Origin of the sequence: Prevotella sp. TF12-30 (assembly GCF_003436715.1) — a bacterium.
Lineage (GTDB): Bacteria > Bacteroidota > Bacteroidia > Bacteroidales > Bacteroidaceae > Prevotella > Prevotella copri_A.
This window is the reverse complement of the sequence record NZ_QSQJ01000027.1, coordinates 1-50188: the sequence shown is the minus strand read 5'-3', so window position 1 is coordinate 50188 and position 50188 is coordinate 1. Positions and strand designations below refer to the sequence as shown.

Annotated in this window: 33 protein-coding genes and 1 tRNA gene; 21 read left to right on the top strand and 13 right to left on the bottom strand. The window is 48.9% G+C overall.

What is annotated here, in order from left to right:
• Nucleotides 1–384: 384 nt before the first annotated feature.
• From DXD25_RS10800 to glmM, 11 genes are all read left to right on the top strand, one after another.
• A complete protein-coding gene (locus DXD25_RS10800) occupies nucleotides 385–780 on the top strand; it encodes a lytic transglycosylase domain-containing protein (protein ID WP_370453417.1) in 396 nt (131 codons plus the stop codon).
• Nucleotides 781–1041: 261 nt separating this feature from the next.
• A tRNA-Met gene (locus DXD25_RS10795) sits at nucleotides 1042–1117 on the top strand.
• A 280-nt stretch (nucleotides 1118–1397) separates the two neighbouring features.
• Nucleotides 1398–1994, top strand: a complete 597-nt coding sequence (locus tag DXD25_RS10790; RefSeq protein WP_117663502.1) for a TetR/AcrR family transcriptional regulator — start codon at nucleotides 1398–1400, stop codon at nucleotides 1992–1994.
• Nucleotides 1995–2039: 45 nt separating this feature from the next.
• Nucleotides 2040–2798 (top strand): 3-oxoacyl-[acyl-carrier-protein] reductase, encoded by a 759-nt coding sequence (gene fabG, locus DXD25_RS10785; protein ID WP_089544922.1) that lies wholly within the window; start codon nucleotides 2040–2042, stop codon nucleotides 2796–2798.
• A gap of 27 nt (nucleotides 2799–2825) precedes the next feature.
• A complete protein-coding gene (locus DXD25_RS10780) occupies nucleotides 2826–3494 on the top strand; it encodes an RluA family pseudouridine synthase (RefSeq protein WP_117663501.1) in 669 nt (222 codons plus the stop codon).
• 19 nt (nucleotides 3495–3513) lie between these two features.
• Entirely contained in the window at nucleotides 3514–8247 is a 4734-nt protein-coding gene (locus tag DXD25_RS10775; RefSeq protein WP_117663507.1) for a translocation/assembly module TamB domain-containing protein, read from the top strand.
• A gap of 10 nt (nucleotides 8248–8257) precedes the next feature.
• Nucleotides 8258–10657: a BamA/TamA family outer membrane protein gene (locus DXD25_RS10770; RefSeq protein WP_117663500.1), complete on the top strand. Its 2400-nt coding sequence runs from the start codon at nucleotides 8258–8260 to the stop codon at nucleotides 10655–10657.
• A gap of 150 nt (nucleotides 10658–10807) precedes the next feature.
• Entirely contained in the window at nucleotides 10808–11719 is a 912-nt protein-coding gene (locus DXD25_RS10765) for a nucleotidyltransferase (RefSeq protein WP_117663499.1), read from the top strand.
• A gap of 15 nt (nucleotides 11720–11734) precedes the next feature.
• Nucleotides 11735–12769 carry a bifunctional oligoribonuclease/PAP phosphatase NrnA gene (locus tag DXD25_RS10760; protein WP_117663506.1) on the top strand — a complete coding sequence of 345 codons (1035 nt, stop codon included), beginning with the start codon at nucleotides 11735–11737 and terminating at the stop codon, nucleotides 12767–12769.
• A 165-nt stretch (nucleotides 12770–12934) separates the two neighbouring features.
• Nucleotides 12935–13645: a DUF4827 domain-containing protein gene (locus DXD25_RS10755; protein ID WP_117663498.1), complete on the top strand. Its 711-nt coding sequence runs from the start codon at nucleotides 12935–12937 to the stop codon at nucleotides 13643–13645.
• 28 nt (nucleotides 13646–13673) lie between these two features.
• The gene (glmM, locus tag DXD25_RS10750) at nucleotides 13674–15065 is read left to right on the top strand and encodes a phosphoglucosamine mutase (RefSeq protein WP_117663497.1); all 1392 of its coding nucleotides are present in this window, start codon (nucleotides 13674–13676) and stop codon (nucleotides 15063–15065) included.
• 147 nt (nucleotides 15066–15212) lie between these two features.
• Here glmM and DXD25_RS10745 read toward each other — a convergent pair whose 3' ends face one another.
• The 13 genes from DXD25_RS10745 to DXD25_RS10685 all read right to left on the bottom strand — a co-directional run bounded on the left by DXD25_RS10745 (nucleotide 15213) and on the right by DXD25_RS10685 (nucleotide 33730).
• Nucleotides 15213–15956 carry a hypothetical protein gene (locus DXD25_RS10745; protein ID WP_117663496.1) on the bottom strand — a complete coding sequence of 248 codons (744 nt, stop codon included), beginning with the start codon at nucleotides 15954–15956 and terminating at the stop codon, nucleotides 15213–15215.
• Nucleotides 15957–16015: 59 nt separating this feature from the next.
• Nucleotides 16016–16627 (bottom strand): polysaccharide deacetylase family protein, encoded by a 612-nt coding sequence (locus DXD25_RS10740; RefSeq protein WP_089544915.1) that lies wholly within the window; start codon nucleotides 16625–16627, stop codon nucleotides 16016–16018.
• 77 nt (nucleotides 16628–16704) lie between these two features.
• Nucleotides 16705–20139, bottom strand: coding sequence for a DUF2723 domain-containing protein (locus DXD25_RS10735; protein ID WP_117663495.1), 3435 nt, complete (start codon nucleotides 20137–20139; stop codon nucleotides 16705–16707).
• A 271-nt stretch (nucleotides 20140–20410) separates the two neighbouring features.
• Nucleotides 20411–21199, bottom strand: coding sequence for a metal ABC transporter ATP-binding protein (locus DXD25_RS10730; protein ID WP_117663494.1), 789 nt, complete (start codon nucleotides 21197–21199; stop codon nucleotides 20411–20413).
• 54 nt (nucleotides 21200–21253) lie between these two features.
• Nucleotides 21254–22153 (bottom strand): metal ABC transporter solute-binding protein, Zn/Mn family, encoded by a 900-nt coding sequence (locus DXD25_RS10725; protein ID WP_117663493.1) that lies wholly within the window; start codon nucleotides 22151–22153, stop codon nucleotides 21254–21256.
• A 40-nt stretch (nucleotides 22154–22193) separates the two neighbouring features.
• On the bottom strand, nucleotides 22194–22646 hold the full coding sequence (locus DXD25_RS10720) for a YqaA family protein (protein ID WP_089544912.1): 453 nt from the start codon (nucleotides 22644–22646) through the stop codon (nucleotides 22194–22196).
• 84 nt (nucleotides 22647–22730) lie between these two features.
• Nucleotides 22731–23693, bottom strand: coding sequence for a hypothetical protein (locus tag DXD25_RS10715; RefSeq protein ID WP_117663492.1), 963 nt, complete (start codon nucleotides 23691–23693; stop codon nucleotides 22731–22733).
• Nucleotides 23694–23862: 169 nt separating this feature from the next.
• Complete coding sequence (gene purD / locus DXD25_RS10710; protein WP_117663491.1) at nucleotides 23863–25131, bottom strand: phosphoribosylamine--glycine ligase; 1269 nt, start codon at nucleotides 25129–25131, stop codon at nucleotides 23863–23865.
• 169 nt (nucleotides 25132–25300) lie between these two features.
• On the bottom strand, nucleotides 25301–27265 hold the full coding sequence (locus DXD25_RS10705; protein ID WP_117663490.1) for an HD-GYP domain-containing protein: 1965 nt from the start codon (nucleotides 27263–27265) through the stop codon (nucleotides 25301–25303).
• Nucleotides 27266–27329: 64 nt separating this feature from the next.
• Entirely contained in the window at nucleotides 27330–29576 is a 2247-nt protein-coding gene (locus tag DXD25_RS10700; RefSeq protein WP_233522282.1) for a DPP IV N-terminal domain-containing protein, read from the bottom strand.
• A gap of 213 nt (nucleotides 29577–29789) precedes the next feature.
• Nucleotides 29790–31370, bottom strand: a complete 1581-nt coding sequence (locus DXD25_RS10695) for a class I SAM-dependent RNA methyltransferase (protein WP_117663489.1) — start codon at nucleotides 31368–31370, stop codon at nucleotides 29790–29792.
• Nucleotides 31354–32295 (bottom strand): serine O-acetyltransferase, encoded by a 942-nt coding sequence (locus DXD25_RS10690; RefSeq protein WP_089544906.1) that lies wholly within the window; start codon nucleotides 32293–32295, stop codon nucleotides 31354–31356. Before DXD25_RS10690 ends, DXD25_RS10695 begins: the two co-directional genes overlap by 17 nt.
• A gap of 88 nt (nucleotides 32296–32383) precedes the next feature.
• Nucleotides 32384–33730: an MATE family efflux transporter gene (locus DXD25_RS10685; RefSeq protein WP_117663504.1), complete on the bottom strand. Its 1347-nt coding sequence runs from the start codon at nucleotides 33728–33730 to the stop codon at nucleotides 32384–32386.
• A gap of 192 nt (nucleotides 33731–33922) precedes the next feature.
• On the opposite strand from DXD25_RS10685, the gene DXD25_RS10680 reads away from it, so the two are divergent.
• From DXD25_RS10680 to DXD25_RS10635, 10 genes are all read left to right on the top strand, one after another.
• Nucleotides 33923–35074: an N-acetyltransferase gene (locus DXD25_RS10680; protein WP_117663488.1), complete on the top strand. Its 1152-nt coding sequence runs from the start codon at nucleotides 33923–33925 to the stop codon at nucleotides 35072–35074.
• A 34-nt stretch (nucleotides 35075–35108) separates the two neighbouring features.
• Nucleotides 35109–36740 (top strand): NTP transferase domain-containing protein, encoded by a 1632-nt coding sequence (locus DXD25_RS10675; protein ID WP_117663487.1) that lies wholly within the window; start codon nucleotides 35109–35111, stop codon nucleotides 36738–36740.
• Nucleotides 36741–36757: 17 nt separating this feature from the next.
• Nucleotides 36758–37672: a CDP-alcohol phosphatidyltransferase family protein gene (locus tag DXD25_RS10670; RefSeq protein ID WP_089544902.1), complete on the top strand. Its 915-nt coding sequence runs from the start codon at nucleotides 36758–36760 to the stop codon at nucleotides 37670–37672.
• Between the two features lie 50 nt (nucleotides 37673–37722).
• Nucleotides 37723–38781 (top strand): lysylphosphatidylglycerol synthase transmembrane domain-containing protein, encoded by a 1059-nt coding sequence (locus tag DXD25_RS10665; protein WP_117663486.1) that lies wholly within the window; start codon nucleotides 37723–37725, stop codon nucleotides 38779–38781.
• Nucleotides 38781–39635 carry an HAD family hydrolase gene (locus tag DXD25_RS10660; RefSeq protein WP_233522280.1) on the top strand — a complete coding sequence of 285 codons (855 nt, stop codon included), beginning with the start codon at nucleotides 38781–38783 and terminating at the stop codon, nucleotides 39633–39635. The genes DXD25_RS10665 and DXD25_RS10660 overlap by 1 nt, the downstream gene beginning before the upstream one ends.
• Nucleotides 39636–39753: 118 nt before the next feature.
• Nucleotides 39754–42306 carry a DUF5686 and carboxypeptidase-like regulatory domain-containing protein gene (locus DXD25_RS10655; RefSeq protein WP_187360471.1) on the top strand — a complete coding sequence of 851 codons (2553 nt, stop codon included), beginning with the start codon at nucleotides 39754–39756 and terminating at the stop codon, nucleotides 42304–42306.
• 102 nt (nucleotides 42307–42408) lie between these two features.
• Nucleotides 42409–43047, top strand: a complete 639-nt coding sequence (locus DXD25_RS10650) for a response regulator transcription factor (protein ID WP_117663484.1) — start codon at nucleotides 42409–42411, stop codon at nucleotides 43045–43047.
• A gap of 227 nt (nucleotides 43048–43274) precedes the next feature.
• A complete protein-coding gene (locus tag DXD25_RS10645; protein ID WP_117663483.1) occupies nucleotides 43275–44300 on the top strand; it encodes a LacI family DNA-binding transcriptional regulator in 1026 nt (341 codons plus the stop codon).
• Nucleotides 44301–44339: 39 nt separating this feature from the next.
• The gene (locus DXD25_RS10640) at nucleotides 44340–47294 is read left to right on the top strand and encodes a TIM-barrel domain-containing protein (RefSeq protein ID WP_117663482.1); all 2955 of its coding nucleotides are present in this window, start codon (nucleotides 44340–44342) and stop codon (nucleotides 47292–47294) included.
• 1 nt (nucleotide 47295) lies between these two features.
• Nucleotides 47296–49950: a glycoside hydrolase family 2 TIM barrel-domain containing protein gene (locus tag DXD25_RS10635; protein WP_233522279.1), complete on the top strand. Its 2655-nt coding sequence runs from the start codon at nucleotides 47296–47298 to the stop codon at nucleotides 49948–49950.
• The last annotated feature ends 238 nt before the right edge of the window (nucleotides 49951–50188 follow it).

Sequence of the window (50188 nt, the reverse complement as noted above, 5' to 3'; positions counted from 1 at the left end):
AGCCTCAGATTTCGAAAGATTTCTGAGGCTTTTTTGTTTTCCTACAAATTATTTTCGCTGTTTTTTGCTTGATATACGTCATGTAACTATGTTATAAAGTGTTTAAAACATTAAAAAAGCGCTGATAATCAGTCTATTACTTGCATATCTCGATTTTTTTTTGTATCTTTGCAAACGATAAGAATAAGGATATCATTCATATATCTGTTTTGTGTATGCTGGTATCCGTTAAGGTATCTAACGGAACTGAGGTGAGCAGCCTATCTTTTTCTCACAAGTTGCCACCGCGAAATCACTGATGTTGTAGTTCAGCTTTTCAGGTTCCATAAAACAAAAAATATGAAGAGAATAACAATGGTATTAGTCAGCATCTTGATGCTGATGATGAAGGTAAGTACAGCGTCGGCTGATACGAATGTAAATGTATCCTCTACTGATGATTTCGATTGGACTCCAGTGATGGAAGCGATTATCCAGGTAGAGAGTGAGGGTAACCCCAAAGCAAAGAGTGGAAGTTCTGTTGGTGTTATGCAGATTACTCCTATCTTAGTGGCAGAGTGTAATGACATTTTGAAGAGACGCAAGAGCAAGAAGCGTTTCACATTGTCTGATAGATTCAGCATTGCGAAGTCTAAGGAGATGTTCCTCCTGATTCAGTCTGTCCACAATCCTCTGAATAGCATCGAGCACGCAATTCGTGCTTGGAATGGTGGAAACCATTATAGTGTGAAGAGAACACAGCGCTATTTTGAGAAGGTCATGAATCTTTTGAAAAAGTAATTGATTTTTGATATGTCCGATCTATCCTTCCAGGATGGATCGGATTTTTGTTTGTTCCCTATACTCATTCTCTTTTCCCACTTTTATTCCAGTTTCTGCTTTTTATCATACTTTTTCTCTATTTTTATCTGTCAAATCCCACTTTTTTACCTTTAAATGTTAAAAACGCGGTAAAAAGATAACTTTTTGCTAGAAATGTTTGGTGGTTAACAAAAAAAGTAGTACCTTTGCACTCGCAATTCAGAAATGAGTTGATAATATCGCGGTGTGGAGCAGTTGGTAGCTCGCCAGGCTCATAACCTGGAGGTCGCATGTTCGAGTCCTGCCGCCGCAACCAAATAAGGGAAGTGATTAAGAAATCACTTCCTTTTTTGTTTTCTCCATATTATGTTTTTCTACCTTTTCTCCTCCATTGTCCTTTTTCTCTTATCCCTCTTACTGATCATGAATTTCTTTAGTTTTCCCATCAATTTCCCTTTCATTTTGCAATATATTCATCTGAAATCCAACATATTCTATTTTTTAACACTAAATATTTGCGTATATCGAATAAAACTACTACTTTTGCACATTGATAAATTTATGTGCAACTAATAAAATAAAGGAAGGGCTTCGATATGTCAGTATCCAAAACAAGACAAAAACTGGTAGATGTTGCAAGACAACTGTTTGCCAAGAATGGTATAGCCAATACTACAATGAATGATATTGCTGTAGCATCTGGTAAGGGGCGTCGTACGCTTTATACCTATTTCAGTAGAAAGGAAGATGTCTATTATGCAGTCATCGAGTCGGAGTTGGAGCGTCTTTCTGATAAATTGGATGAGGTAGCCAACTGTAAGATGCGTCCTCAGGACAAGATCATAGAATTGATTTATACCCATCTCAGTATGATCAAGGAAACAGTGGTACGTAATGGCAATCTTCGTGCTGAGTTCTTCCGTAACATCTGGATGGTAGAGAAAGCTCGCAAGAACTTTGACGAGGATGAAATCGAAATCTTCCGTCGTGTCTATGCCGAGGGAAAGGAAGATGGGGAATTTGACATCGACAATATTGATTTAGTTGCTGATATTACCCACTATTGTATCAAGGGGCTGGAAGTACCTTTCATTTATGGAAGATTAGGCCATGGTATGAATGTGGAGTCAAGTAAACCGCTGGTTGCAAAGGTTGTTTATGGCGCCTTGGGTAAATCAGGCTTAAAACTTTAAATAAGATATTCATAATAAACTGATTATTAATTAAATAAGAAAGAAATGGGATTATTAACAGGTAAAACTGCCCTTGTAACAGGTGCAGCTCGCGGCATCGGTAAGGCTGTCGCTATGAAATTTGCTTCTGAGGGTGCTAACATCGCATTCACAGACCTCGTACTCAATGATGATATGGCAGCTGGCTTGGAGGCTACTCGCAAGGAGATTGAGGCTCTTGGTGTAACATGCCGCGCATACGCTGGTAATGCTGCTGACTTCGAGGAGACTGAGAAGACCGTTAAGCAGATTCACGCAGATTTCGGTTCTATCGATATTCTCGTTAACAACGCAGGTATCACTAAGGACGGTTTGATGCTTCGTATGAGTGAGGCTCAGTGGGATGCAGTTTTGAATGTAAACTTGAAGTCTGCCTTCAACTTTATCCACGCTTGTTCTCCTATCATGCTCCGTCAGCGCAGCGGTTCTATCATCAACATGGCTTCTGTTGTTGGTGTTCACGGTAATGCTGGTCAGTGCAACTATGCTGCTTCTAAGGCTGGTATGATTGCTTTGGCTAAGTCTATTGCCCAGGAGTTGGGTCCTAAGGGTGTACGTGCTAACGCAGTAGCTCCTGGTTTCATCGAGACAGCTATGACAGCACAGTTGCCAGAGGAAATCCGTAAGGACTGGATGAAGAAGATTCCTTTGCGTCGTGGTGGTCAGACTGAGGATATTGCAAATGTTTGTCTCTTCCTCGCTTCTGATATGTCAAGCTACGTAAGCGGTCAGGTAATCCAGATCGATGGTGGTATGAATATGTAATCTATTGGCATCTGTTTTAGATAAAACATGCAGGTAGTTTACGAGGACAACCATATAATTATCGTCTCTAAGAGAAGTGGTGAAATCGTGCAGGGCGACAAGACCGGCGATGAGCCTCTCTCAGAGACGGTAAAACAATATATCAAGGAGAAGTACCAGAAACCAGGAAATGTATTCCTAGGAGTGGTGCATCGACTTGATCGTCCTGTCTCAGGACTCGTGGTATTTGCCAAAACCTCCAAGGCTTTGAGCCGTCTGAACAATATGTTCCGGGATGGTGAGGTGCACAAGACCTATTGGGCAATCGTGAAGAATATGCCACGCGAGACAGAGGCAACATTGACTCATTGGATAGTAAGAAACGAAAAGCAGAATAAAAGCTATGCTTACGATCATGAGGTGAAGAATTCGAAGAAGGCGATATTGAAGTATAAGGTGATAGGGCATACTGATCATTACACACTTTTGGAAGTGAACCTGATGACAGGCCGTCATCATCAGATCAGATGCCAGTTGGCTAAGATGGGATGCCCGATCAAGGGCGACCTGAAATACGGTTCCCCTCGCAGCAATGCCGACGGAAGTATCTCTCTTCTCTCGCACAAGGTAGAGTTTGTGCATCCAGTATCAAAAGAAACCATTGTAGTGGAAGCTCCTCTGCCAGATGATAATCTATGGAGAGCTATTGCTCCATAACAATTTAATATCCATGCTTATGAAGAAATATGCGAAATGGATGGGGATCGTTGTTCTTACCCCATTCGTGCTCATATTATTGTTAGCTGTTTTGCTTTATTTGCCTCCAGTACAGAACTGGGCAGTAAAGCAAGTTGCTTCTTATGCTTCAGAATCGACGGGCATGGATATTTCCGTAGAGCATGTACAACTCGTTTTCCCTCTCAAGCTGGGAGTGGAAGGCGTGAAAGTACTGCAACCTGTCGATTCATTGAAGAACAGCAGCAACCTTGCTTTAAGAAATAAAAAAGATACCGTAGCCGACATCCAGAAGATGGTGGTAGATGTACAGTTGCTGCCACTCTTCAGCAATCAGGTGATGGTGGATGAACTGAACTTCACGAAGATGAAGGTGAACACCACCAACTTTATCCACGAAGCCCGAATCAAGGGAGATGTGGGCAGATTGCAGCTGATAGCGCATGGTATAGATCTGGGTAAGGAGCACGTGAATGTGAACGATGCCCTGATTTCAGATGCCAGATTGTCTGTGGAATTGAGCGATACTGTTCCGCCAGATACGACTCCGAGCACCAATTACTGGAAGATCCGCTTACAGAAACTGAAACTAAAGAATACCGATTTTACCCTACACATGCCTGGAGATACCCTTCAGGTGAATGCTTATTTCGGTGATGCGATCGCCCGCACCACCTACCTTGACCTGTTCAAAGGTCTGTATCAGGTCAAGCACTTGGACTGGAAGAACGGCAGGGTGAACTACGACCAGAATTTCGAACGTCCTGTATCCGGTCTGGACTTCAACCATCTTGCCTTCCACGATATGGCATTGAAGGCCGATTCCTTCTATTTCTGCGATTCCAGGATTGATGTAAAGATCAAGGAAGCAAGGATGAAGGAGAAGAGTGGACTGAAGATAGAACAGCTTAATGGCAGATTTGTGATGGATTCCTTGAAGTTGCAGTTGCCGGATCTCTATTTCCGTACTCCGGAATCTCATTTACAGGCTACTGTAGATATGGATATGAATGCCTTTGCCGAGAAGAATCCTGGCAAGGTAATGGCGCGTGTGAAAGGTGCCTTGGGACGTTCTGATCTTTTTCTCTTCATCGGTGATGCATTGCCGAAGCAGATGAAGAGCCGATGGCCTTACTATCCGATGAAGGTGGAAGGTTCGCTGAAGGGAAACATGCAGCGTGCCTCTTTCTCGGGAGTGAAGGTGAATCTGCCTACTGTTTTCGACTTAAGCACGGATGGTATGGTAGCTAATATGACAGATATGAATCGTCTGAAAGCGAATATCAATCTGAAGGCACGCACCTACAATCTCGGTATGGTAACAGCCATGCTCGATCCTGCCTTGACACGGGAAATCCGCATCCCTAGCGGCATCGGCATTCAGGGAAATGTGAAGATGGATGGAACGAAGTATGCCACCAGACTGGCTCTTACCGAAGGTAAGGGAAGCATGAAGGTGGATGCTATCATCGATGCCAAGACCCGTAGGGATGGCAGCATCGATATGAATCGCCTGGCATATCAGGCAAAGTTGCAGGCACGACAGATTCAGGCCCAGCATTTCCTGCCTCACCAGAATCTCTATACCTTTACGGGAGAGGTAGAGGCAAAGGGTGTGGGTACAGATTTCCTGTCGCCTCGAACCCGACTGATGGCGAAAGCCAAGGTTAACCAGGTACATTATGACCAGTATCAGTTGCATGACATGGTGGCTGATGCGCAGGTTGCCAACGGTAGAATTCATGCCAAGCTGGATAGTAGGAATGATCTGCTGAATGGTAACATCGCCGTGGATGCCCTGGCTAGTACCAAGAAGTTGAAGGCTACACTGGTGGCAGATGTGCGCCATGCCGATATGTATCAGTTGAAGATTACCGATAAGCCAGTGGATGTTTCGCTCTGTGGTCAGATCGATGTTCATTCCGATCTGAAGGATAGTCACAAGGTATGGGCTAACTTGGATGATATCACCGTAAGGACAGAAAAGAAAGTCTATCGCCCAGTAGGTGTGAAGGTAGATATCCTGACCGATAGAGATACCACCCATGCCATAGCAGAGTGTGGAGATTTCCGTCTGAACATGGATGCGCATGGAGGCTACGAGAAACTCCTGCACAGAGTTACCGGTTTGCAGAAGGAATTATGGAAGCAGCTCAAGAACCGTCGCATCGATCAGGTGATGATTCGCAACAATTTCCCTAGCGGACATATCTACCTTTCTACAGGTAAGGATAACTTCATTTCCCGATTCATCGAATATATGGGTTACCATTTCAAGTCGGTGGAGATGGAGCTGAATGCCTCGCCTGTGGCAGGACTCGAAGGATATATGAACATAGACTCCCTGGTGGCGAGTGGCATGCAGCTAGATACCATTCGTGCCCAGGTACATACGCAGGGAGATACCATCCGCTATTCAGCCCGTGTTCAGAACAACCGTCATAATCCGCAGTATGTGTTCCGGGCATTGGTAGATGGTGAGGTTCAGGAGCATGGTTCCAATATCAAGGCTCGCCTCTATGATGCATCCAATAAGTTGGGTGTGGATGTGGGACTCGCTGCCATGTTGCAGCCTAATGGTGTGAAAGTGTCTCTGATAGATACCCATCCGATATTGGGTTATAAGGAGTTCGTAGCCAATGATTCCAACTATGTGATGTTGAGTGATGACGGACGTGTATCTGCCGATCTGGTGCTGAAGGCAGCAGCGGGCAATATGGGTATGCGTGTCTATTCCAACGATAAGAACGAGGATGCCCTGCAGGATATCACCGTCAGCATGAGCAGGTTCAATCTGGACAAGGTGCTGAGTGTGATTCCGTATATGCCGGATATTACGGGTATCATGGATGGTGACTTCCACTTTATCCAGACCAAGGAAGAACTCTCTGTTTCTTCTAATCTGAAGATAGATAACATGACCTACGAGAAATGTCCGATGGGCAATGTGGGTTCGGAGTTTACCTATATGCCAAAGAGTGACGGTTCTCACTATGTAGATGCCATCCTTACCTATGAGGGTGATGAGGTGGCAACTGTTACGGGTACATACAAGTCGGAAGGTGCCGGCGATCTGGATGCAGAGGTAGGATTAGAGAAGCTTCCTTTGCACTTTATCAATGGTTTTGTACCTGATCAGCTCATCGGTTTGAAGGGATATGGCGAAGGCGCCCTGAAGATGAAGGGTGCCTTGAGCAATCTTGATATCGATGGTGAGGTATATCTCGATTCTGCTTATCTGGTAAGTGTGCCATACGGTATTTCCATGCGATTTGCCAATGATCCTGTGCGCATTACCGACAGTAAGCTGCTCTTCGAGAACTTCATGATGTATGCCAACAATGAGAGTCCGCTCAATATCCAGGGTGCCCTCGACTTCACGGATGTGGAGAATATGAAGCTGAATGTCCGGATGAGAGCGCAGGACTTCCTGCTGATTGATGCAGAGGAGAATGCCCGTTCCGAGGCATTCGGCAAGGCGTATGTCAACTTCTTAGGAAGCATGCAGGGCTCATTGTCTAATCTGAAGATGATGGGTAAGCTGGATGTACTGGGCAAGACCAATATGACCTATATCTTGCGTGAGTCGGAACTCACTACCGATAACCAGCTGGAGGAACTGGTAAAGTTTACCAATTTCAAGAGTGGCAAGGAGGTTGTGGTTCAGAAGCCTACGCTGGATGGTTTCGATATGTTGCTGAGTATGTCAATCGATGAGTCGGCGCGTATTCTCTGTGCCTTGAATGCCGATAAGACCAATTATGTGGATCTGATGGGAGGAGGCAATTTGCAGATGCGGTACAATACGGCTGACGGTATCCGGCTGACGGGTCGATATACCCTGAATGATGGTGAGATGAAGTACTCTCTGCCTATCATTCCATTGAAGACCTTTAATATCCAGGATGGAAGCTATATCCAGTTTACGGGTGATCCGTTTAATCCTACCCTGAATATTACGGCAACGGAGGATATCAAGACTACCGTCAACGAGGGTGAGGGTAGTGGACGCTCGGTGGATTTCATCTGTGGTGTGAAGCTGAGTCAGACGCTGGAGAAACCGGGTATCCAGTTTATCATCTCGGCATCCAACGACCAGACCATCCAGGATGAGTTGAATTCGATGAGTGTAGAGGAGCGAGGCAAGATAGCCATCACGATGCTGGCTTCGGGTATGTATCTGGCGAGTGGAACCACCAGTTCGTTCTCGATGAATACCGCCCTGACTTCATTCCTCAACTCCGAGATCAATAACATTGCAGGTACAGCCATGCGAAGCATCGGACTCGATGTGGGTATGTCGGTGGATAACCAGACCAATGCCTCTGGCGGAACGCATACCGACTACAACTTCAAGTTCGCCAAGCGATTCTTCAATAATCGCCTGAGTTTCTCAGTGGGTGGACAGGTTTCAACCGGTGCAGAACTGGAGAATGCCAACAAGAATGAGTCTTTCTTCAACAATGTGGAGGTTCTGTATCGTCTCAACGAAGGAGCCAGCATGTATGTAAGAGCCTTTTATAATGCCAACACCTACGATTGGCTGGATGGTCAGATTGGGGAGTATGGCGGCGGTTTCACCTGGCGCAGAAAACTCTCCAAGTTCTCGGATATCTTCAGATGGAAGACAGAGAAGCAGCAGGTGCCTGCAGATTCTCCGATGCTGCGAACCCGCAAGGATTCAGTGATGCTGCGGACCCGCAAGGATTCTGTTATTAGAAACAACGAAAAATAAGCTAGTGAATATGAGAAAGAAGAATCGACTTCACCTTATTATATATATAGCGGCAGCGGTGATGCTGTTCAGCTTCCTGTTTACAGGGTGCTCTTCTACGAGTGCCCTGAAGGAAAACGAGCAGCTGTTTACCGGTTTGAAACCTATAGAATACTCCAACTACGAGGCGAATACCTATGCCGACTCGGTGAAGGAAGAGATGGAGTTTGCTCTTGCATCAGCCCCGACGGGAGCTTTTATGGGAAGCAGCTATTTCCGTACTCCGTTTCCCGTCCGCTTATGGATATGGAATGCCTTCTCTCCGTCGGATGATGCTCTTTCCAGATGGATTACCAAGGTCTTCGGTTCGAAACCTAAGCTGATGGAGAATGTGAATCCGAAGTTGAGAGCACAGGTAGCTGAGCATCAGCTCGACAAGTTGGGCTATTTCAATGGCAAGGTAGATTATGAAGTGATCACCCAGAGCAATCCGAAGGAAGCCAAGGTGGCTTATAAGGTGAATATGGGACATTTGTGGAGATTGGATTCCGTGGCTTATCTCAATTTCCCGGAGCATGGCAAGCAGCTCATCGATTCTACGATGTCGCAGGCCGTCATCAGAAAGGGAAGCCCGTTCAATGTCTCCAATCTGGAGCAGGAACGTCAGCGACTCACCCGTCTTTTCCGCAACCATGGCTATTACTTCTATCAGAATGGCTATGCTTCTTATCTTGCAGATACCGTGAATACGTCTGGCAAGGTGAACCTCCGTCTGTCTATGGTGGACAGCATTGAGCCGGAAGCAACCCGCCAATGGTATATCGGCAATATCAACATCAACTTCAAGAAGCAGTTCATGGAGGAGATGACCGATAGCTTCGTACGCCGCTATCTGAGTTTCAGATATGCGGGTAAGAAGATGCCGATTCGTGCCGGAGTAGTGCTCAGGGAGTTGAAGCTCCGACCACGAAAGCTTTATATGGTGGATGATGAAAATACGGCAAAGGCAGGATTGCAGTCGATGGGACTCTTCAGTTATACCAACCTGCAGTTTGTGCCTAGAAGCACTCAGGTTTTGGACAGCCTGGGAAATGTGCAATATTGCGATACGCTGGATGCCAACATCGATCTGGTGTTCGACAAACCATACGATTTCTATGTAGAAGCCAACGCCAAGGGCAAGACTACCGGAAGGGTAGGTCCGGAGCTGGTGGTGGGTCTGACCAAGCGCAATGCCTTCCGGGGTGGTGAGAAGCTGGATATCAACTTCCATGGTTCTCATGAGTGGCAGACCATCACGGGGCAGGGGGGAAGTTCCAACAAGATCAATTCCTATGAGTTCGGATCGGATGTCACGCTGTCGTTCCCAAGCATCATCACTCCTTGGAATGCTTTCCGCACGATGGCACAGAATGAGCGCAGATTCCGCAGAGGTCATATCCCTCGCCGTTACTACGGTACGCCGAATACCACCATCAAGGCATCCATGAACATCCTGAACCGTGCTGGCTATTTCCGCCGTCATGTGGCTGGAGGAGAGTTGACCTATGATTGGGCAACCTCTTATCAGCATCGCCATTCGTTCAGTCCGCTGATTCTTTCGTATGAGTATATGAACTATACTTCTCCGAAGTTCGACAGCATCATGAACAACAATGTGTATGTGGCAACTTCGATGGCCGACCGTTTCATTCCGAAGATGAGCTATACCTACACCTATCGCAGTGCGCAGAAATACCGCAGTCCTATCGTGTGGTCAACTACGGTGAGCGAAGCCGGCAACATTCTGTCGCTGGGCTATCTTCTGGGCGGCAGAAAATGGAACGACAAGGGTAAGACGATGTTCAAGAACGAGTATTCTCAGTTCTTCAAGCTGGAAACAGATTTCGTGAAGTATTGGAAGCTGAATGAAACATCCACCCTGGTGGGACATCTGAATGCCGGAATGATCTGGAGTTACGGCAATTCGAGTCAGGCACCTTATACGGAGATGTTCTATGTAGGTGGAGCCAACAGTATCCGTGCCTTCAGTGTGCGAGGTGTCGGACCAGGCGAGCAAGACTACAGTGCCCTGAGTAACAAGTATGCCAACATCCTTCGTACGGGAGATATCAAGTTCCAGGCGAATCTGGAATACCGTCCTAAGATCTGGGGCGATCTTTATGGTGCTCTGTTCCTGGATGCCGGTAATGTCTGGATGAAGGATGCTGATTTATCCTCTTTCGAGGCCTTCAAGTTTGATAAGTTCTACAAGCAGCTGGCTGTAGGCACCGGAGTGGGTATCCGCTACGATATGGGAATGTTTGTGGTTCGAGTAGATTGGGGAATCGGTCTGCATCTGCCATACGATACGGGTAAGAACGGATTCTACAACATTCCAAGCTTCAAGAAGAACCAGAGCTTGCATTTGGCTGTGGGCTATCCGTTCTAGCACCAGTTTTGGGGGGCGAAGCTCCACAAATCTGTCAAATATTGATGTAAATCAAAAAAAAGTAGGAAAAGATGCTGCCAGGTGCATTTTTTTTATTACTTTTGCAGGTGATTAAACGTAAATATCAACTATTAAATAAAAATATAGATTATGAAACCTACATTATTGCTTTTGGCTGCTGGTATGGGTAGCCGTTATGGTGGTTTGAAACAGCTCGATGGTCTGGGCCCTAATGGTGAGACTATTATGGACTACAGTATCTACGATGCTATTCAGGCTGGTTTTGGTAAGATCGTTTTCGTTATCCGCAAGGATTTCGAGGATCAGTTCCGCGAGAAAATCCTCTCTAAGTACGAGGGCCATATCCCGGCAGAGCTTTGCTTCCAGTCTTTGGATGCACTCCCTGAAGGATTCAGCGTACCTGAGGGTCGCGAGAAGCCATGGGGTACCAACCACGCAGTGTTGATGGCAAAGGACGTTATCAAGGAGCCTTTCTGCGTAATCAACTGCGATGACTTCTACAACCGTGACTGCTTCATGGTTATCGGCAAGTTCCTCTCTGAGCTTCCAGAGGGTAGCACCAACAAGTATGCTATGGTAGGTTTCCGCGTAGGCAACACCTTGAGCGAGAACGGTACAGTAGCTCGTGGTATCTGCTCTAAGGATGAGAACGAGAACCTGACAACTTGTGTAGAGCGCACCGAGATCATGCGTATCAACGGTGAGGTTTCTTACAAGGACGAGGAAGGCAAGTGGGTTGCTGTAGGCGACAACACTCCTGTATCTATGAACGTATGGGGCTTTACTCCAGATTACTTCGCTCACAGCGAGGCTTACTTCAAGGAGTTCCTGAGCGATCCTAAGAACATGGAGAACAAGAAGGCTGAGTTCTTTATCCCATTGATGGTCAACAAGCTCATCAACGAGGGTACATCTACCGTTAAGGTACTCGATACCACCAGCAAGTGGTTTGGTGTAACTTATGCAGCCGACCGTCAGAGTGTAGTAGATAGAATCCAGGGTCTCATTGACGAGGGTGTATATCCTAACAAGCTCTTCTAATTCTATTAGATGGATATTCAATTAGATATTTTAAACGAAAAGGAAGCCGCTATTCTCCGAGAGACGATAGCGGCTTCTCAGCATATTGTCATCTGTGCCCACAAGTCACCTGATGGCGATGCTATTGGCTCATCTTTGGGATGGGCTTATTTTTTGCGCTCTCTTGGTAAGAAACCTGTCATCTGTGTGCCTGATATGATACCGGATGCCCTTTCCTGGTTGCCTGGTAGTGATGATATCGTGAGATACGACAAGTATCCCGACAAGGTGCAGCAGGCTTTTGATGAGGCTGATCTGGTATGCTGCGTGGATTTCGGCAGCACAGGCAGACTGGATGAGATGGATCATGTGCTTGCGGGCTGCAAGGCACAGCGTGTTGTCATCGACCATCATCTGGCTCCTAACCTGGAGGCTAAACTGATGATTTCGCAGCCTCATGCCAGCAGCGCCAGCGAACTGGTGTTCCGTGTGATATGGCAGTTGGGTGGTTTCCCAGAGTTGGATAAGACCTGGGCTACCTGCGTATATTGCGGTATGATGACTGATACGGGTGGATTCACCTATAACTCTACCAATCCGGACATCTACTACATCATCTGCCAGCTGCTTACCAAGGGTATCGACAAGGATAAGATTTATCGCAACGTCTTCAACAATGCCCGTGTTTCAGCAGTCCGCTTCCGCGGTCATCTGATGAACGAGAAGCTGCAGGTCATCGAGTCGCTCCATGCCAGTTACTATACCGTAACCCGCAAGGAGATGAAGGAGTATGATTTCATCAAGGGCGATCTGGAAGGATTGGTGAACGTGCCTCTTACCATCAGAGGTCACAAGCTCTCCATCTCGCTCCGAGAGGATACCGACGTGGATAACCGCGTATTGGTGAGTCTCCGTTCTGTGGATGATTTCCCATGCAATAAGATGGCGGAGCAGTTCTTCAATGGTGGCGGACATCGCAACGCATCAGGCGGTAAGCTGCTTTGCAGTATCGAGGAGGCAGAGAAGATTGCCCAGAAGGCAATTCTTGCCTTTGCCGATTTGCTGAGATAAGGAGGCTTTTGCGCCTGAAAAAACAGAAAAATAAGGAAAAACAACCCCGAAAGAGGCATTAGGATGATAATAAGTGATAAATAATAATAAAATCATCCTATACTTCTCGGTGTTGTCTTTTCTTTTTTGTACCTTTGCCCAATAAATTAGAATTTAGTAAAAGGAATGAAGAAATTTTTGTTTGCCATCATGGCTATAGCAGCACTTTTCTCGTTTGCTGCATGTAACGATACTGAGACATATAAGGATTTGCGTGACCGCGAGTTGGACTCTATCAGTTCTTTCTTGCGTCATGAAAACGTGAAGGTCATTTCAGAAGAGGAATTCAAGAGTCGTTGGGAGAAGAAGCAGAAGGACAACAGCGTGGTTCTTACTGATACTTCCAAGAACAACAACGAGTATGTGCTCTTCAACAGTAACGGTATCTATATGCAGGTATTGGAAATGGGTTGTGGCGACTATATCAAGATGGGCGAGACTACCGATGTGCTCGTTCGTTTCTCTGAATACAATCTGAATACCGCAGCAGAGATGAGTCTCAAATCTTTGCAGTTGAGCAATAATCTGAAGCAGTATTCTTTCTATACTGATAAGATGACCGTGACCAATAATTCCGGCACTTTCACCGGTACTTTTGATGTGAATAGCAGCTTGATGGCAGCCACTTACAACAAAAACTACTCCGGCGGTTATAGCGGAACAGTACCTAGCGGCTGGCTGGTTCCTTTCAGTTGGGTAAAGATTGGTCGTGGTAATGCCGAGGGCGAGAGAATAGCTCACGTTCGTCTGGTAGTTCCTCATACCTATGGTACTACATCGGCATCAGGAAGCGTATATGCCTGCCTCTATGATTTAACCTTGCAGAGAGGCAGATAAGATAATTTCATTTTAAAAAGATATTATTATGACACTGATTAAGTCTATTTCTGGTATCCGTGGAACCATCGGCGGTCCAGCGGGCGATACTTTGAATCCGCTCGACATCGTCAAGTTTACATCTGCTTACGCTACATTCATCCGTCGTAGCGGTGCTTCTAAGAGCAACACCATCGTGGTTGGCCGTGATGCACGTATCTCAGGCGAGATGGTAAAGAATGTAGTTTGTGGAACTTTGATGGGTATGGGTTACGATGTATTGAACATCGGCCTGGCTACTACTCCTACTACAGAGTTGGCTGTAACCATGAGTGGTGCTGCCGGTGGTATCATCATCACAGCTTCTCATAACCCACGCCAGTGGAATGCTCTCAAGCTTCTCAACGAGAAGGGTGAGTTCCTGACTGCTGCCAATGGTAGCGAGGTATTGAGCATTGCTGAGAAGGAAGACTTCGAGTATGCTGATGTAGATGCTCTCGGTAAATATACAGAAGATGATACCTTTAACAAGCGCCATATCGACTCAGTGCTTGCATTGAAGCTCGTGGATGTTGAGGCTATCAAGAACGCTCATTTCAAGGTTTGTGTAGATTCCATCAACTCTGTAGGTGGTGTTATTCTCCCAGAGTTGCTCGATGCACTCGGCGTAGAATATACATTCCTGAATGCTGAGCCTACCGGTGATTTTGCTCACAACCCAGAGCCATTGGAGAAGAACCTCGGTGGTATTATGGATGAGTTGAAGAAGGGTGGCTACGATATGGGTATCGTTGTTGACCCGGATGTTGACCGTCTGGCTTTCATCTGTGAGGATGGTAAGATGTTTGGCGAGGAATATACCCTGGTAAGTGTAGCTGATTATGTATTGAGCAAGACTCCAGGGAATACTGTCAGCAACCTTTCTTCTACCCGTGCTCTCCGCGATGTAACCGAGAAGCATGGTGGCTCATATTGTGCTTCAGCTGTAGGCGAGGTGAATGTAACTACCAAGATGAAGGATGTTCATGCAGTGATTGGTGGCGAAGGCAATGGTGGAGTTATCTATCCAGAGAGCCACTATGGTCGTGACGCCCTCGTAGGTATTGCTCTCTTCCTGAGCAGTCTGGCTCATAAGGGTTGCAAGGTAAGCGAGCTTCGTGCCAGCTTCCCTAACTACTTCATCGCCAAGAACCGCATCGACCTGACCGCTTCTACCGATGTAGATGCTATCCTGGTGAAGGTAAAGGAGATTTATGGCAAGGAGAAGGATGTAACTGTTACTGATATCGATGGCGTGAAACTCGACTTCCCTGACAAGTGGGTTCACCTCCGCAAGAGTAACACCGAGCCAATCATCCGCGTATATAGCGAGGCTTCTACTATGGAGCAGGCTGATGAGCTTGGAAAGAAGCTCATGCAGGTAGTATATGATATGCAGTAAGATACTGCATTATATATAAGATATTGTATATATATAAGATATTGTATTTATATAAAAAACGACTTCCAACGATTATAGGCAGCAATGCTTATAAGCGTTGGAAGTCGTTCTCGTTTATAAAAGTTCCGGCTCGATCTGATGGAAAACTTATTGCTCAGCCAGCTCCTTCATGGCATCATTCAATGTATTGAACAGTACATTGATGTTTTCCTCCTGGTTCTTGCACGCCTCCTTGAAGAGAGCGACAGGATCTTCAGAATCGCCCTTCAGCGGAGCCTCGTTCAGGAGGATGTTCACATTGTTCAGCAGCATACCGTGCAGGGTAGGCATGTGTAGCTGCTGCTGGGTGCCTTCCTTGCTGCCACATTTCAGTCCGGCAGCGTATGCTTTCACGATGATGCGCACCAGCAGATGGATAGCCATCGGTTCGTCGGCAAGGCTGATGAGTACACCGTGGGTATAATCTCGTACGTGCTCCTCTATGCTTGTAAACTTACCCTGCAGGAGCCAGGTGAAGTTGCGCTTGTATTCAGCTTCCATTGCCTTGTACAGCTGGTTCGATTTGCAGGCGATGCGCAGATAGTCGAGCATGGTTGGCTCGAAGGTAGGATCGGTCTTCTTCATGCTCTCAAAATTCTTCTGCATGCGCTCATTAGCCTCTTCAGCACTCTTGTAGTTGAGTCGTACGAGGGTAGAGAACATGATGTCGAAGAAGTACTGGTTCACTTCTCCATAGTGTTCCAGCATCATCTGCTTCACCTCTTTGGGGTCGTTCTTCTTCTGGAAGTCATCGCCGCCAACCGCAGCATCCATGATGCCGCGTGCGTATGCCTCGAAGAATCCTCTTACGAAAGAGGCTACAGCCTGATAACTATTGATTCTCTTGCTCATTGTCTTTTGAATGTTTTAATCAAAAATGATTTAATCAAAATGTTTTAATCAAAGATGATTTAATCAAAAATCTTAAATTCATATCCCTGTTCCATCAGCCACTCTATGGATTGTGGAAGCGCCGTCTTCAGCTTGTCGATGCTCTTCAGCGAGTCGTGGAAGGTGATGATGCTGCCGTTGCGGGCATACTTCTTCACATTATTTACCACGTCTTCTGCCGTCATCCACTTGGAGTAATCTCGGGTCACCACATCCCACATGATTACCTTGTAGGTGCGGTGCAGCCACCAGTACTCGCTCTGTCGCATCCAGCCGTGAGGTGGACGGAAGAGATGGGCATGGATGATGTCATTCGCCTTGTTGGTGTTGAGCACGTAGGAGATGACACGATGCTTGAAGGCACCGATATGATTGAAGGTATGGTTACCTATCTGATGCCCCTCTGCTACAATCTGGTTGTAGAGATCGTGGTTGCGCAATACGTTTTCGCCCACCATGAAGAAGGTAGCCTTGATGTTGTACTTTCTCAAGGTTTCCAGGATGAATGGGGTGGATTCGGGAATCGGACCATCATCGAATGTGAGATACACCGAATGGTCGTTCTTGTCCATTCTCCATATTGCCTTCGGATATAACCATCTGAGCCATTTGGCTGGTTGCTCTATGAACATAGGAATAACTTGATTAGGGGATGATACAAAAAGGGAGACCTAGCAAAAACGCCAGGTCTTCCTTGATATTCTTTATTTTACTGATTGCCCTGTGGCATGCTGCCGCCTCTGCCGCGATAGAGTGTATAGAGGGCATTGAGCTGCTTCTCATAACTCTTCTGCAACTGAGGGCTTACCATACCTGCCACATCGCAGATGCTCTGCATAATCATGATCTGACGGATGCAGTCGTTCTGGCTCTGCAGGAAGCGGTCGTTGCTCAATGAGAGGTAATAGTCGAGATACTGGTGAGCATTCTTCCAGATAGCCTCTACATATTCCTTACCCTTTGCCTTCTGACCGGTGAGCAGCCAGCCGCGAGCCATATCCAGACCACCGCTCATGTAATCGAGGGTGACATTGTATGCCGGAATCTCCACATCAGCCTTCTTCAGGATGTTGATAGCCTTCTGGTTCTTGCCGTCGGCGATGAGCTGGAGGGCTGTCTGGGCGAGCAGGCGACGGTGGGTATAGCACATACGCATGGTAGTCTCGTCGATATAGAGTCCCTTCTGCTTCAGGTTACCGAACTTGAATCGGGTCATGATGTTGTGATAGGTCTTCTCTGCATCGAAGTTCTTCGCACCTGGCTTGTTGGTGGTGAATGGAGTGATACGGTTGGCAAGACCCTCCTGTACGAAGTTGTCGCCAAGGTTCATATAGTTCTCCTGTCCCACGGTAAGAGCCACGTAGATAGGACGTGTCCAGTTGCACTGTGACAGCATTTCGAGCATCATCAGGTCGCCCTTGTAGAGAGCATTCTTGCCTGCGAGTGAAATCACCATCTTGTCTGGGATGGTATCAGAAGCCATCATCATGCCGCTCTTCTTCACAGCCTCCTTGTCGATTGTTACATAGACGGTGTCTGTAGGGATGAAGTGCATGTCTGAGTTCTTGCTGCGTACCCAGTACTTCAGGATGTTCTTGAGCTCGAAAGGCTCATCACCAAACTGCTTCTTGGCATTCACTGGATCCTGCTTATAGAAGTCGAGAATCTGCTGCTTAGCCTCTGGCTGGACAGAAACATACTCGTTGGTACCCGAACAGAAGTCGAGACGTGGCCAGGTGATTGGCACGGATGGTGAGTTGTATGCAGGACGCATCATCTGGTCGATATACCAGTCGGTCTGCAGATAGCTCAGGTTACATACGCGGGCATCTGTACCTACGCCTTCTACCTCCTGGTTGTACCAGAGTGGGAAGGTATCGTTATCACCATTGGTGAAGATGATAGGGTTGCCCTTCTCCTGAAGCGACATCAGATAGTTCTGACCGAAGTCGCGGCAGGTGTAACGTCCTGAACGGTCGTGATCATCCCAGGTCTGTGATGCCATCTGGATAGGAACGAGCAGGGTTACCACAGCCACGATAGCTGTTACGGCAGTACCGCTGAGCTTCATCTTCTGCTTCAGAAGGTCGATGATGGCGAGAACGCCAAGACCGCACCAGATAGCGTATGCATAGAATGAACCGGCGTAAGCATAGTCACGCTCACGTGGCTGCATAGGAGTCTGGTTCAGATAGAGCACGATGGCAAGACCTGTCATGAAGAACAGGAAGAATACCACCCAGAACTGCTGGATACCTACAGGGAGAACCTCCTCTGTCTCCACGCCGTTCTTGATGATCTTGCGCTTGCGGGTGTACCAAGCCTGCCAGAAGAGACCGATGAGACCGAGAATCAGCGGCATGCAGTAGAACACGTTGTGTCCCTTGTTTGCCTTCAGGTCGTCTGGCATTTTGCTCTGGTCGCCATAGAGAGCGTCGTCGATGAATGAGAAACCGGTAATCCAGTTACCGTGCTCAGGCTCACCGTTGCCCTGGATATCGTTCTGACGTCCGGCAAAGTTCCACATGAAGTAGCGCCAGTACATGAAGTTGCACTGATAGGAGAGGAAGAAACGGATATTCTCCATCTGTGTAGGAACCTTCACCATCATGTTCTCGCCACAACGGTCGTAAGGCACCTCGTTACCCTCTACGCCACCCATCCAGTCTTCGTATGCCTGGGCATGAGCCGAACTGTGCATACGTGGGAAGAGCATATTCTGTGCATATACATACTTGTTCTTATGGCTTACTACGAAGTAAGAGTCCTTCTCATCGGCAGAAGCCTTCTCCTTGCGCTGATAAACAGGTGCACCTTCCTTCGTCACAGGCTTGCACATATTGCCGTCAGCTTCGAGAGCCACCTGAGAAGTGTAAGCCTGACCATAGAGCAATGGAGTATCGCCATACTGGTCGCGGCTCAGATAACTGCCCAGGGTGAAGATATCCTCAGGAGAGTTCTGGTCCATAGGAGGGTTGGCAGATGAACGGATTACGATGAGCGCATAGCTTGAGTAACCGATCATCAGCATCAGCATGCAGAGCAATGCCGTGTTCTTGATGCGTGCAGAGATGAGAGGCAGCAGCTGCATCTTCTTCTTCTCGATGCCTGTAGCCTGGTCAACGCCGGTTACTACTTCCTTCTTGCGCTTGTAGTTGAGTACAAACCAGAGGATAGCCAGGATGATGATGCCGGTGATGACAGCGCTCCATCCATATCCGAAGAATGGGATGCCGAGCATGCCGAAACCGAGAACGAAGGCGATGTTCTGCTTCTTCTCGTTCTTCTCTGATGCATTGTAGGTCTCGTAGATACCCCAGATGACAGAGGCTACGAGGCAGATGATATATACGATTTCACCGGTATTGAATGGGCAGCCGAGCGTGTTGACGAAGAACAGCTCAAACCATCCGCCTACGGTGATGATGCCTGGAACCACACCATAAAGTACGGCTACTACCACCAGGAATGAGAGGAAGAGCGCCATGAGCGAACCCTTCAGGTTGGCATGAGGCACCTTCTTGTAGTAATATACCAGTACGATGGCTGGGATGCAGAGCAGGTTGAGCAGGTGCACACCGATACTCAGACCTGTCATATAGGCGATGAGCACGAGCCATCGGTCGCTATGAGGTTCGTCGGCATGGTCTTCCCACTTCAGGATCAGCCAGAATACCACAGCGGTGAAGGCAGAAGAGAAGGCGTAAACCTCACCCTCTACAGCAGAGAACCAGAAGGTATCGCTGAAGGTGTAGATGAGTGCGCCCACCATACCTGATGCCTCGATGGCAATCAGCTTGCTGGTGGTCATCTCCTTCCAGTCGCCGATGATGAGCTTGCGTGCCAGATGGGTGATGGTCCAGAAGAGGAACATGATGCAGACGGCACTGAGGAGTGCGCTCATCGTATTCACCATCTTGGCTACCTGCGTGGTATCACTGGCGAAATGTGTGAAGAAATTGCCCATGAGCATGAAGAATGGTGCCCCAGGTGGGTGACCGATCTCCTGCTTGTAGGCAGTTGTAATAAACTCAGGACAGTCCCAGAAGCTGGCTGTCGGTTCAATTGTGGAGCAATATACGAATGCCGCAATGATGAATGCGACCCATCCGAAGATATTGTCCACTAATCTGTACTGTTTCATTATTGTTTAAACTTTAATGTATTATATTTCTATGTTTCCTATTTATATAATGTGTATAAAACGTTGCAAAGATACTAAAAAGTAAAGAGATAGCGTAGGATTGCTTCTCTTTTTTAGGTTATATTAAATTTAAATAGGTGATGTTGTAGAAAAATAAGCATTAGGATGGGATATTTATTACGTCGCTACGTATGAAATATTACGTCCCGACGTAGGAATTCCTGCGTCGGGACGTAATAAAAAGGGGGTAAAATGTAATAGCGGTATGTATTTATACATTCAGGAAATGCTCTTCCAGCTTTTCTCTTGGCATATCTGCCGTATCGTGATAATGCAGGTGCTGGTTTACGCAGGCGATATGCTTCACGTTATTGAGCACTTCGGCTACATCGTGACTGACGATGATGATGGCGCACTCCTTGTTGATCTGCTCCAGCATCTCGTACATCTGCTTTTGGAATCGGCGGTCGATGTAGGTGTTAGGCTCATCGAGAATCACGACATCGGGTTTGGATACGATGGCACGGGCGAGGAGCACTCGCTGAAGCTGACCGCCGCTGAGGGCAGCGATGTGTCGGTCTTTGAATTCCGTCAGCTGCATGCGCTCCAGGGTATCGAGCACCTGCTGGTGCTGAGCCTGGGTGTATCGCGAAAAGAGACCTTTGGTCTTGCTGAGTCCGGCAAGTACTACCTCATATACGGAGATGGGAAACTGCTTGTCGAGCTGGTTGTATTGTGGGAGATAGCCCATCGAAATCTCCTTTACTTCCTCAACTTTTGCTTCGCCGTTTTCATCAAGAACCGTTTCCCCGCTCTCATCTTTTACTTTTCGGAAGTATCTGATGGTTCCTTCCGTAGGTTTCATCAGTCCCAGAATGAGGCGCATGAGGGTAGTCTTGCCACCACCGTTTGGGCCGATGATGCCAAGATAATCGTCTTGATATACGGTGAGATTTACGTTGCTGAGCACCTGCTTGCCGTCATATCCGGCAGAAAGGTGCTCGATTTCGATTAACTTTGAACTTTGAACGTCCAACTTTGAACTTTGAGTTTTGAACATTGAACTTTATGATTAGTTATTGTTCTTTATACTTTTTATAAAATATTGGCGGGCTTACTTCCCAACCACTATCTCTTTGCCTTGCACAGCCAGTGCAGCTTCCTGCATCGCCCAGTTCCAGTCGCCCTGCAATGGATTGATATTCATTGCCTTGGTGTGGCTCTCCTTGATGAAGGTTGTGGTGTTGCGGTTGGCAAATTCTGCTTGTATCAGGCAGAACTTGATCTTTTCTTTTCTGGCTCTCTCTATGAGGCTCTTCAGCTGGGCGGCACTAGGCTCCCTGCCTTCTTCCTCTATGGCAAGCTGCTCCAGCTGGTAATCACGGGCAAAGTAGGTGAGGATAGGGTGATAGATCACAAACTTGCGTACCAGGTCTGGATCCTTTTTGAAGCTCTCCTTGATGGTGCTGTCTCTCTTGTCGATGATGCTGAGCAGCGACTGATAGTTCTTCTCGAAGAAAGCCTTGTTCTTCGGCTCCAGTTCGCAGAGCGCCTTGAGGATGTTGCTGGCTATGATGCGGGCGTTGCTGCAACTCATCCATACGTGCGGGTCGATGTTGCCACCCGGAGTCTTGGCAGGCTTGATGCCCACGGAAGTATCTATCACTTTCATATCTGGAGCGTTGTCCTGCAACTTCTTCATCCAGGTCTGCTCAAAACCGATGCTGCCCACTTTCAGATAGAGGGCACTCTTCGAAAGTTCCATCATCTGCTGGGCGTATGGTTCGTAAGTCTCCGGGTTGTTGCCATTCGATACCATCACGTTGACATCCACCTTGCCTTTGGCAATTTGATCTACGAAATACTTGTAGGGGGAAATCGTAACTGTAACTGTAACCGTAACCGCAGGCTTCTCTGTGCTTGAAGCCTTTCCCGAATCTGTCTGTTTCTGAGGTGTACCCTTGCATCCGGCAAGAATAACACATAATATAATAAGGTATAGAAATCTCTTCATATATTAAAAATCTGCTTATGTTATAAATCTGCTTATATGTTTATACAATGAAGCTGAGACCATAAACCAATAGGATATATCTCAGCACTTTTCCGATGGTGATGCTGATGGTAGAGATGATGATATTGGCTCTTGTCAGACCTAGCACGATGGTGATGGCGCTTCCCAATATAGGGATGAAGGCGAAGAAGCCCATCCAGGCACCTCTATCAGCCATGAATCTTTCTGCCTGATCCAGTTTCTCCTTCTTTACGTGCAGATATTTCTCTATCCATTCCATCTTGCCCAGTCTGCCCACACCATAGTTGAACAGCGATCCCAATACATTTCCTATGCTGCCATATATCACCAGAGGGATGGGATCCAAACCTGCTGCCTGCAAGCCCGACATCACTACCTCGCTGCTGAAAGGAAAGAAACTGCCGGCAAGAAAGGCGGAAACAAGCATGCCCCAATACCCCCAGTTGATTAAAAAGTCTATTATGTAACCCATTGAATATTATTTGTTTAATATTCTTGATGCAGCGTTTCGCTGCATCAAGTCTATCTCTGAATAACTCTTATCCCAGAATCAATCTTATCCCTGAATAGCCTGCAGCAATACCGTTTCCGGAATGAAGATATTGTATAGCAATATCAATACCATGATGACCAGCGCCGAGATAAAGACGATGTTCGCCAGCTTTCCCTTAGTGTAGGTGATGAAGTGAGCGGTGAGTGGTGCCGTATTTACAATCATGATGCTGCCCAACTCCTTGATATGCTGAGGCTGCAGGATGATGAAGGCAAGACTCACATAGTTGATCAGAATGAATGAATTGTAGATCATTCGGGTACGGATCTTATCTGCATAAGAGGTATGCAGGAAGTGTATGCTGCCCAATGTGCTCAGGATGATGAGGAACAGGAGATTCACCACCTCGTGGTCGGTAACCTGCGAATAATCGAACAGATCATGATAGTTGATGAATTCCGCAAAATGATTGATCAGTCCATTGATGTTATTGGTGTAGGCGAAGTAACCCGCTGAGAACCAATACGGCATGATGAGACCGATGATAGATGCAAAGAAGTTTCGGATGCTGAAGGAATTGGTGAATACCATCATCATCAGCCACAGGAAGGGCAGGAAATATCCCACCTGGATGAACACCAGTGAGGCGAGTCCTACGCAGAAGAAGGCATAGAAGGTCCATCCTGCCGCCCTCTTGTCCTGGTAACTGTTCCAGATGATGAGGTAGAAGGCGATGGAGCACATCGTCACGATGCTTGCCTTGAAGGAAGGTGCAGGCAGAGAGGTCATGGTGATGAACACCAGGAAACTGCAGGACACCATTCGGCTGTAGGTTCGCATCAGGGAATTATGGTTGTTGAGCTCCACCATCAGCAGGGTAGAGAGAATGGTGAAGGCGAACTGCACCCAAATGTTAGCTACTAAAAAACCTACAGCAACCCATACCAAGGCGGCAAGGGTTGCTGTTACAGGTAGAGCGTAGCGGCTAGCCGCCACTTTATTTTGAAAAGTTTTCTTTCTTAACATCTAATTTTTTGAAAAATGATGAAGCTTTTGCCCTTTCAGGGCGACATTCTCCCTTGAATCATAACCCAGGGCGTTGCCCTGGGCTAGGAGCTTCTGCCCTTTCAGGGCGTAGGCAGCCAATACAATGTCTGGGAGCTTCTGCCCTTTCAGGGCGTCTGGAGCCTATGGATTAAAGATCCTGTCCGATATCAGAGCGGAAGTACTTGTCTGTGAACTGGATCTTCTGTGCCTCGGCAAAGCTCTTCTTCAGAGCCTCTTCCTTATCCTTGCCGTAGCTGCTTACGCAGATTACACGGCCGCCATTGGTTACAACCTTTCCATCCTTCATGGCTGTACCTGAGTGGAAAACTACAGAACCTTCCACTTCATCGATACCCTGGATAGGATAACCCTTCTTGTAAGCCTCTGGATAACCACCGCTTACGAGCATCACGCAGACTGCAGCACGCTCATCAAACTCGATGCTGCGCTTGTCAAGATCGCCGGCAGCTACACCCTCGAAGAGATCAACGATGTCGCTCTTCAGGCGGAGCATCACGCTCTCAGTCTCTGGGTCACCCATACGGCAGTTGTACTCGATAACCATTGGCTCGCCCTCTACATTGATCAAACCGAAGAAGATGAAGCCCTTGTAGTCGATGTTCTCCTCTGCCAGACCCTCTACGGTAGGACGGATGATGCGCTCATCCACCTTCTGCATCCACTCCTTGGTTGCGAAAGGCACAGGGGTAACGCTACCCATACCGCCGGTGTTCAGACCGGTATCGTGCTCGCCGATGCGCTTGTAGTCCTTAGCCTCAGGCAGGATCTTGTAGTTCTTGCCATCGGTCAATACGAATACGGAGCACTCGATACCGCTGAGGAATTCCTCGATAACTACGCGTGCAGAAGCGTTGCCGAACATACCGCCGAGCATCTCCTTGAACTCCTTCTTTGCCTCTTCCAGGGTAGGGAGGATGAGAACACCCTTGCCGGCGCACAAACCGTCAGCCTTCAACACGTATGGAGCCTTCAGAGTCTCCAGGAACTTCAAGCCTTCTTCTACGTGCTCGCCGTCGAAAGTCTCATACTGAGCTGTCGGAATGTTGTGGCGCTTCATAAACTGCTTGGCGAAGTCCTTGCTTCCTTCCAATACGGCACCAGCCTTTGATGGACCAATCACAGGGATGTTCTGGGTGCGAGGGTCTGCCTTGAAGTCATCATAGACACCCTTTACCAGCGGGTCTTCTGGACCAACTACCACCATATCAACACCGTTCTCAACAGCGAAGTTCTTGAGCGCCTCGAAGTCGTCAGCCTTGATATTCACATTCTCGCCGACATTCTGAGTACCGGCATTACCAGGAGCGATAAAGAGTTTCTCACACTTCTCGCTCTGAGCGATTTTCCAAGCTAAGGCGTGCTCGCGGCCACCGCCTCCTAACAATAATATTTTCATCGTAGTTACGTTTAATAATTCTTCTATAATATGTTACAATCAGAGGATATTGATTATCTCCTTCTTTTACAATCAGGATAGATATTTTCTCCTTTTTGCATCCAAATTTCTAATTTGCTGCAAAATTACTAAATTTCAGCGAACTATACAAGCAAAAAGCTTAAAATCTTTATCGCATATAGTTCTTATAGATTTCATAATAGATATCTGGCCATCCGTAGATGGCTATCCTCTCCAGTTCATTGTAGAGTTCCGGTATGTCATCTATCAGCTTCACCAGGTCGGGATTGTATCGGGTTCCTGCGCCTTCTCTCAGCTCTTCCATCACTTTTTCGAAGCTCTTTTCCTGCTTGTAGTTTCTGCCTACTCGCTCGGTGGCAGCCTGCATACAGTCGCACAGGGTTATGATGTCTATCATGAAGCGGAAAGGCGACTTGGTGTTGTCGAAGTCGCTTGGATAGCCTCCCTTGCCGTTGTACCATTTATGATGTCCCAGCGTGGTATCGTGGTAGTATTTCAGCTTCTGCGATATCTTCAGGTATTTCAGTCCCATTCGTGGATGCATTCTGATGATTCTGCGCTCCTCATCGCTCAGCTGCCGATAGTCGTTGTTCACCACGCTTACGATACTGTTCTTGCCAATGTCGTGACAGAGTGCAGCACGGGTGATGAAGGTGATAAGCTGTCGCTGATGAAGCCTTACCTGCCATTTGCTGTTGATGCCCAGTTTTCCTACCAGCAGTTCCCGCCGGTGCCTGATGATGGCTTTCATCATGGCTTCTGCAAGTCGTGCCACGTGGGTAGAGTGGGCGTAGGTGGTAACCTGGGTTGCTACGTTCAGTTCCATCACGAATCCTATTCTTTCTTCATCGCTCAGGTATTTGATGAGTCGGGGATAGGTGCTCACATGTTCCAGTGTCTGGTTATACTGTGTGGAGTTCTGCTGGTCTTTGCGATGTCTGAACATCCTGATAATGTCTTCACAAAACATCCTTACGCACTCCTTTTTGTACTTGGCTGAAACTCTGGCGGTATCTACGATGAATGCCAGGTTGGTATAATGATTCATCAGCGAATTGAAGGCACCTACTCCCAGAACTTTTTGTCGGGTAAGGGGTTTGATCGACTTTTCGTATATTTCCCTGGCTTCTTTCAAGGCTGTTCTTGTCTGGATTTCTCCAATTCTTAGCTTCATGACGATGAGATTGAGCTTCGATGAGATGCTGAGTCCTACGGTATCCGGATATTGTTTTATCACCCGTTTTACCAAATCGTCTCCTTCTTTCTTTTCTATCAGTTCCGGATTGGTGAGATAGATACCTCTTACTATCTCCAAGTCTCTGTCTTTGATGCGGTTAATCCATAGCTGCCTTCTCGTTTCGGGTACTTCCAGTTGGTCTGCCGTATGATTTCTAGCCAGTACTTCCAGCTTTTCATATCTTTCCTGCAGTTTTTTCAGGGGTTGGATATGGTGGAGTGTCCATTCGGATAGGCACAGATTCTGTAGGGCATAGCCGTACAGACCCAGTTCTTCGGGCGTATGGCAGTGTGCACTGTCGGCTACGTATGCGATGCAATCGTATGCTTTTTTCAAAGTCTCGTTGTCTCTATTCAGCTTCCATATCTGGTAATAGGATGCCCCCTTCCAGCTCATGGCTCTCAGACAATAGTAGTTCTGGTCTTGCCGGTTCTTGAAGTTTCTGATCAGAATGTCGGTAACCCTGTTGGTGATGAAGGGATCCGTGAGGGCATAGGCGTAGTTACGAAAGAAATGTACATTCAGACTGTCGTAGGCTGCATCCGGCAAAATGTTTTCCTTCGTAGTATCTGTCATATCGGTTTCGAAATAATCTGCAATGCTATTCAGTAGCTTCTCGTTCTCGTTATAGATCTTATGGTTCTTCTGGCTTCTAGTCATAAAGAATCTTATCCATTCGTCGTGGTTGTGGATACTGAAGATGCTGTCGTTGTAACGATTATAGGTGATGCGGTTCTGAGATAGCTTATCGAAGATGAATTTAAAGTCGGGGATGCTCTGTTCAGAAACAAAAAACTCTTTACCTGCCACTTGCAGGTGGCAGGCAAAGAGTATAGCGGTAATTAATAAAATTACTTTTCTTATCTTGTTAATCATCTTTTTGTTCCGAAGGTTGGTTTTCTTTCGGATAGAGTCTCTTATACATTAAATAATATTCTTTTTACTTCAGGTAGTCGAAGAAGTAGTTGCTGATTCTTTCGTGCAGGTGAGTGCTCTGATGACCTCTCATGTTGTGAGGCTCACCTGGATATACGAAGAAATCTGGCTGGGTACCTGCTGCGATACAAGCCTTCAGGAAGGTGAGGCAGTGCTGTGGCACTACGGTCACATCGTTCAAGCCCTGGATAATCTGTAGCTTACCCTTCAGGTTCTTAGCCTGATAGAGCAGGGATGTCTTCTTGTAACCTTCTGGGTTGGTCTGTGGGGTATCCATATAGCGCTCGCCATACATCACCTCGTACCAGTGCCAGTCGATTACCGGACCGCCTGCTACGCCTACCTTGAATACGTCAGGATAGTTGGTCATCAGCGAGATGGTCATGAATCCACCGAAGCTCCATCCGTGAACACCAATCTTGTCGGCATCTACGTAAGGCAGGGTCTTCAGGTACTCTACACCCTTCATCTGGTCCTTCATCTCTACCTGACCCAGCTGGCGGAAGGTAGCCTGCTCGAAAGCCTTGCCACGGTTCTCGCTACCACGGTTGTCGAGGATGAAGAGCAGATAGCCCTTCTCTGCCATGTAGGTTTCCCAGCCACGGCTAGAGTAGTTCCAGCGGACATCCACGTTGTGGGCGTGAGGTCCACCATATACATATATAATGGTAGGATACTTCTTGTTAGGGTCGAAGTTCACCGGCTTCACCATTCTCCAGTAGAGGTCGGTCTCGCCGTCGTCAGCCTTGATCGAACCGCAGCTGTATTCAGGCACGTTGTAGCCCTTCCATGGGTTCTTGGCTGTGAAGTAAGCGGTGCGCTTGCCGTTCTCGGTGTTTACGATGGCAATCTTGCGAGGCACGGTAGGAGTAGAGTAGTTGTCATAGATAAACTGTCCGTTCCCGCTCAGGGTAGCGTTGTGCCAGCCCTTGCCGCAATCGTCCATCATGGTGCGCTTGCCGGTCTTGGTATCTACGGTGAAGATGTTTCGCTGGATAGGAGAGCATTCGTTGGATGCGATGATGATGCTCTTGCGCTTGGCGTTGAAGCCGAGCACTTCCATCACTTCCCATTTACCCGATGTCAACTGCTTGATTTCGAGCGATTCCGTGTTGCTCGCCATGCGGCTGCCGTGCTTGCCCAGGGTGCAGAGATAGAGGTGGTTGTACCCATCCTTGCGGCTCTGCATGATAAAGCTGTTGCTGTCCCAAGGAAGGAACTGGATAGGGTGGCAAGGCTCCACGTATTTCTCATCGGTCTCGCGATAGAGCTCGCCGGTCTTCTCGCCGGTCTCTGCACTGTAGGCAGTAAGGCGACAGTCGTTCTGGTCGCGGTTCAACTCAAACATGTAGATGGTCTTGCTGTCCGGACTCCATGCGATGTTGGTGAAGTAGCGGTCTGTAGGGTCGCCTGCCTTCAGATAGACAGTCTTGCCTGTCATGCAGTCGAATACGCCCACGGTAACCTTGTGCGATGTTTCGCCCGTCATCGGATACTTGTCTGGTGCAGGCTTGGCGCAGCAGGTCTCTGTCTCAGGATGATTGAAGTAATCAATCTCCGGGATATCCACCTGCGGATAATCCGTCACCATGCTCTGGTCCATGCGGTAGAAGGCGAGCAGTTCGCCGTTAGGGCTCCAGAAGGTTCCCTTGCTGATGCCGAACTCATCGCGGTGAACACTCTGACCATACACGATAGAGCGGCTGCCGTCTGTAGAGATCTGGAAATCGTGAGACTTCTTCTCTCTTGTCATGGCATTGTTGGTTACGTCGAAGGTGCGCACATAGAGGTTGCTGCCCTTCAGATAGGCGAATGCATTCTGCTGTGCGTTAGCTTCGAGGAGGTTCTCGCCATCTTCAAACTCCATCTCGCTCAGCAGCTTATGCTTCTTGAAGTCGATGGTGTAGGTCTTGCTGCCGTTGCTTACCATCACGATGCTCTTTCCTGCGAAAGGGAACTGAGCGTTGTAGAGGGCTCTTACCTTGATGTCCTTGGTAGGAGCAATCCACTGGTTGATATCGTTGATACCGAAGAGTTTTGTCTCCTTTCCGGTAGTCTTGTTTACGAGATAGCATGCCTCGATGTCCTGATGGATAAGTTCATTTCCCCACCAGGTGCACCAGCGGTTCTTTGCCACCATGTTGCGGTAGTTGTTGCCACCGAAGTTCAGGTCTTCCAGTGTGAAGGCTTTCTCGCCTTTCTGCGCAGGAACCACGCCCTGAGCCTGTATCTCGGTTGCATTCATTGCCATCATGGAAATCATAGCTGCAAAAGATAATTTATAAATTGAATTCTTCAGATTCATCATTTTTTTTCTTGTTTTTTGTAACACATAACACCATGTTTTGTGGTGTTATGTGGTTTATCTATCTGATAACTAGGATTTTATCTTTAGCGACGCAGCGTTTCGCAGCATTGCTAGAATTCTTAGCAATACGGCGTTTCACCGCATTGCTAGAAAATCTTAATCCTCGTCATCAAAGTCGGTGTCGAAGCTAGGCTTGCTGCCACGCTTTCCTCCGAAGTTCTGGCCACCTCTGCGGTCTCCCTTGAAACCACCGCGCTTGTCATTACGGTCTCCCTTGAAACCACCGCGCTTGTTGTTACGGTCGTTACGATCGCCTCCGCGCTTGCCTCCGAAGCTGCGGCTGCCCTTGCGGTCATCATCATCGTCGCGTCTTCCGGCACCCACACGTGGACGTCCGCCACGGCGAATCTCATTGCGGCGCTTCTCGAAGTCCTCCAGGCGATGGCTGTGGAACTGGAAGCTGCGGATATCTGCCTCCTCGTTCTCAGTCTCCTCGCTCACACGCTTCTTGAACTCGCGTTCCTTCTTGAAACGGTGCTTCTGCGCCATCTCGCTCTTCTCGCGCTCTGTCTTCACGATACCGCCCTCAGAGCGGAACTCCTTCATCTTGCCGTCGAACATCACATACTTGCGGAACTCGCACTCCAGACTTCCGTTATATACCGGAATCTTGATAGATGGCTTCAGTCCAATCTGCTCGAAGCACTCCTCGCGGTAGCTCAGTACCCAAGCCTCGTTGCCTGCGAAGGCACGCTTGAATCGCTCGCCAATCATCTTGTAGGTGTTCAGCAGGTTAGGAGTAGAGATACGCTCGCCGTATGGAGGGTTCATCACGATGATGCTCTTCTCGGCAGGCTGTGTGAAGTCCTTGAAATCCTGCTGGGCAATGGTGATATCCTTGCTCAGTCCGGCTGCACGCACGTTGAGGTTGGCAGTGTTCACCGCCTTCATATCTACATCATATCCGTAGATGTGGTGCTCGAACTCGCGCTCCTGAGAGTCGTCGTTATAGATCATATCGAAGAGATCCTGGTCGAAATCGTTCCATTTCTCGAAGGCAAACTCCTTGCGGAATACACCTGGAGAGATGTTGCGGGCGATGAGGGCAGCCTCGATGGCGATGGTTCCCGAACCGCACATTGGGTCGATGAAGTCGCATTCGCCCTTCCAGCCGGTCATCAGGATCATACCTGCAGCGAGAACCTCGTTCAGAGGTGCCTCTACCTGCTCCTGACGGTAGCCACGGCGGTGCAGACTCTCACCGCTTGAGTCGAGACTCAGTGTAGCGTTATCCTCTGCGATATGGATGTTGAGGCGGATGTCTGGGTTAGACACGCTGATGTTAGGACGTGTGCCCTGCTTCTCGCGGAACCAGTCCACGATGGCATCCTTTACCTTGTAAGTCACGAAGCGTGAGTTGCGGAACTCCTCAGAATAGACTACTGAATCTACCGAGAAAGTCTTCTTCACGTCTAAGATGTCATCCCACTTGATCTTCTGAACCTCGTCGTACACCTCTTCGGCAGAACGAGCCTTGAAGTGCTTGATAGGTTTCAAGATGCGGATGGCTGTGTGTAACTGGAAGTTAGCACGATACATCATTTCCTTGTCGCCAGTGAAAGATACCATGCGGCGACCTATTTGTACATTGTTAGCACCCAGTTGGGTGAGCTCCTCAGCCAAGACTGGCTCCAGACCCATAAAGGTCTTGGCAATGAGTTCAAATTCCTGTTCCATTATTGAATTCTATATCTAATAAACTTTGTTTTTCTTTTCTATATTTCTTTGTTTTCGGCTTCATGTCCTTGGTCACCCATACGTTGGCGCCCACGATGCAGCCTTCTCCGATGGTGATTCTGCCCAGGATGGTGGCGTTGGCATATACGATGACGTCGTCTTCCAGGATAGGGTGGCGAGGGATTCCCTTGATAGGATTGCCGTCCTTATCCAGTGGGAAACTCTTGGCTCCGAGGGTAACACCCTGATAGAGCTTCACGTTGTTGCCGATGATGCAGGTGGCACCGATAACCACACCCGTGCCATGGTCGATGGTGAAGTGGTGGCCGATGGTAGCCTCCGGATTGATATCGATACCCGTCTCCGAGTGTGCCAGCTCCGTCATCATTCTTGGGATGAGGGGCACGCCGAGCTTGTGCAGAACATGAGCTATACGATAGTTGGTTAAAGCCTTGATCACGGGATAGCAGGAGATGATTTCTCCGTGGCTCATTGCCGCCGGGTCGCCGTTGTAGGCTGCCTCTACGTCGGTGGCGAGAATCTTGCGGAGCTTGGGAAATTCCATGATGGCTTTGGCGGCGATGACGCCTGCCTTGGCACGCTGGTGCTGCAGTTCTGCCTGGGTTTCCGATTCGCAGTCGTTGGCGAAGCAGAGTCCGGCGAGAATCTGTTCTGCGAGCATCTCGTAGAGTTTCTCAACTCTTACTCCGATATGGTATTTGATGGTAGAGATATTCACGGATGAGTTTCCGAAATATCCCGGGAAGAGGATGGATCGAGACAGATTGATGATGTCTTCGAGCGCCTTGCCCGAAGGAAGTGGATTCCCGTCTCTATGCTGATGGAAGAGACCCTTCAGCGATTCGGCGCTTGAAAGCTCGTCGATAGTCTCTGTCAGCTGATGAGTTAGTGTATCTTTACTCATTTTCTTCATGTATCAATAAAATTCGACTGCAAAGATACGATTAATTTCTTGAACTGCAAAGAATTCGTTCTTGTTTTTTGTGATTTTTTTAGCGTTGCTGCAATTTCATATCCCTGAATGCACTCCAGGCTATCGGTACCGCCACGAGGAAGGAGCAGATATCTGCCCACGCCTGACACATCTCCACGCCCAGTAATCCGAAGAAATGAGGGAGGATGAAAATGAGCGGAATGAAGAACAAACCGCTACGTGCTGCAGCCACGATATTCGCACGTACAGGCTTGCGGATGGTCTGAGTCAACATATTCGTCAGCACGATGGTAGCAATCAGAGGAAAGCTGATTACCTGCCACTTCAGGGCAACAGAACCCACTGCTACCACGCTGGCATCATCACGGAAGAGTTCGATGATAGGCTCGGAGAAAAGGAAGCCGAAAACGGCACAAACCGCCAGAAATACCGTGCCGCATTTGATGCAGAAAAAGAATGCCTCCTTCACACGCTCGTACAACTTGGCTCCATAACAGAAACCGCAGAGCGGCTGGAACCCCTGACCCAGTCCGATGACCACGGCATAGGTGAAGAACGAGATTCTCGTCACGATACTCATACCCGCAATGGCTGCATCTCCGTAGGCTCCGGCAGCCACGTTCAGCATCAGTGTGGCGATGCTTCCCAAGCCTTGTCTTGATAAGGAAGGTGTGCCGCCAAAGATAATCTCCTTGAAGTAGGCCCTGGATGGAGTGAAGTTGCGAAGATGGATGCGGATGTTTTCTCCCTTGTGCGTCATCCAGAAGAGCATGGCGCAGCCGAAGCACTGGCTGGTGAGGGTGGCGATGGCGGCACCCGTGATGCCCATGGCAAAATAAAGGATGAGCAGTGGGGCAAGGATGAGATTGAGGAGCACTCCCGACATGATTCCCTTCATTGCATACATCGCATTGCCCTGGAAGCGCATCTGGTTGTTGAGTGTCAGAGAGGTTGTCATGAAGGGAGCACCCAGCAGGATGATGCCGAGATAGCGCTCGGCGTAGGGCTGGATGGTGGGGGTGGAACCCAGAAGAATGCACAGTGGTGTAAGGAAAAGTTGTCCAAGAATGGCGATGAGAAGTCCCGTCAGGAAACTCAGCACGAAGCCCGTGGATGCCATCTTCTTCGCCTTCTCCACCTCCTTGGCTCCCAGCATTCGGGAAATATAGTTGCCGGAGCCATGACCATAGAGGAAACCAACGGCCTGGATTACTGACATCATGGCGAAGGAAACGCCTACCGCAGCCACGCTCTGGGTATTGATGCTGCCCACGAAGTAGGTGTCGGCGAGGTTGTACATACTCGTCGATAACATGCTGATAATGGTAGGAATCGCCATCGTAAAAATCACCCGATGCACCGGTGCATGGGTCAGGAATGTATAATTATCTCTTGATTTCTTCATATCAGCCTGCAAAGTTACTGCTTTATTTCCGAAAGGGGGAAATATTCGATGATTTTAACGCTCGGCAGGAAAAAAAACAGTGATTTCGTTTGCCATCTCGGAAAAAACTCGTACTTTTGCACCGTTTTTCTGATGATACATTATTATAAAAAGAAAAATCAGAGCAAAAAGTTTTAGAAAAAAATCAGATCAATGAGTGATATTAGAATCATACCCGTTACTACCAAGAAAGGATTGAGAACTTTCATACAGTTCTATTACGACCTTTATGAAGGTAGCAAATATGCCGTTCCTTACTTGCGTTTTGACGAGTGGAATACATTGAGCAAAGACAAGAACCCTGCCTTCGATTTCTGCGAAGCGCAATATTTCCTGGCTATCGATTACAGCATCCCGAAGGTGGTAGGCCGCATTGCCGCCATCATCAACCATTGTGCCAACGACCAGTGGAACAAGAAGCAGGTGCGCTTCGGATGGTTCGACTTCATCGATAATCTCGAGGTTTCCGGTATGCTGCTGGATGCCGCAGCCCACTGGGGCAGAGAGCGTGGCATGGAAGAATTGGTAGGGCCACTTGGCTTTACCGATATGGACCGTGAAGGAATGCTCATCGAAGGATTCCACGAGAAATCCACCATGTACGTCAACTACAATTACCCTTATTATCCCAAGCACATGGATGCTCTGGAGCTCTTCCAGAAGGACAACGACTGGCTGGAGTACCGCATCAAGGTGCCTGAGGTAACCCCTCCGAAATTTGCCAAGACAGCCCAGCTCATCGAGAGCCGCTACAATCTGCACGTGCATAAGTTTACCAAGCACGAACTGGTTCAGGGCGGCATGGGCAGGGAAGTCTTCCGCATCGTCAACGAAACCTACAAGGATCTCTACGATTTCCAGCAACTCACCGACCGACAGATCGACGGGTATGTGGATTCGTATATCAAGATGGCGGATATGAACCTCATCACCGGTGTGGTAGATGGCAACGACAACAACCGCCTGATCGGTTTCGGCGTATCCTTCCCATCCATGACCGAGGCGCTGCAGAAGAACCGCAACGGCAAGCTCTTCCCTTGGGGATGGCTTCGGCTTCTGCGGGTGATGAAGTGCCACGCCACCGATACCGTGGATCTGGTGCTCATCGGTGTGTTGCCGGAATACCGCAGCAAGGGTGCCAATGCCCTCATCTTCGCCGACCTCATCGAGCAGTACCACCGCTACGGTTTCAAATGGGCGGAGGCGATGCCGCAGATGGAGAGCAACAAGGGTGTGCAGAGCCAGTGGCAGTATCTGGAAAGCGTGCAGCACCGTCGCCGCCGCTGCTACAGAAGAAAGTTATAGAAATTTGAAGAAAAATAAAATAATTAGAAATAGAATGAGATTTGCAGTTATAGCCGCAGGCGAGGGAAGCCGATTGGCACAGGAAGGCGTGGAACAGCCTAAACCCCTGGTGCCGGTATGCGGCGAACCGATGATAGAGCGCCTTCTACGCATCTTCGTAGATTGCGGTGCTACCGAAATCGTAGTGATTGTCAACGAATGGAGCACGGCGGTGCGTGAACATCTGGAGCAGATGAAGCTGCCGGTGCCTCTGCGCCTGGTGGTGAAGACCACTCCTAGTTCCATGCACAGTCTGCATGCCCTCTCGCCATATCTCCGTGGCGAGCGCTTCTGCCTTACCACCGTGGATACCATCTTCCGTGAGGAGGAATTCAAGAAGTATATCCGCCACTTCCAGGAGGCAAAGGATATTGACGGCTGCATGGCTGTCACCCCATACGTGGATGATGAAAAACCGCTGTGGGTTGGTGTGGAGAAGCAGGAGGATGCCGAGGGTGCCAGTCTGCTCGACAAGCAGGGCTCGCACAAGAAACCACGAATTACGGGCTTCCACGACAAGCAGGAGGGCGATGACCATCTGATTTCGGGTGGCATCTACTGTCTGGGCGACAAGGCGCTCGATGTGCTCGACCACTGCATGGAGCAAGGTATGAGCCGTATGCGCAACTTCCAGCGCCAGCTGGTGGTAGAGGGATTGAAGCTGGAGGCTTATCCTATCAACAAGATTCTGGATGTAGATCACAAGGAGGATATTGCGAAGGCCGAGGCTTTCATCCATCCGCTGGAGGGTAAGACCCTGGTGGGGGTATGCCGCGGCAACGAGTTCTCGCCTAATTGCGTGGATAACGATGCTGCCATCATGAATGCCGTAAAACAGCAGCTGGAGGCACTCGGTGCGCAGGTGATGCTGATGTGCGAGAAGGAATTCTGCCGCAAGGCAACTGTGTTGGAGAGAGCCTACGGATGGCCTCGCTGCCGTGTGACAGTGGGCGTGGATGGCTTCTTCTCGATGGCACGCAGCAAGCAGGCACTCGATATTCTCGGCAGAATAGAGGAGGAAGGCGTATTGGTGGTGAACTCCAGTCTGGGTGTAAACCGCTGCATCCGCCGCATCATGACCGAGCGTTTCATCGCCGGAGGCATCGCTACTCCCGAGAGCCGCATCATCGGCAGAAACGGAGAGATGGTGAAGGATATCCACTATCCTTGCTGGCTGAAGCGTGGCGACGGCTGTGCGCAGCAGAAGGAGGATACCTGCTATGTGCAGAACGAGCAGGAGGCTGAGGCGCTGCTGAAGGAATTCTGGTTGCGTGGCATCACGTCGGTGGTGGTGAACGAGCACCTGAAGGGCGACCTCATCAAGTTCTACGGCGTATCGGGTACCGATTTCTTCTATTGGTTCTATCCATCGAAATGCGGTCATCGTTCCAAGTTCGGACTGGAGGTGATCAATGGCGAGGCTCAGGGCATCGCCTTCGATGCCGAGGCTCTGAAGGCTGAGGCTGACAAGGCTGCCGACATGCTGAATGTGCCGGTATATGGCGGCGACTGTGTGGTCAGCGAGGATGGCAGCATCCGCATCATCGACTTCAACGACTGGCCTAGCTTTGCGCCATGCCGTGATGAGGCTGCGTTCTATATAGCAACAAAAATGATACAGGAATAACAAAAAAATAAAAAAAGATGAATCAGGAATTTAAGGCTTCTCTGAAATCAGCGGATACCGAGGAGCACATTGATATTTACTTCTATCGCCCCATTGGTTACCAGTGGGCGCGATTCTTCCGCATGCTTCACGTCACCCCAAACGTGGTGACCATTCTTTCCATTTTCCTCGGCGTAGGAGCGGGCATCTGCTTCTATTTCGACGATCTGGCAATCAACATCTTGGGCATCTTCTTGCTCATTTGGGCAAACGTATATGATAGCTGCGACGGTCAGCTGGCACGACTCACCAACCAGAAGAGTGCCCTGGGCAGAATCCTGGATGGCGCAGCTGGCGACTTCTGGTTTGTCAGCATCTACTTCGCCATCTCCTTCCGTCTGATGCCGGAGTGGGGCTGGAAAATCTGGGCACTCTGCATTGTTGCCGGTTTCGGATGCCATGCCATTCAGAGCCGTCTTGCCGATTACTACCGTCAGATTCACCTCTTCTTCCTGAAAGGCAAGGAGGGAAGCGAACTGGACGATGCCAGCAAGCAGGTAGAGCTGTGGAAGCAGATGAAATGGAAGAAGGAGCCAGTGCAGAAACTCTTCCAGTTCTTCTACAAGAACTATACCTTGGGACAGGAGCGGGATACTCCTATCTTCCAGATATTCAAGAGAAATCTGCGCGAAAGATATCCGCAGCAGTTGCCTGAGCAGTTGCGTGCCGACTTCCGTGCGGGCAGTCTTCCACTGATGAAATATGCCAATATCCTTACCTTCAACTGGCGCAGCATCACGCTGTTCATCTCTATACTGATAGGTCTTCCATGGCTTTATCCGGCTATCGAGATTACCGTGTTCAGTCTGATTTTCTTCTATATGAGAGGAACCCACGAGCGTCTTTGTCTGAAGCTCAACCAGAAGGTCCTGAAGGGAGAGTATGAGGCATAAACGTCTTATTTTTGGAATAACAAATACTTTTGTGAATAACAAGTTCATTTATGAATAACAAGTTCAGAAATATATTCATGGCGTTCGGTATCATCGCCATCATCATCATGCTCTGCACGATGGATATGGACTATACCGATATCTGGCGCTATCTGAAGCAGGCGGGCATCTATTTCCCGCTGATTCTCGGTCTGTGGCTCGTGGTTTATTGGGTGAACACCGTTTCCTGGTGGCTCATCATCAACGACGAGGGTAGGGTGAAGGGACTCTCGTTCTGGCGAGTATATAAGCTCACCGTGAGCGGATTCGCCCTGAACTACACCACTCCCTGCGGATTGATGGGCGGTGAACCTTACCGCATTATGGAGCTGAAGCCTTTTACGGGTGTGAGCAAGGCTACATCATCGGTCATTCTCTATGTGATGATGCACATCTTCTCCCATTTCTGGTTCTGGTTCCTTTCTACATTTCTCTATATCGCCCTGTATCCGATAGGTGTCCCTATGGGCATCATGCTGGGCTTCATCGCAGCCTTCTGCCTGCTCGGCATCTACTTCTTCGCCCGCGGCTACAAGACGGGAATGGCGCAGAAGGGCATCCATCTGCTCACCCATATTCCTTTCGTGAAGAACTGGGCTAAGCGGTTTGAGCAGGAGAAGCAGGAGACCCTGGAGCAGATAGATTCGCAGATAGCCCTGCTGCATGGTCAGCACAAGAGCACTTTCTACAGTTCCCTCTTCTTCGAGGTGATGGCGAGAGTGCTCCAGAGCCTGGAGATTTATCTTATCCTGAAGGCTTTTGCGGCGGATATCAGCATCGCCGACAGCATTCTGATTCTTGCCTTCTCATCGCTTTTCAGCAATCTCATCTTCTTCTCTCCTATGCAGTTGGGAGCCCGAGAGGGTGGTCTTGCCTTGGCGGTGGATGGCCTGCATCTTACGGGTGCCCTGGGCGTATATACCGGTCTCATCACCCGAATCCGTGAGCTGGTATGGATAGCCATCGGCATTCTGCTCATCAAGGTGGGAAACAAGGACCTGAAGAAGATTCAGGAAGAATACGAGGCTGATCAGAAGAGCCAGCAGCAAACAATTAATAAAGGAAAATAATGAAAGTACTGGATATAAAAGGAATCATTTTTGATTATGGTGGCACGCTCGATACCAGGGGCGACCACTGGTCGGAAGTGCTGTGGCAGGGCTACGAGCATTTCGGTATCGGTGTGGCTGATGACGAGGAAGTAGAGCCAGGAGTAAGTATCCATAAGCGGGCGTTTCGCGATGCCTACGTGTATGGTGAGCGAGCACTAGCTGTGAATCCCATCGTGACTCCCGATTTCCATTTTGAGGATATTCTCAGAGAAAAACTGATCCTGGAATTGAATTTCCTGGCAGGAAAGGAATTGCTGGAGACAGGAAAGGATGATTCTGAGAAACAGGCGAAGCTAGGGAATCCCGGAAAAGATTCTGATGCTTCATCAGAAAGCCTTTTCCTCTCCCTTTCTGATTCAGAAATCCGGCAGATTGCTGTGGATATGGCTCGCTATATCAATGCCAAGACCCTTGCTCTTCTGAATGAAAACAAGCAGGTGTTGGAGCATCTGAAGCAGAAGGGTTATCCGATGGTGCTGGTTTCCAATTTCTACGGCAACATCAATCAGGTATTGAAGGATGCAGGAATTGATGGCTATTTCGAGGACGTGATAGAATCGGCAGTAGTGGGGGTGCGCAAGCCGAACCCAGCCATCTTCGCCCTCGGAGTCTGCGCCCTCGATCTTCCTGCCTCTCAGGTGCTCGTAGTGGGCGATACCTATGGCAAGGATATCATTCCTGCCCATAAACTGGGTTGCCACACCCTATGGATCAAGGGATTGCAGTGGGAAGAGAAGAAGGTGGATGAATCCATCCCCGATGGCATCATCAAGAAACTCTCTGAGATGGAGGGATTTCTGAAAATCTCATAAAAAACTGAAATATATAATAGGTTTTTGCAGCTATTTACGAATAATGTTATAACTTTGCAGCCTGAAAGTAGAGAATGATTAATAATGGGCGCAAGGCCCCTATATATATAATAAGGTAATGAAAGGTATAAGAAAATTGTATTTGGTGCTCGTCCTCCTGGTGGTTTCTACACTCCAGATGATGGCGCAGCAGAAGATAACAGGTCGTGTCATCGACGATGACGGCTTTGCCGTATCGTATGCAAGCGTGCAGTACAAGGGACACAAGATTGCCGTTTCCAGTGATGGAGAAGGTAAGTTTACCATCGAAAAGAAGCCGGGACTGATGCTTACCGTCAGTGCTCTGAGCTACAAGACCACAACGGTCAAGGTAGATGAGAAAACCAGCTTCCTCGAAATCAAGCTCAAGGACGATTCCCACAAGCTGGGAGAAGTCGTGGTGAAATCGAAGAAGGGAAGATACAAGCGCAAGGATAACCCTGCCGTGGAACTCATGCGACGTGTCATCGCTGCCAAGAAGAAGAGCGACCTCAGCAACTATGATTATTATCAGTATGATAAATATCAGAAGATCACCCTCGCACTCAATGATATCACCAAGGAACAGATGGAGGGCAAGTTCTTCAGCAAGCGACAGTATCTCCTCGACCAAGTGGAGCTTTCGCCTTACAACGGCAAGCTCACTCTGCCGGTAAGTATCGATGAGACCGTTTCGCAGCACGTTTACCGCAAGGACCCGAAGAGCGAAAAGGATATCATCAAGGGTCAGCAGAGCAATGGTATCGGACAGGTGATCCAGACCGGAGAAATCCTGAATACAGCCATCAAGGATGTCTTTACCGATGTGGATATCTATGATGACTACGTGCGTCTGCTCCAGTATCCGTTCCCATCTCCGCTGGGCAGAACAGCCATCAGCTTCTATCATTATTATATAGAAGATACGGTGTATGTGAACCGCGACCTCTGCTATCATCTGCAGTTTATCCCAGCCAACAGTCAGGACTTCGGATTCCGAGGCGAGCTCTATGTGCTTGCCGACAGTACCCTGCACGTCAAGAAATGTAATCTCTATATGCCTCACAACTCAGCCGTCAACTGGGTGAAGGACATGAAGATTGAGCAGGAATATACCAAGCTCGACAATGGCGAGTGGGTGCTCACCAAGGATGATATGATAGCAGAGATGCACATGAACAAGCTGCTGCAGGACCTGCTGGTGGTGCGAAACACCCGAATCACCGATTACGCCTTCGACCCTTTGCCGAAGATGCTCTTCAAGGGCAAGGCAAAGGTAAGGCATGATATGGATGCGATGAACCGTGATGAGGCTTACTGGAACAAGTACCGGCAGGTGGATCTCACCAAGAGTGAGTCTTCGATGGACAGTTTCATCCACCGTATGGAGAATTCCAAGGGATTCAAGTACATCATCTTCGGCGTCAAGGCGCTCATGGAGAACTATGTAGAGATAGGAAGCGGAGGAAAGGATGGCCGAAAGAGCCTCTTCGACCTCGGACCTATCAACACCTTCCTCTCCAACAACTACGTGGATGGCGTGCGCCTGCGTCTGGCAGCCCGCACCATGGCGGCACTCAACCCTCATTTCTTCTGGGATGGATATGGCGCCTATGGTACGAAGAGCCACAACTGGTACTACGGTCATCTCTTCACCTATTCGCTCAACAAGAAAAAGAACAGTCCGTTCGAGTTCCCGATGCGCAAGTTCGTCTTCGAGATTGGTCACGATATCACCTCTCCATCCGATGACAACCTGCTGCACAACAAGGATAACTTCTTCATGACCATCCGTGCCGCTACGCAGGACCAGATGTATCTCTATCAGCGGCAGAAGTTCAGCTTCGTCTATGAGACCGACTGGGGACTCCGCTTCGATGCGGGAATGAGATGGCAGAGCAACCGCACCGTGGGCAATCTGCATTATTTCAAGGTGAACACGGGCGAGGAAGTGAAGAAGATACGCACCACCGAGGCATCTGTGGGCATCGACTACAACCCGGGTGTTACCTATGTCAACACCAAGCAGCAGCGATTGCCTATCAATCTCGACAGTCCTGAGCTCACCCTCCGCCATTCCATGGGTCTGGACGGATTCATGGGCGGTCAGTATCAGAGCAACCTCACCACGCTGGGCATCTACAAGCGCCAGTGGCTGGGCAGCTTCGGATATGTGGACTTCAACATCGTGGGCAAGATGCAGTGGAACAAGGTTCCATTCACCATGCTCGTCCAGCCACCAGTCAACCTCTCCATCTTCGAGCAGGAGGCAACCATCAGTATGATGAAAGACTGGGAGTTCCTGAGCGACCGCCAGCTCTTCTGGTCGGTAGCCTGGGATATGAACGGCAAGCTTCTCAACCGCATTCCGCTCATCAAGAAGCTGAAGTGGCGCGAGTATGTAGCCGTGAAGGGTGTATGGGGACAGCTCACCGACAAGAACAATCCGGTGAAGAATACATCGGATGACGTGATCTTCAAGTTCCCTAACAACTCCTACACCTTTGGCAATACGCCATATTGGGAGGTGGTAGCCGGTGTGCACAACATTTTCAAGTTCTTCGGAATCGATTATGTGCGCCGTATCAACTACCTGAATCATGCCAATGTAGATAAGTGGGGCATCCGAATGGGATTCCTCATGTCATTCTAGGAAAGATAAAACAGGGAGAATATAGCCTTTTGCTATGTTCTCCCTTCATCAAAGTTTGGTCATAAAAGAGTATATAACAACATAAAAGAAGGAGATTTGCTTATGAAGATTCTATTGGCAGATAAGCAGGATATCACGCGTGCCGGACTGATATACGTGATAGAGAGAATGGAAGGATTGGAAACCAAGTATGTGGAAGACAAGACAGAGCTGATGCTTGCCTTGCGGGAAAACGAAGATACGGTGGTGATACTCGATTACACGCTTTTCGATATCAATGATTCCGCCGAACTGCTCATCCTCAACCAGCGCTTTCCCTATACCCGATGGCTGCTGTTCAGCGAAGACCTGAGTGCCGATTTCGTACGGGTGCTCATCGCCAGCAGCAGTATGTTCAGCGTGCTCCTGAAGGAGAGTCCGCTGACGGAAATCAAGGAGGCGATACGCTTCTGCGTAGATAGCAAGCGGTTTGTCTGCCAGCGAATGATGGAGGTGCTCCTTACTCCGCCGCAGGAAGCAGAAGAAAAAGTGAATCTCACCAAGACCGAAACCGAGATTCTCAAGGATATCGCCCTGGGTATGACAACCAAGGAAATCGCCGAGAAGCGTTTCTCCAGTTTCCATACCGTGAATACCCACCGAAAGAATATCTTCAGAAAGCTCGGCGTGAACAACGTGCACGAAGCAACAAAGTATGCACTTCGTGCCGGACTGGTAGATTCTGCGGAATATTATATTTAAAAAAAATGCTTCAGATTGTCTCCCGACATTCTGAAGCTTTTTCATTTCTAACTAACTTATTATCAACTATTCATTACTTTTCGTGCTGCAAAATTACAAGTATTTTCAGAAATATGTGCTATATTTGCTAAAAAAACACACGTAAACGTTTGCAATTCGGAATAAAAATAGTATCTTTGCAGTAAATTTGATGCAATATCGCACCATACATAACTAACTTATTATACATGAAGCAGCGTAGAACGTCATTAAAGGACCTTGCAGATAAGCTTGGTGTCAGTATAGCTACCGTTTCCAGAGCATTGCGAAACAGCCATGAAGTAGGAGAGGAGATGACCCAAAAGGTAAAGAAACTCGCCAAGGAGCTGAACTATCGCCCGAATCCCTTCGCCCAGAGTCTCCGCAAGGAAGCTCCGAGGGTGATTGGTGTCATCGTCCCAAATCTCGTGACTCATTATTATGCCGCTGTCCTCGATGGCATCGAAGACTATGCCTCCAAGTTGGGCTATTCCGTTATCAGTTCCAACAGTCATGAAGACCATGAGCGCGAGGCGCAGGCTCTGGATAACTTTCTCAATATGCATGTAGAGGGTATCATCGCCTGTCTGGCGCAGGACACCACCGACTATTCTCACTTCGAGCAGCTCCACGAGATGGGGGTGCCCCTGGTATTCTTTGCCCGCTGTTGTCTGGAGGACATGTTCTCACAGGTGGTGGGAAATGGTGATGTGGCGGCTCAGGAGGCCACCCAGCACATGATAGAAACCGGTTCGCGCCGTGTGGCTTTCATCGGCGGTCCCAACCATCTCGATATGGTGCGCCGCCGCAAGCACGGTTATCTCGAAGCGCTCCGCGAGAACCGCATCCCTATCGACCGCGACCTGGTGGTATGCGACAAGATAGATTTCGACGTGGCGCGCAAAGCTACGCTCCGGCTCCTGGAAGGTGAGAATCCGCCTGATGCCATCCTCGCCTTCAATGATATCATCACCTATGCAGCCTTCGATGCCATCAAGTCGAAAGGTCTGCGCATTCCGGAAGATGTGGCTATCATCGGATTCACCGATGGAGATACAGCCGCCTTCGTAACCCCTCGCCTCTCCGCCATCATGGATCAGGCACACGTGCAGGGCACCAAAGCCTGCCAGCTTCTGATGAAGAGCATCAATGGCGATGAGAAAATCTACAAGGAGGTGGTGCCGATGATTCTCAAGATACGTGAAAGTTCGGAAAAGAATCTCGTGAAGAAATAGACTATTATAACAATTTTATAAACTCTAAAAACAAACTAAATGAAACCAACAAAGACATTATTTGTTACGGCTGCATTGATTCTGGGCGCTATGGGTGCCCAGGCAGCTGATTTTGTCCAGAATGGTAACTATCTTACCGTACAGTTAAAACAGCATCAGAACTATGGTCCGTCGCAAATCCGCCTCCAGGTGGTAGGCGACCGCATCATCCGTGTGCAGGCTACTGCCGAGCAGAGTTTCCGCAGCAAGCAGAGTCTCATCATCGTGCCTCAGAAGGGCAAGGCAAATTACAAGGTAGAGGAGCAGGGCGATGACCTCATCATCACCACCGCTGCCATGCGTGCCGTGCTGAACGAGGCTACCGGACAGATTACCTTCTATGATCTCAAGAATCAGGTTCTGTTGAAAGAGGTGGCACAGGGAGGAAAGATCTTCAAGCCTTTCACCGTGCCCGACCGTGAAATCGGTGTGGATATCGCCAAGGTACCCGAGGCACAGAAGCACGGATGGTCGTGGCGTGCCCTCTTCGATTCGCCAGACAATGAAGCCTTCTATGGTCTCGGTCAGCACCAGAGCGAAGAGCTCAACATGAAGGGCAAGAACGAAGACCTCTTCCAGTATAACACCAAGGTGAGCGTGCCTTTCGTCATCTCCAACAAGAACTACGGCATCCTCTGGGATTCGTATTCTTATTGCCGCTGGGGTAATCCGGGCGATTATCTCCAGCTGAACCGTGCCTTCAAACTCTACGACAAGGACGGTAAGGAAGGACAGCTCACCGGTACCTACGTGGCTAAGAACGGACAGAAGATTGTTCGTGGCGAGGACAGCATCTACTTTGAATATGCCATGCCTGAGACTTCAGAAATCTGCAACAAGACTGATAAGGGCGGCATCCAGAACCTGCCTAAGGGCTTTGCGCTGAATGGCTCCAAGGTGGTTTACGAGGGATATGTAGAGGCGCCAACCAACAGCTTCTATCAGTTTATCCTCTACTATGCCGGCTATATGAAGATCTATATCGACGGCAAGCTGGTGGTGCCTGAGCGCTGGCGTACCGCCTGGAATCCGAATTCCTATAAGTTTGAGACAGCCATTCAGAAGGGCAAGAAGACCCCAATCCGCATCGAATGGCAGCCGGATGGCGATGTTTCCTACTGCGGTCTCCGTGTGGCTGCCCCACGTTCTGAGGCTGAGAAGAACCAGCTGAGCATCTGGAGCGAGATGTCGCCGGATATGGATTACTACTTCATCGCCGGAAAGAATATGGACGAGGTAATCTCGGGCTATCGCACCCTTACCGGCAAGGCTCCGGTATATCCTAAGTGGGTGCTCGGCTTCTGGCAGAGCCGCGAGCGCTATCAGAGCAGCAAGGATATCGAGGAGAACATGAAGAAGTTCCGCGACCTGAAGATTCCGGTGGATAACATCGTACAGGACTGGAACTACTGGAAGCTGGATTCATGGGGAAGCCACGAGTTTGAGGCGGCACGCTATCCGAACCCTCAGGCGATGCTCGACAGCGTGCACGCCCTGCATGGAAGATTCATGATTTCGGTTTGGCCGAAGTTCTATGATACCGTGAAGAATTACAAGGAACTGGATGCCAAGGGGTGGATGTATCACCAGGCTATCAAGGATGATATCCACGACTGGCTCGGTTTCCGCGGCTCCTTCTATGATGCCTACGATGCCGGAGCCAGAAAGATGTTCTGGCGACAGATGGATGAGAATCTCTATACCAAGTATAAGTTCGGTATCGATGCCTGGTGGATGGATGCATCAGAACCAAACGTTCGTGACTGTACCCCGATGTGGTACCGTAAGGCGCTCTCCGGTCCTACCGCCCTGGGCACATCTACCGAGTATTTCAATGCCTACAGCATCGTGAATGCCGACGCCATCTACAATGGTCAGCGCAGCGTGAACCCTAACCAGCGCGTCTTCCTCCTCACCCGTTCGGGCTTTGCTGGCGAACAGCGCTACAGCACTGCTACCTGGTCGGGCGACATCGCTACCCGCTGGGAGGATATGCGTGCGCAGATGACTGCCGGACTGAACTATTCTATGGCAGGTCTTCCTTTCTGGGGAATGGACCAGGGTGGTTTCTGTGTGGAAAACCGCTATGTAGCAGCCCAGCAGGAGTTTGACAAGACCGGTAAGGAGAATGCCGATTTGAAGGAGTGGAGAGAGTTGCAGGCTCGGTGGAACCAGTTTGGCTGTTTCGTTCCGCTCTATCGTGCCCACGGTCAGTGGCCGTTGCGTGAGGTTTGGAACATCGCACCAGCCGATCATCCTGCCTACAAGACCATCGTAGCCTACGACAAGCTCCGCTATCGCCTGATGCCTTACCTCTACAGTATGGCGGGTATGGTGCATCTCAAGGATTACACGATGATGCGCGGACTGGTGATGGATTTCAATGGCGATGAGAAGGTGTTGGACATCAAGGACCAGTGGATGTTCGGTTCTGCCCTGATGGCTTGTCCGGTGGGCGAGTATCAGAAGTATTCACGCGAAGTCTATCTGCCTAAGCAGAAGGGCTGGTACGATTTCTATACCGGAGCATATCATGCAGGCGGTCAGACCATCGTGGCCGATGCGCCATACGATAAGATTCCTGTCTTCATCCCAGAGGGCGCCATCCTTCCGATAGGTCCTGAGATGCAGTGGAGTGATGAGAAGAAACCGGAGTTGATCGACCTCTATGTCTATGCCGGCAAGGATGGCTCTTATACCTTGTACGAGGATGAGGGCACGAACTATAACTACGAGAAGGGCAAGTATGCTGTAATCGATTTCAAGTATGATGATGCCCGGAAGCAGGTAACCATCGGTGCCCGCAAGGGTAGTTTCGACGGCATGCTCCAGAAGCGCCGCTTCAACATCATCCTGGTAGATCAGAAGAAGCAGCAGGGCGTGAATCTCACCAAGTCGCCTAAGGGCAAGGTAGTGAAGTATGCAGGTCAGGCAATGACTGTAAAATTGAAATAATATGAAGAAGATATTTGCTTTAGCAATTCTACTATTGGGCGCTCAGTCTTTGAGCGCCCGCGATCGCCAGTCTTTTGATAAAGACTGGCTTTTAGTTTTGGCTGATAGTGCCAGTATGCAGAATTCGGAGTATGCCGACGGGCATTGGCGCCGCCTGAATCTCCCTCACGATTGGGCGATAGAGGGCGATTTCTCTCCATCGAATCCTTCGGGAGCCAGCGGTGGTGCTCTTCCGGGCGGCATCGGATGGTATCGCAAGCACTTCTCCCTTTCGCCAGACGAGAAGTACGACCGCTTCACCATCACCTTCGATGGCGTGTATATGAACTCCACCGTCTATATCAACGGTCACAAGCTCGGCACCCGTCCCTACGGCTACAGCACCTTCGAGTACGATCTTACACCTTATATATATAAGAAGGGTGATAACGTCATTGCCGTGAAGGTGGATAACAGCGATCAGCCCAACAGCCGCTGGTATTCGGGCTGCGGCATCTACCGCCACGTCTGGCTTACCAAGACTCTGAAGAAGGCATACATCCCGCAGTGGGGGCAGTATGTGGCTACCACGCCGAAGGGTGATGTCAAGGTGAAGGTGGATTTCCATGCCGAAGGCAGCAGGATGAAACTATCCATCCGCAATACCATCTACGATGCGGCTGGCAAGGTGGTGGCAAGGAGCCAGGGCACCCAGAGCCAGCAGCTCAAGGTAAGGAAACCTCATCTCTGGTCTATCGGAAAGGGCTATCTCTATACCGTGAAGAGCGAACTGGTGGTGAATGGCAAGGTGGTGGATACCGCCACTACGCAGACCGCCTTCCGTGATGTGAGGTTTGATGCCCGGAAAGGTTTCTTTCTCAATGGCGAGAATATGAAGATCAATGGTGTGTGCGAGCATCACGATTTCGGATGTCTAGGTGCCGCCCTCAACGAGGATGCGCTTCATCGCAAGCTCACCATCCTCAGGGATATGGGTGTAAATGCCATCCGAAGCAGTCATAATCCTCCGGCTCCCGAACTTCTGAATATGTGTGATTCCATGGGAATCATGGTGATGGACGAGAGCTTTGACATGTGGCGCCGCAAGAAGTCGAATGGCGATTATGCCCGCTTCTTCGATGAATGGCATCAGCGTGATCTCTCTGATCTGGTGAAGCGCGACAGGAATCATCCTTGCATCATCATGTGGAGCATCGGCAACGAGGTGCTCGAACAGTGGTCGGATGCCGCTGCCGATACCCTGAGTCTGGAGCAGGCGAATCTCATCCTGAATGCGGGGCATGATGCCTCTACCCTGGCACATAGCGATGAGCTGAGCGTGAACTCTCTTCTCACCCGTCATCTGGCTGATATCGTGAAGAAGTATGATCCGTGGGGCGCCCGTCCGGTAACAGCCGGATGCAACGAGCCTGATCCTAAGAATCATCTCTTCAAGAGTGGAGCCATCGATGTCATCGGATTCAATTATCATCATCAGTGGGCGAAGGATGTTCCTAGGAACTTCCCGGGCAAGCCGTTCATCTTCTCCGAGAGTGTTTCGGCACTCCAGACGCGCGGTTATTACCGGATGCCGAGCGACAGCATCTATACGGCTCCGGTGGAGTGGTGGCTGCCATATACCGATCCATCCTTCAAGTGTTCGGCGTATGACAATATGCATGCCTCCTGGAGCAGTACGCACGAGGAGACCTGGGATGTGGTGAAGCACAATGATTTCGTGGGCGGACAGTTTATCTGGACAGGTTTCGACTATATCGGCGAACCGACTCCGTATGCCTATCCGGCACGCAGCAGTTATTTTGGCATCATCGACCTGGCTGGTCTTCCTAAGGACAGTTATTATATGTATCAGAGTGAATGGACGAAGAAGCCTGTTCTCCATCTCTTCCCTCACTGGAACTGGCTTCCAGGCCAGCAGATAGATATGTGGTGCTATTACAACCAGGCAGATGAGGTAGAGCTGTTCATCAATGGCAAGAGCCAGGGCATCCGGAAGAAGAAGGTGCATGGAGAGGAAAATGAAGATGCCGCCCATGCCGTTTCTGCAAAAGCTGGCGCCAAAGCTGTTTCTGCAAAAGCCGGCGACCATGCCGACGCCTTTGATCGCAGCACCGAGTATCACGTAATGTGGCGAGTAACTTTCGAGCCGGGTGAAGTAAAGGTCGTAGCGAGAAAGCAGGGCAGGGAGATTTCATCCCAGACCATCAAGACAGCCGGTCCTCCTCATCATCTCGTTTTGAAGAAGACCTATCAGAACACCCTTGCATCCGCTGTCCAAACCCCGTCAGGCGTTCCTGCGGATTTGCAATCGTGCACTCCAACCCCGTCAGGCGTTCCTGCGGATTTGCAATCCGCAGTCAGAAAAGGTTCGACCTCTCTCCCTGGGGATTTGCAATCCCCATCCTCCCCTACAACCTTCGTAGAAGTAAATGTAGTAGATAAGGATGGCAATCTCTGTCCGAATGCCGAGAACGAGATCTATTTCTCTTCTACCGCCGAGATTCTGGGCACAGATAACGGCAATCAGACCTCCCTGGAGCGTTTTACCGATCCAAAGAGAAAGGCATTCTTCGGCAAGTGCATCATCGTCTTGCGAGGTCACGGCACGCTCCGTGCCGAATCCATAGACTTGCAACAAGCTATTATCAAATTATAAAAACAAAAAAAGCATGCCAAAGTCATTTCGACTTTGGCATGCTCATTTAAGTTACATACAGCTCGTCACGCCCAGAGAGCAATATACAAAGTGCAGCCTTTCTTCTTTTGACGATGCAAAGGTACGGCTTTTTTAGGGAACCACCAAAAAACAGGGTGTGACAAGCCCCGATTTCAGCAGCCACAGAATACGAATCCCGTTAATAATTCTAACTCGCTCTAAATTGGACTTTGATTGA

Coding starts and splice junctions, on each gene's coding strand:
- DXD25_RS10800 (WP_370453417.1), top strand. CDS start 385: ATGAAGGTAAGTACAGCGTCGGCTGATACGAATGTAAATGTATCCTCT.
- DXD25_RS10790 (WP_117663502.1), top strand. CDS start 1,398: ATGTCAGTATCCAAAACAAGACAAAAACTGGTAGATGTTGCAAGACAA.
- fabG (WP_089544922.1), top strand. CDS start 2,040: ATGGGATTATTAACAGGTAAAACTGCCCTTGTAACAGGTGCAGCTCGC.
- DXD25_RS10780 (WP_117663501.1), top strand. CDS start 2,826: ATGCAGGTAGTTTACGAGGACAACCATATAATTATCGTCTCTAAGAGA.
- DXD25_RS10775 (WP_117663507.1), top strand. CDS start 3,514: ATGAAGAAATATGCGAAATGGATGGGGATCGTTGTTCTTACCCCATTC.
- DXD25_RS10770 (WP_117663500.1), top strand. CDS start 8,258: ATGAGAAAGAAGAATCGACTTCACCTTATTATATATATAGCGGCAGCG.
- DXD25_RS10765 (WP_117663499.1), top strand. CDS start 10,808: ATGAAACCTACATTATTGCTTTTGGCTGCTGGTATGGGTAGCCGTTAT.
- DXD25_RS10755 (WP_117663498.1), top strand. CDS start 12,935: ATGAAGAAATTTTTGTTTGCCATCATGGCTATAGCAGCACTTTTCTCG.
- glmM (WP_117663497.1), top strand. CDS start 13,674: ATGACACTGATTAAGTCTATTTCTGGTATCCGTGGAACCATCGGCGGT.
- DXD25_RS10745 (WP_117663496.1), bottom strand. CDS start 15,956: ATGAGCAAGAGAATCAATAGTTATCAGGCTGTAGCCTCTTTCGTAAGA.
- DXD25_RS10740 (WP_089544915.1), bottom strand. CDS start 16,627: ATGTTCATAGAGCAACCAGCCAAATGGCTCAGATGGTTATATCCGAAG.
- DXD25_RS10735 (WP_117663495.1), bottom strand. CDS start 20,139: ATGAAACAGTACAGATTAGTGGACAATATCTTCGGATGGGTCGCATTC.
- DXD25_RS10730 (WP_117663494.1), bottom strand. CDS start 21,199: ATGTTCAAAACTCAAAGTTCAAAGTTGGACGTTCAAAGTTCAAAGTTA.
- DXD25_RS10725 (WP_117663493.1), bottom strand. CDS start 22,153: ATGAAGAGATTTCTATACCTTATTATATTATGTGTTATTCTTGCCGGA.
- DXD25_RS10720 (WP_089544912.1), bottom strand. CDS start 22,646: ATGGGTTACATAATAGACTTTTTAATCAACTGGGGGTATTGGGGCATG.
- DXD25_RS10715 (WP_117663492.1), bottom strand. CDS start 23,693: ATGTTAAGAAAGAAAACTTTTCAAAATAAAGTGGCGGCTAGCCGCTAC.
- purD (WP_117663491.1), bottom strand. CDS start 25,131: ATGAAAATATTATTGTTAGGAGGCGGTGGCCGCGAGCACGCCTTAGCT.
- DXD25_RS10705 (WP_117663490.1), bottom strand. CDS start 27,265: ATGATTAACAAGATAAGAAAAGTAATTTTATTAATTACCGCTATACTC.
- DXD25_RS10700 (WP_233522282.1), bottom strand. CDS start 29,576: ATGGCAATGAATGCAACCGAGATACAGGCTCAGGGCGTGGTTCCTGCG.
- DXD25_RS10695 (WP_117663489.1), bottom strand. CDS start 31,370: ATGGAACAGGAATTTGAACTCATTGCCAAGACCTTTATGGGTCTGGAG.
- DXD25_RS10690 (WP_089544906.1), bottom strand. CDS start 32,295: ATGAGTAAAGATACACTAACTCATCAGCTGACAGAGACTATCGACGAG.
- DXD25_RS10685 (WP_117663504.1), bottom strand. CDS start 33,730: ATGAAGAAATCAAGAGATAATTATACATTCCTGACCCATGCACCGGTG.
- DXD25_RS10680 (WP_117663488.1), top strand. CDS start 33,923: ATGAGTGATATTAGAATCATACCCGTTACTACCAAGAAAGGATTGAGA.
- DXD25_RS10675 (WP_117663487.1), top strand. CDS start 35,109: ATGAGATTTGCAGTTATAGCCGCAGGCGAGGGAAGCCGATTGGCACAG.
- DXD25_RS10670 (WP_089544902.1), top strand. CDS start 36,758: ATGAATCAGGAATTTAAGGCTTCTCTGAAATCAGCGGATACCGAGGAG.
- DXD25_RS10665 (WP_117663486.1), top strand. CDS start 37,723: ATGAATAACAAGTTCAGAAATATATTCATGGCGTTCGGTATCATCGCC.
- DXD25_RS10660 (WP_233522280.1), top strand. CDS start 38,781: ATGAAAGTACTGGATATAAAAGGAATCATTTTTGATTATGGTGGCACG.
- DXD25_RS10655 (WP_187360471.1), top strand. CDS start 39,754: ATGAAAGGTATAAGAAAATTGTATTTGGTGCTCGTCCTCCTGGTGGTT.
- DXD25_RS10650 (WP_117663484.1), top strand. CDS start 42,409: ATGAAGATTCTATTGGCAGATAAGCAGGATATCACGCGTGCCGGACTG.
- DXD25_RS10645 (WP_117663483.1), top strand. CDS start 43,275: ATGAAGCAGCGTAGAACGTCATTAAAGGACCTTGCAGATAAGCTTGGT.
- DXD25_RS10640 (WP_117663482.1), top strand. CDS start 44,340: ATGAAACCAACAAAGACATTATTTGTTACGGCTGCATTGATTCTGGGC.
- DXD25_RS10635 (WP_233522279.1), top strand. CDS start 47,296: ATGAAGAAGATATTTGCTTTAGCAATTCTACTATTGGGCGCTCAGTCT.